We start from the raw sequence: 56,379 nt of genomic DNA on the forward strand, positions 1-56,379 counted from the left end.
CTGGGTCCTCATCACCGTCGCTGCGGCATTCCTTCAGAACGTCCGCTCGGCCATGCAGAAACACCTGAAAGGCGTCATGGGCACGACGGGCGCGACCTTCGTGCGCTTCGGCTTCGGCCTGCCTTTCGCCTTTCTCTATCTGTTTCTGCTCTGGCAGGTGGCCGGTCGTCCGCTTCCAGTGCCGAATGGCACGTTCTTCCTCTGGGCTATTATCGGCGGGCTGGCGCAGATTGCTGCGACCTTCCTGCTCGTCCACCTCTTCTCGTTCCGCAACTTTGCTGTCGGCACTGCCTATTCCCGCACCGAGCCGGCGCAGGCGGCGGTGTTTGGCCTTATCTTCCTCGGCGAAAAGGCGAGCCAGGGAACCCTGGTGGCAATCGCCATCTCGGTCGTCGGCGTGATGCTGATCTCGGTGGCGCGCACGACACTCAGCCCACGCACGCTCGTGACCTCGGTGTTCAGTCGCACGGCCGGCATCGGTCTGCTGTCAGGTACGTTCTTCGGTCTTTCGGCCGTTTCCTATCGTTCGGCCTCACTGGCGCTCGCGCCGAGCCTTCCGGCGCCCGACTACATCATGCAGGCGAGCTATACGCTCGGATTCGTCATCCTGCTGCAGACCGTGGTCATGCTGATCTGGATCGTGCTTCGCGAGCGTGACGAGCTGCCACGCATCGCCGCCGCCTGGAAGCCCGCCTTCGTCGTCGGCTTCGTCGGCGCATCCGCCTCCTTCGGCTGGTTCATGGCGATGACGCTGCAGCAGGCCGCTGTCGTCAAGGTCGTGGCGCAGGTGGAAATGCTCTTCACCTTCGCCTCGTCCTTCTTCATCTTCCGCGAATGGATCAACCGGCTCGAACTTTTCGGCTGCCTGCTGATCGTGCTCGGCGTGGTGATGCTCGTACTGATCTGAAAACGCGTGCTGATCTGAAAAAATAGGCGCCCGAAAACCGGCGCCTTCGCGCATGCGGGCGTGGTAGAACGCCTGCATGTTGTTCGATCTTCCCTCCGATGAAACGCTCTACGACGCGCTGATCGCGCGAAGCACCGAATACGAAGGTGCTGCCTTCGTTTGCGTCAAGACGACAGGCGTCTTCTGCCGCCTGTCTTGCCCCGCCCGCAAACCGAAGCGCGAGAACACGATCTTCGTGGGCTCTATCGGGACCTGCCTGGAGACGGGTTTCCGTCCATGCCAGCGCTGCCGGCCGCTCGCGACGTTCGGCGCCAAGGACCCGCTCGTCGAGGACCTGCTGCAGGCGCTGGAAGCGGCACCGGAACGGCGCTGGAGTGAGGACGATATCGTTCGCCGTGGCCTCGATCCCTCGACGGTGCGGCGCGCTTTCAAGCGCAGCCTCGGTATCACCTTCCTCGATCTCGCGCGGCACCGTCGCCTGGGGCTCGCCGCCCGCCAGCTTGCCGACGGCGGCCGGGTGATCGATGCCCAGCTCGAAGCCGGATATGAATCGCCAAGCGGCTTTCGCGCTGCGTTCCAGCGGCTGCTCGGCGACGCACCGGCGGCAGCGCAGGGGAGGGCCCTGCTTTTCTCCGACTGGATCGAAACGCCGCTCGGGCCCATGGTCGCCGTTGCCGATGCCACGCATCTGCATCTGCTCGAGTTCCACGACCGCAAGGCGCTGCCGACCGAACTGGAGAAACTGAAGAAAGGGACACGCTCGGCCATTGTATCAGGCAGAACGGGGCCGATCGACGAGATCGAAAGCGAGCTCAACGCCTATTTCGCGGGCAAAACGGGCGCTTTCGAAACGCCGCTCGCACCGGGCGGAACGGCCTTCGAACGCAACGTTTGGGCGCAGCTTGCCAAAATTCCCGTCGGCGAAACGCGATCCTATGGTGACATTGCCCGCGAGGTCGATACGATCCAGGCCGCGCGTGCCGTGGCCAAGGCCAACGGTTCCAACCGGATCGCGATTGTCATCCCCTGCCACCGTTGTATCGGCTCGGACGGTTCACTGACGGGGTATGGCGGCGGGCTCTGGCGGAAGCAATGGCTGCTCCGGCACGAAGGAAAACTGAAACCCAAGGGATTGTTCGTGGAGGAAATGCAATGAGCCAGAAGGAAAAGGCGCTCGCCTTTGCTGCCCTGCATCGGAAGGGCGACCCGGTGGTGCTCTATAATATCTGGGACGCCGGCAGCGCCAAGGCCGTGGCCGAAGCCGGTGCCAAGGCTCTTGCCACCGGAAGCTGGTCGGTGGCGGCCGCCCATGGTTTCGGCGATGGCGAGAAGGTGCCGATGGCGTGGCTCGCCGATGTCTCGCGGCTGATCGTGGCTTCGACGGAGCTGCCCGTCACCGTTGACTTCGAAGGCGCCTATTCCGACGATCCGGCGACGGGTGCCGCCAATGTCTCGCGCATTCTCGATGTCGGTGCCATCGGCATCAATTTCGAGGACCAGGTGGTCGGCAAGGGCGGCGTGCATGCGGTCGACAAGCAGGCGGCACGCATCCGCGCCATTCGCGAGATGGCCGATAGGCGCGGCATACCGTTGTTCATCAATGCCCGCACCGACCTGTTCCTGCAGGAGAGCGATGAGACGCGACACGGCGGCCTCGTCGACGAGGCGATCGCGCGCGGCAAGGCCTTTGCCGAAGCGGGCGCCAACGGTTTCTTCGTTCCGTGGCTGGTCGACGAAGGGCTGATTGCCAAGGTCTGTGCTGCCTCCAGCCTGCCGGTCAACATCATGATGCGGCCGGCAGCGCCCGACGTGAAGACGCTTGCCCGCGCCGGCGTCGCGCGCATCAGCTATGGCCCGTTCCCCTACCGGGTGATGATGGAGAAGCTGAAAGCCGCAGCGACCGAGATCTACAAGGGCTGATCGGGCACCGCCCTCAAAAGGAAAGCGGGAGAAGGCCGATGCCGTCTCCCGCTTCTTTGTTTGATACGGTGTAGGTCGTTAAAGCCGATCAGGGCACGATCAGCGTGCCGGCTCCGCGCTCGGTGAAGATTTCGAGCAGCACCGAGTGGGCCGTCTTGCCGTTGAGGATGACGACGCCCTGGACGCCCGCCTTGATCGCCTCGATGCAGGTCTCGACCTTGGGGATCATGCCGCCGGAGATCGTGCCGTCGGCGATCAGCGCGCGGGCCTGGGAAACCGAGAGCTCCTTGATCAGGTTGCCCTGCTTGTCGAGAACGCCCGGAACATCCGTCAGGAACAGGAGGCGCGTGGCGTTCAGCGCGCCGGCGATGGCGCCGGCGAAGGTGTCGGCGTTGATGTTGTAGGTGTGGCCGTCGCGGCCGGGCGCCACCGGTGCGATGACCGGGATCATCTCCGACCGCGCGAGCAGGTCGATCAGCGTGCGGTCGACTTCGACCACTTCGCCGACGAAGCCGAGATCGAGGACGCGTTCGATGTTGCTATCCGGATCCTTGATGGTCTTGCGCGCCTTTTCGGCGAAGACCATGTTGCCGTCCTTGCCGCAAAGGCCGATCGCCCATTCGCCCGTCTGGTTGATCAGCGCGACGATCTCCTTGTTGATCGAGCCGGCCAGCACCATCTCGACGATCTCGACCGTCTTCTCGTCGGTGACGCGCAGACCGCCCTCGAACTTCGATTCGATGCCCATCTTCGTCAGCATCGCGCCGATCTGCGGGCCGCCGCCGTGCACGACGATCGGGTTGACGCCTGACTGCTTCAGAAGCGCGATGTCGCTGGCAAAGGCGCGGCCGAGCTCGCTGTTGCCCATGGCATGGCCGCCATATTTGACGACGATCGTCTTATTTTCGTAGCGCTGCATATAGGGCAGGGCCTGGGTGAGCAGGCGTGCCTGGATTTCACTTTCATTGGCGGACATGGCGGACCCTCGAAAAATACCGGCTGCTGTTTAGCGCAAGTTCCGGACCGATGGAATGATCGGCGAGCAATATAAAGCCGGAATGACGGAGATGGCTGGTGCATTGTGATCCGCGCCCTATCTCTGTTTACGGACGAGATTTTGGGGCGCACGCTGAATGATCGAGGAGGATGTAGCCGAGTTGCTTGGTCGCGTCTCGCTTGGCGATCGCGACGCCTTCGCCGAACTCTACCGGCAGACGAGCCCGAAACTCTTCGGCATCTGCCTTCGTATCCTCGGAAATCGGGGTGAAGCGGAAGAAGCGCTGCAGGAAATCTACGTCAAGATCTGGCAGCGGGCTGACCGATTTTCCCAAGGACAGGCGGCGGCGACGTCCTGGCTGGCGGCCGTTGCACGCAATCAGGCGATCGACGTCGTCAGGGCGCGAAAACCGGCCGCCAACGCGATTGACGAAGCCTACGATTTGGCTGATCCTGCTGCCGATCCGGAAAAATCGGCGGTCGTCAGAGCAGAGGGCAGGCGGATCGATGCCTGCATGGAGGAGCTTGAAAAGGACCGCGCGGAGGCGGTTCGGCGTGCCTATGTCGAAGGTCTGAGTTACCAGGAACTGGCGGATACCTTCGCTGTGCCGCTGAACACGATGCGGACTTGGTTGAGGCGCAGCCTCATGAAGTTGCGAGAGTGTATGGAGCGATGACGACACCAACCCCAGAGGGCCGAGACTTCCGCCGCGACGAGGTGATCGCCGGCGAATATGTGCTTGGCGTGTTGTCTGCTGACGACCGACGCAAGGTCGAGGCCCGTCTTGCCTCCGATCGCAACTTCGCCGCCATGGTCGACCGCTGGCAGAGCAATCTCTCCTCCTTCGACGAGGCCTATGACGCGGTGGTGCCCCCACCCAGGAGCTTTTCGGCAATCGAGCGGCGGCTCTTCGAAACGGCGCGGCCCGAGCCGGTCACGCCGCGCCGCGGGCTGTGGAACTCACTGGCCCTTTGGCGGAGCCTGGCACTGGCTTCGCTCGCCGCTGTCATGGTCATGGGCGCTTCGCTCGCCAGCCTGTTCGAAGCGCCTTCGGCCGGCACCTCGCTCGTCGCGGAACTCGCCGGCAAAGGTACTGCCATCGATCTCGTCGCCCACTTCGATCGGGCATCGGGGCGGCTGAAGGTAACGCCGGTTGCAGCAAGGCAGGCGGAGCAGAAATCGCTTGAGCTCTGGCTCATCAATGGCAGCAATCCGGCGATCTCGCTCGGCGTGCTGCCGCAGTCCGGCGAAGGCGAGATCGCCGTTCCATCGGCCTTCCGGTCGAGAATTTCGACCGGCTCGGTTCTTGCGGTCAGCGTCGAGCCGCTGGGCGGGTCGCCGACCGGATCGGCGACCGGGCCGATCATCGCGCTCGGCAAGGCGCGAAACCTCTAATCCGCCATAGAGCAAGAATTCCCATTTTCTATCAGATAGATACGTTTCAGGAAAATTCCTGAAACTCTTTCTCTCGCGCTTCCGTTGCTTGTTATGTTCCCGCGGTGGGAACGGCAGCTTCGGCGGGGCGGCTCACGCGTCGCCTCCCTCAACAGGAAGGAAGAGAAAGATGTTCACGTCTGCTATCCGCACTCTGGCGACAGCGTCCCTTCTTGCGGCAAGCGCACTTGTCGCCCATGCCGAAAATCCGATGGTCGGCGGCGCGCCGATGTATGCGGAGAAGAATATCGTCGAGAACGCCGTCAATTCGAAGGATCACACCACGCTGGTCGCGGCCGTCAAGGCAGCCGGTCTGGTAGAAACCTTGGAGGGCAAGGGCCCGTTCACGGTGTTCGCTCCGACGAACGCCGCCTTCGACGCGCTGCCCGCGGGCACGGTCGAGACACTTCTTAAACCGGAAAACAAGGAGAAGCTCACCAAGATTCTGACTTGCCACGTTGTTGCCGCCGACGCGATGTCCTCGGCGATATCAGGCATGATCAAGGACGACGGTGGCGAACATGACGTGAAGACCGTCGGCGGTTGCGTTCTCAGGGCCAAGGAGGATGGCGGCAAGCTGATGCTGACCGACGAGACCGGCGGCACGGCGACGGTAACGATCGCCGATGTCAAGCAGTCGAACGGCGTCATCCATGTGATCGACAAGGTGCTGCTGCCGAAGGGTTGACGAGCTTGCGCCGAGGCGGCGGTTCGTCGTCCCGGCGCTTTGCCAGCGGCCAGATGGCCGCTGGCTTTTTCGAACCGCGCCTCACGGTGCTTTGATCCGCATTGTTTTGCCGTCGTTGTGGCCGGTCGCTATGCTCACGAAAGGATCGGTAGGGGAGGCTTCTATGATCAACCGGCGCGTCTTCCTGTTGGCGGGCTCCGCATTCGCCGCGCTGCCGACAATCCAAAGTCTCACGCCGCTCGCCCGGGCGGCCGGCGGCGAATCCTTCGAGATCGTTAGGAGTGATGAGGAGTGGCGGGCGGTTCTGACCGACGACCAATACCGAATCCTGCGGCATGAGGATACGGAGCGCCCCTTCACCAGCGCGCTCAACCACGAGAAGCGCAAGGGTATCTTCCAATGCGCCGGCTGTGCGCTTCCGCTCTATTCGTCCGAGGCGAAATATGACAGCGGTACCGGCTGGCCGAGCTTCTGGCAATCGCTGCCCGGCGCCGTGGCAACGCGCGAGGACACTTCCCTGTCCATGACCCGCACGGAGTGCCATTGCCGCCGCTGTGGCGGGCACCTCGGCCATATCTTCGATGACGGTCCACGGCCGACCGGCAAGCGCCATTGCATCAATGGCCTGGCGCTTGCCTTCGTACCGGCGGCCAAATCCAGCTAGGCGCTCCGGCGGGAGCGCTAGCGTCGCGCGGCGGGATTAGAACGACCCGGCTGGCGGCGAGGCTGCCGCGGCGCCGGAGAGTGCAGCCTGGAGCTTCTGCTCCTGTTCCGGTGAAAGCGACGTCTTCAGGACGCGGCCGCGCAGGTCCGGGAATTCGGCGAGCACCTTCTCAGGCTGGACCTTGCGCACGAGGATGAACAGTGCCGAGGAATTGTTCGGAATGGTGTTGCCGAGCGATTTGATGAACTCGTCGTCGATGCCGTAGTCCGTCAGCGACCCGGAGAGGGCACCGGCACCGGCGCCGAGCGCGCCGCCGATCGCAAAGCCCGCCAGCGGGTTGAGGAAAAGGAGGCCGACGAGCCCGCCCCAGATCGAACCGGAGAGCAGCCCGGACGTGGCACCGACGGCTGTCAGGTTCAGGCTCTGCTTGAGATGAACCTTGCCTTCCGTGTCGCGCACGACCACGACCGCGTCCTCGAGGTCGATCAGGTATTCCTTCTTCAGCCCGGCGAGCCGGACCAGAACCCTATCGGCTTCCTCAGGGGAATCGAACCCGACAACGATCAAATCGGACATGACTTTCTCCTATCTCTGGCCGCGCCACCGATGTGGACGCAACGCAGAGATAGAGCGGATTGCATATCGGGGTAGTGACAGAGATCAAAGACTTTGGGTCGATCGACCCCGTGCGCAGCGCGCAGTTCAAGACGCGCTTCGAACGCTTTCCAGGATCCCCTTAGCGGGCGATCGCCGTGCCGATCGCGGCACGCAGTTCGTCGATCCCCTGGCCCTTTTCCGAGGAGGTCGAGAGAACCTCCGGGAAGGCTGCGGGATGCTTCTTGATCTTCTCGAGCGTCTCGGCGATCAGCCGCGGCACGCCGGCGGCCTTGATCTTGTCGGTCTTGGTGAGGACGACCTGGTAGGAAACAGCCGCCTTGTCGAGCAGGGCGAGCACGTCCTCGTCATTCTTCTTGATGCCGTGGCGGGAGTCGATCAGCACATAGACGCGCTTCAGCGTCGAGCGGCCGCGCAGATAGTCGAACACCAGCTTCGTCCAGGCGTCGACCTGGTCCTTTGGCGCCTGGGCATAGCCGTAGCCCGGCATGTCGACGAGCGCCATCGGCGGCAGGTCGTCGGCCTCGCCGGAATAGCCATCGGGTACGAAGTAGTTGAGTTCCTGCGTGCGGCCCGGCGTGTTGGAGGTTCTCGCCAGCCCCTTATGGCCGACCAGCGCATTGATCAGCGACGACTTGCCGACATTCGAGCGGCCGGCAAAGGCGATTTCCACCGGTCCCTCCGGCGGCAGGAACTTCATGGCGGGCACGCCGCGAATGAAAATCCACGGCCGGCCGAACAACGGCTTGTCGTCTTTGGTTTTGCTTTCGGCCATCGGCGGTCGGTCCTTCATCGAGAAAGTCCATGGCTTCCCGGTTTTGGCCGTGGATGTCAAGGCGTCGGCGTGCGGACCGGCCGTGTGGGGATGGTTTGCGCCCGCCGGAACTCGTTGAAGAGATAGGCAAGCAGCGCCAGAAAGATGAAGGTGCCGCCGATGATCGTCCGGCTGCTCGGCACTTCGCCATGAATGATCGCGACCCAGAGCGGACCGAGCACGGTTTCGGCGGTGCCGAGCAGAGCGGCCAGCGCCGAAGGCACCAGCCGGGCACCGGTGACGAAGAGCGCCATGCCGAGCCCGAGGTTGAAGGCGCCGAAGACGAAGAGAAGTGCCAATTCGCCCGATGTCACCGCAAGCCCGGAAGACTGGCCCCCCGCAATGGCGCTGGCCGCGAAGCAGCCGAAGCAGGTGGCGGGCGTCATCCGCACATGCGGATAGCGGCGCGTGATGACGGTTGCCAGCGCGAAGACCACAGGGATCAGCAGCGCCAGCGCATCGCCGACCGGCGACACACTGCCCGTCAGGCTCTCCGATACCATGATCGCGACCCCGACGATGACGGCCGTGATCGCGCCCCAGGTGAAGCGCGATACCCGCTCGCGAAACAGGATCCAGCTCATCAGCGCCGCAAACAGCGGCACGCCGGCGCCGAGCAGCACGACATTGGCGATCGTCGTATAGGAAATGGCGATGATGAAGGAGGTCGAGGCGATGGTGAAGCAGAGCCCGACGGCGATGCCCGGCCAGCCCATGCCCTTGAAGAGTGCCAGAGTGCCGCGCGGTCCGTCGCGCACCAGCATGAAGGCAAGCAGGAAGAGGCCGGCAAACAGGCAGCGCCAGAAGACGATCGTCCAGCTGTCGGGGATCTCCAGGAAGCGGGCGATGGCTCCTCCGAAACTCCAGAAGAAGGCCGAGCCGAAGACGAGCAGGGCGCCAAGCTTCTCGTTGGCGGCGAACGGAGCGGAGGTGGCCGACGGGTCGGTCATGGCAAATTGTCCTGGAGCGAGGCGCAGAGATTTCGATATCGCCTGATGCCCGCGCCGCGCGCCCGCGTCAACGCCATTGCGTGTCGCGCGAGGGCGCAGAAACGAAAAAGCCCCGGACCGTGGTCCGGGGCTTTGGGATTGTCGTGCCGGCCGGCGTCATTCCGCCGGTTTGGGTTTCTTCGAAAACAGGCCCTTCAGGTTGTCGAAGAGCTCGATCTTCACGCCCTGGCGCTTCATGATGATCGACTGCTGGAGCACCGAAAGGGTGTTGTTCCAGGCCCAGTAGATCACGAGACCGGCCGGGAAGGATGCCAGCATGAAGGTGAAGACCACGGGCATCCAGGTGAACAGCATTGCCTGGGTCGGATCCGGCGGCGTCGGGTTCATGCGCATCTGCACGAACATGGTAACGCCCATGATGATCGGCCAGACGCCGAGATGCAGGAAGGTCGGACCGTCGAACGGCAGCAGGCCGAAGAGGTTGACGATCGTCGTCGGATCGGGCGCCGAGAGGTCGTGGATCCAGCCGAAGAACGGCGCATGGCGCATCTCGATGGTGATGTAGATCACCTTGTAGAGTGCGAAGAACACCGGGATCTGGATGAGGATCGGCCAGCAGCCCGCCAGCGGATTGATCTTCTCGTCCTTGTAGAGCTGCATCATCGCCTGCTGCAGGCCCATGCGGTCGTCGCCGAACTTCTTCTTCAGTTCCTCCATCTTCGGCTGAACCTTCTTCATGTTCGCCATCGATGCGTACTGCTTGTTGGCGAGCGGGAAGAAGAGGCCCTTGACCACGATCGTGGTGATCAGGATCGCGATGCCGAAGTTGCCGAACAGACGGAAGAAGAAATCCATCATTTTGAACATCGGCTTGGTGATGAAGTAGAACCAGCCCCAGTCGATCAGCTTGTCGAAGTTGGGGATCGAGTAGGCCACTTCGTAATTGTCGACGACAGGAACTTCCTTGGCGCCGGCGAAGACGAGGTTCTTGACCTCGGACGTCTGGCCGGGGGCCACGGTCACGGCGTCGCTCTTGTAGTCGCTCTGGTAGCGGGCGCGGCCATCGGTGAAGTGCGTGAAGCGGGTGTCGTAAGGGGTCGCCTGCGGCGGGACGATCGCTGCTGCCCAGTACTTGTCGGTGATGCCGAGCCAGCCGCCGGTCGCCTTGCCGGGTTCGACGGACTTTTCGTCTTCGATCTTGCCGTATTTCAGTTCCTGCAGGCCGTGTTCGCCGAGGACGCCGATGAAGCCTTCATGCAGCACGTAGACGCTCGGCGTCGTCGGCTTGTTGAAGCGGGTCACGCGGCCATAGGACGAAAGCGCCAGCGGCTCGGCCGTGCCGTTCTTGATGCTGTCGACCACCTGGAACATGTAGTGGTCGTCGACCGAGACCGTGCGGGTAAAGGTGACGCCCTTTTCGTTGGTGAAGCTCAGCGTTACCGGGGTCGCCGCAGTCAGCTTGTCGCCGCCTGCAAGCGTCCACACGGTCTGCGGGCCGGGCACGCTGCCGGTCGCATCGCTGCCGACATAGCCGAGTTCGGCGAAGTAGCCGTCGGTGGTCTCTGCCGGACTGAAGAGGGTGATGACGGGGCTCTTCGGATCGACCGTCTCGCGGTATTCCTTGAGCTTGAGGTCGTCGAAGCGCGCGCCGGTCAGGTTGATGGAGCCGGAAAGGGCTGGCGTGTCGATCGCAACGCGGGCCGTTTTGGCAATTGCCTGGTCGCGGTTCTCGCCGGCGCCCGGAATTGCACCGCTGCCCGGCAGAGCTTGGCCCGAAGGCTGCTGCGTCGGGGTCGCTGGCTGCGACTGCGACTGCGCCTGTTGCGCCTGCAGGGCTTCCGCAGCGATGCGTTCCTTTTCCATCTTCGGATTGACGTAAAGGAACTGCCAGGCAATGAGGATCAGCACGGACAGGCCAATCGCCACGAAATAGTTGCGGTTTTTTTCCATCATGGTTTCCTGGAACCGGCCGGCGGCCGCTTCTGTTTCGGCTTGTTTTCGATGCGCTCGCCAAGCCCCCGGGTCAAGGCGTCGAAGGGGGCGTTCAGGAGATCGCGTCGGGCGACAATCACATAGTCGTGTCCGGGTTTCATTGCAAACCCGGCGGAAAGCCGCACCGCCTCTTTCAGGCGTCGGCGCATCCGGTTTCGCTCGACGGCATTGCCGTGTTTCTTGGTAACGGTGAAGCCGACGCGGGCTTCGCCCTCCGGATCGTTGCGGTCGAGCACTTCGAGGAGAAACAAGGGGCCTCTACGGCTTTCTCCTGCCCGAACGGCCAAAAACTGCGGACGGCTTTTCAGCCGCCCGACAGTCGTTTTGTCTTTATCTGACGTCATGTGCCCGGACACTGGTTTCGGGCAGTTTCGGCTTAAGCCGAAAGACGCTTGCGGCCACGAGCCCGGCGGGCTGCGAGGACCTTCTGGCCACCCTTGGTAGCCATACGCGAACGGAAGCCGTGACGACGCTTGCGGACAAGCTTGGACGGTTGGTAGGTACGCTTCATTTATTTAATACCGCGGTGTGCGGCCCTTCTTGGGTTTGCGTGTAGCAAGGAGCGTTTACGTTACCGGACGCGGCTCCGCCTTGCGGGCAGGAGGGCTTGACCGGACGTGCGCGGCTTATAAGGGGAAATTTCCCGGAAAGTCAATTGCGGCCGGCGATTCAGTGGCCGCGGGATCGTAAAAGTAACCGGCACACTGGATTGAGGCGTGTCACAGGCGCGCGAAAGGCGGGCATCTAGCCGAGATTGGTAAACAGAACTCTAACCGGCGCTCCCCAGAATGCCTGCCGGCTGCGACGAGTTTTATTAACTACGGCTATTTTAGGGTCGCCTCGGTGCAATGGGGTGGCGGCGTGTCCGATAAGCGGACAGGTCTCGCGACCTTGTGGAGGTCGGGATGAAAATACGCGGTAAAATCTATCTGATCGTCGGGATCATGAGCCTGCTGGCGGTTGCGGTGACCGGGATGTCGCTGGTCGCTGTCAGCAGATACAACGAGAAATTCCACCAGTACGAGAATGTTGCGACGCGCGCCTTCAACGCGGAACGCCTGAACCGTCTGGTGACCGCGGTCGTCATGGAATCGCGCGGTATTTACGCCGCCCCGACCATCGAGAAGGCCAAGCCCTTCGCCGAAGGCATCCGCAAGAACCTCGACAAGATCGACGCGCTGCTCACCGAGTGGCGCCCGCTGATCCCGGCTGAAACGAAAGCGTCCTTCGATACGTTGGTCGCCCGCGCCGCGGAGTTCAAGACTTTCCGCGTCGAGACGGCGCGGCTTGGCGAGGAGGTCTCGCCGCAGGCCGCCAACGAGCAGGGCAACACCGATGCCAATCGCGCGAACCGCAAGGCTTTCCAGCAGCAGATCGACGGCGTTGTCGACATAAACCTGAAGACGCTTGAAGTCGTTACGGCTGACGTTGCCACCTTCGAGCGCGGTGTAATCATCACCATTCTCGCCATCGCCGGCCTCGGCATGCTCGCCGGCCTCGGCGCGGCCTTCTATATCGCAACGAACCATTTGAGCCGCCCGATCCTCGAGCTGACCGGCAAGATGAAGCAACTGGCTGGCGGCGATCTGACCGTCGACGTGCCCTTCGCTGGCCGCAAGGACGAAATCGGCGAAATGGCTGAAGCCGTTCAGGTCTTCAAGCAGAACGGCCTTGCCGTTCGCGACCTAAATGCACAGGAAGCGGTGCTGCGTGAAAAGAGCGCCGACCTCCAGTCGAGCATCGGCGTCGTCGTGGCGGCCGCTGCCGCCGGCGATTTCACCAAGCGCATCGGCAAGGACTACGAGAACGACGACCTCAACCGGTTCGCCGCAAGTGTCAACGAACTGGTCGGCAGCGTCGATGCGGGCATCGCCGAGACCCGCCGGGTGGTCGCGAGCCTTGCGGGCGGCGACCTGACCCAGAGCATGAACGGCCATTTCCAGGGCGCCTTCGCCGAACTGCAGAAGAACGTCAACGAGACGCTGTCGACGCTGCAGAAGACGCTGCGTGAAGTCCGCGTGACGACCGACACGATCAACGGCAACTCGTCCGAACTGCGTGCCGCAGCCGACGACCTCTCGAAGCGCACCGAGCAGCAGGCCGCGGCCCTCGAGGAAACCTCGGCTGCCCTGGACGAGATCACCGTTGCGGTGAAGAGCTCGACCGAGCGGGCGCAGGAAGCGACCGTCATGGTCAACGAGGCCAAGCACAGCGCCGCGCAGTCGGCCGCTGTCGTGCGCAACGCCGTCGACGCGATGGGCCGCATCGAGCAGGCGTCGAGCGAGATCGGCCAGATCACCAACGTGATCGACGAAATCGCCTTCCAGACCAACCTTCTGGCGCTGAACGCCGGCGTCGAGGCGGCGCGTGCCGGTGATGCGGGCAAGGGCTTTGCGGTCGTCGCACAGGAAGTCCGCGAGCTTGCCCAGCGTGCGGCAAGTGCCGCCAAGGACATCAAGTCGTTGATCTCGAAGTCCGGCAGCGAAGTGGCGACCGGTGTCCGGCTGGTTCAGGAAACCGGTTCGGCTCTTGGTGAGATCGAAGACCGCGTCCTGAAGATCAACGATCATATCCATTCGATCGCAACGGCGGCGCGCGAGCAGTCGACGGGCTTGAGCGAAGTCAGCACCGCGGTCAACCAGATGGACCAGGTGACCCAGCAGAACGCGGCGATGGTGGAGGAGGCGAATGCCGCCACCCACAAGCTCTCCGCCGAGGCCAACAACCTCGCCAACCTGATCGCCTACTTCAAGGTGGACAATACCGTGGCAAGGCCGGTGGTCGTCGCGCGTGAAATCGCCCGCCCGGTCGAATCGCCGGCGCGCCGCATGATGGGCAACGTCGCCCGTGCCTTTGGCGGTAGCTCCGCTGCGGCTGTGGCGAAGGACGATTGGCAAGAGTTCTGATCGGCGCCTTGCCTCGCGACTGCTTGTTTCCGCAAGAGGTAGGCGATTAAGGGCGAAAGCAGGCAGCATTTGAAAGCGCTACAGCGACCTTTGCGCGTCTGAGAGGACGCGCGGCGCTGCAGGTGATCGGAGCCCGCGGTACCGTCATGGTGCCGCGGGTTCGCTTTTTTGGCAGCCTCGAATGCCAGCCGCCGGTCTGGCGTCACAGCCGCCGACAACGCACCGGCCAGACGATTGCAGAACTGTTCCCTGGGTGACTTACACCGATCCGGATTCTGTGCAGGTAGGCCAGACCGAGGCGGCAGCGCGCCGAAGATTTCGCTTCGGCGATGCGAGGGGAGGGAGATAAGCGGGATGTGGTCCTTTGCAATTGCCAACGGCGCGACACTGAATGATGTCCGCGCCTATGTCGCACCCCGCCCGGCCGCTCCGAGATTGGAAAACAGACGGCCATCTCCTATTATGGACCCTTGGCGCGAAGCCGATTGGCTCGGGCACGTGTGCGGGCTCTCGGGCGTTTTGGTTGACGGGCAGGGAAGTTTGTAAGGCATGGCGGAAGAGACGCGTCCGGCAACGGCAAGTGAGCCACTGAAGACGAGTGCGGGGTTCTTCCGGGGCCTTTCCGGCAAGCTGCTCCTGCTGACGATCGTCTTCGTCATGCTGGCGGAGGTGCTGATCTTCGCGCCGTCTGTCGCCACCATGCGCATTCGTTGGCTTGAGGATCGGCTGAACACGGCTGCAGCCGCTGCCGTCGTTGTCGACGGCTTGCAGAATGTCGAGCTGCCGCGCAGCGTGCAGAAGGACACGCTGATGGCGACCGGCACCAAGGCGATCGTCATCCGCCGCAAGGATGCGTCGCGCATGATCGCGCTCACCGACATGCCCCTTGAGATCGAAGGCGAATACGACGTCGCCAATTCCACGGCCTTTGCAGCGATCCGCGATGCCTTCGATACCCTGCTCTTCGGCGGCGATCGTGTGATCCGTGTCTACGGGCCGCTCGGCGAAAGCGACGCGACGATCGAGCTCCTGATGAAGGATGCGAGCCTGCGCAAGGCGATGCTCGTCTATTCGCGCAACGTCTTTGTCCTGTCGCTTATCATTTCGCTGATCACGGCGGCGCTGATCTTCCTCGCCATCAACCGCATGCTGATCACGCCGATCCGGCGGATGACGGCGAGCATGCAGGAATTCTCGGACGATCCGGCCGATCCGGGTCGGGTGCTCGTGCCGCCGGAGGGGCGAGATGAGCTTGCCGTCGCCGGCCAGCATCTCGCCAGCATGCAGCGCGAGTTGCAGAAGACGCTGAAGCAGCAGAAGAGCCTTGCCGAGCTTGGCCTTGCCGTGTCGAAGATCAACCACGACCTGCGCAATATTCTGTCTTCGGCACAACTGATCTCCGACCGCTTGGCCGACGTGGATGATCCCGTGGTCAAGCGTTTCGCCCCGACCCTGCTGCGCACCATCGACCGGGCTGTCGGCTATACGCGCGAGGTCCTCTCCTATGGCCGCACCACCGAGGCCGAGCCGCATCGCCGCTTCGTGGCGTTGAAGCCGCTTGTTTCCGATGTCGCCGAACTGCTGGCGATCGATCCCCAGGCGGGCATCGATTTCCAGATCCAGATGCAGGACGACATCGAGGTCGATGCGGACAGCGAGCAGCTCTTCCGGGTGGTGCACAATATCTGCCGCAATGCCGTCCAGGCCCTGACCAACCATGAGCCGGAGGACGGCCGTCCGCGGCTTGTCACGGTGTCGGCCATGCGCATCGGCAGCGTCGTCACCATCTCCGTCGACGATACCGGCCCCGGCATGCCGCCGAAGGCGCGGGAAAACCTGTTCGCCGCTTTCCGCGGCTCGGCCCGCTCCGGTGGCACCGGACTTGGTCTCGCGATCGCGCGCGAGCTGGTGCTTGCCCATGGCGGCACGATCGCGCTTGTCGAAAAGCCGACGCCCGGCACGCTCTTCCGCATCGAACTGCCCGACCGGCCGGTGCCGCTCGACGCATTCCGCTCGAAGTTTCGCCACTAGCGCACGGCAATTCCCGCCCCATGAGGCGGGTAGCCGCTAAGGCTGGCGCCTCCAACAAATTTTTCCGGGGCCGCTTCCGCGGCGCAACACCCTGCTTTTCAGGGCATTGCTGCACCGCAGTCGTAGCGACTGTCCACAGCAAGTCGGGGCATCGTCGTAAAAATGAAATTTTTTTGCCGAACGGCGCTTGCAATCCCCGAAAGGACCCTTTAGAGAACCGCTCACGCAAGCGGTTCGACCGCTTCAGGCAAGCACCCGTAGCTCAGCTGGATAGAGCACCAGACTACGAATCTGGGGGTCAGGAGTTCGAATCTCTTCGGGTGCGCCATTCTTCTTCAATAGCTTAGGCTAGTCCAGATCCCCGTCGTTTGTACGGGGATTTTTGCGTTTTGGGGCCATCCTTTCAGTCAAGCGCGGCGCTGTGCGACGTTGGCGCAGCTGTCGGTCGCGCAGCCGTTCGGCCACGCTTGGTTGCGAGCCGATTGCTTTGGCGGCGGTGCGCGAACGGCCGAGCGATCCCGCTCGCTCGGATGGCGGCCCGAGTTTCTCGATATGACGCAGCGCCACCGCTACGAGGACCGCAAGGATGGTCACGGCGATCGCGCTGAGGATGGCCGCGCTGTTGAAGCCTGTCGTAAAGGCCGCCCGGGCATTCTCGATGAGGCCCGCCGGCAGTTCCGCCCGCACCGCCCGCGGGCCCCACAGACTGTCGCTGACTGCCTCGCGGGCCGCGTCCCCGAGGTCATCGGGTGTGCTGAGATCAATCGAATGGCGATAGATCGCAGTCGAGATGCTGCCGAGCACGGCGATGCCGAGCGAAATGCCGAGATTCCTGCACGGTTTCGGTCATGGGCGAGGCGGAGCCTGCCTTCTCGGGCGGTGCGGAGCCGACGACGAGGTCGGTACCGACTTCGCGCATGAGACGTTGCTCGTCGACGAGCATCGTCATTTGCGGATGACCGTCCACTTCGAGGGGTAGGGGCCTTGCCCACAGTCACGACGATTTTTGATACTGCGACATATTCGCCGCACAGAGCGTGGGGTAATTGTTCAATGCTCCGAAGTGGTTACGTGACAAGGAATATATATTAGTATAATGTAATTTCTAGAGGTCGTGGAGGCGCCGAACCCGTCTCGGAGCCTTTGGGGGATAGTGACTCCGGATCACAAAAAGGCGGAAGCGCCTTCACGAACTTTTGACGCCTGTGTCTGAGAATTGGCCCAATGACTTCCTATATTCAGGAAGATATTGCGGCCACTGAAGGAAAGGAGGTGCCGGATGTATCGCTATATGATGAAAGAACTGCTGGTGATCGTAGCTGGCCTTTCGATATGTGCCTTCACGATCCTGTTCTTCCTGGTTAACTCGACGCCCAATCTCTGACGGAACCAAACGACGTTCCGCGAGCGTTAGCGTCACCGAAGGTGCGCCAGTATGTCCAGAGTGCGCCGATCCTTCTCTCCCCCGAAATAGTGCTCAAGCGCCTGTTTGAACAGGTGCCCGCCCTCGTCGGCCTCGGCAAACAAGGTCATCGATGACCGGAACTTCACGTCGTCGGGGCTGGAGAATATGTCGTGTGCCGATTTCCCTGAAACCGCATTGACCAGTTCGGTGCATTGCCGAAGCCGCAACCCCAGCAGCGCATGGGCGAGATAGGCCCGCGCTTCGTCGAGCCCGGAGATCGCGTAGCGCTCTGCCATCGGCGAGTGCCCGAGGCCGGCGATCTGCGGGAAGACGAACCACATCCAATGTGTCCGTTTGCGGCCGTGGCCGAGTTCGTCCAGAACCGCGGCATAGACACGGTCCTGGGCTTCGACGAAACGTTTGAGCTCGAAGGGATCAGGCATTGCCGCGTCTCCTTCTCCACGCCTGCGGCGGTGGCGTCAGTTACCAGCGATGATGAACATGAACCTTCACCAGCCGCTCGTAAACTGCGGTGATGGCCGCCTTGGTCTGCTCGTCGATGGCTGCAAGCGCGCTGGCGGCCGCGTTGGATTTTGCCTGCGCCTCGTTGCGGGCGCCGGGGATGACCACCGAGACCCCCTGCTGCTCGAGGATCCAGCTGAGCGCGAACTGTGCCATCGGCACGCCTTCGGGCACCAGCGGACGAAGTTGCTCGACGGCTTCCAGCGCCGCTTCGAACGGCACACCGGCAAAGGTCTCGCCGACGTCGAAGGCTTCGCCGTGCCGGTTGAAGTTGCGGTGATCGTCAGCGGCAAAGGCGGTTTCCCGGGTGATCTTGCCGGAAAGCAGGCCGGAGGCGAGCGGCACGCGTACGATGACGCCGACATTCTTCTTCTGAGCTTCCGTGAAGAACAGGTCGTGCGGGCGCTGGCGGAAGATGTTGTAGATGATCTGCACGGTCGCAACGCCGGGATATTCGATCGCCTTCAGCGCTTCCTCGACCTTTTCGACCGACACGCCGTAGTGCCGGATCTTGCCCTTGGCGACGAGCCGGTCCAGCGCACCGAACAGCTCCGGACGATAGTAGACCTCGGTCGGCGGGCAGTGCAGCTGTACGAGATCGAGCGTCTCGACGCCGAGATTGGCGAGGCTGCGGTCGATGAAGGCCTCGATGTTCTCGCCCGTGTAGCCTTCGGTCACATGCGGGTTGAGCCGGCGGCCGGCCTTGGTTGCAACGAAGGGCCTGTCGCCGCCGCGCTCCTTCAACACTGCCGCGATGATCTTTTCGGACCGGCCATCGCCATAGACGTCGGCCGTATCAACGAAGGTGACGCCGGCATCAAGTGCGGCATTGAGTGCACGCTTGCCGTCTGCCTCGCTGACATCGCCCCAGGAGCCTCCGATCTGCCAGGCGCCGAAGCCGATCTCGGAAATGGTTGCGCCGGTCTTGCCAAGAACTCTCGTTTTCATGGTGCTGTCTCCTGTGTTGCGTCGTCGATCATAGGCTGTGTGGAGCGCTTCTATTATGACCGGTCTGATCGAGTAAATTAGAGCGAGATAGAGAGCGGGAAACCGCGCACACTTTTCTCGACAGGCTGCCTGAGAACGCGTTTTCGGGCGGAAGCTGATCGCTTGGGGCGTGGGCGCGCCGGGAGCTAGTCGTCGAGAGAGACCACCGCCTTGCCGCGGCTGAGATCGACGACCATGGAAAGGATCGTCTCCGCTTCATCCTTGCGCAGGTCCACGATCAGGACCGTGCCCTTCTCCGTGAAGCTCTCGCCGGCAATGGTCACGTCGCGGGCGAGGAGCCGCGCCTTGACCAGCGCCATATCGGAAAAGTCGACGGCGACTGTCGCGCGCACGGTTTCGATCATCTCGATCTTTTCCGCAGCCCTGAGGCAGAGCGCCGCCGTGCCGCCATAGGCGCGCACCAGGCCACCGCTGCCAAGCAGGATACCGCCGAACCAGCGGGTGACCACCACGGCAATCCGGTCGAGTTCCTGGCCGTCAATCGCGGCGAGAATAGGCTTGCCAGCCGTGCCACTCGGCTCGCCATCGTCGCTGAAGCGATAGGCCTGGCCGACGCGCCAGGCCCAGCAATTGTGGTTCGCCGTGGGATCGGAATGGGCGCTCAGGAAATCCTTCGCCGCCTGTTCGTCGGCAATGGGTGCGGCAATCGCCAGAAACCGGCTCTTCTTGACGTCCTGGGTTGCCGTTTCGATGCGCTTGAGGGTGAACATGGCCGCTTCCGTTTCTGAAACGCTGATAACGGATTGCGGGCAAGGGCGCCACCACGGTTTGGGGCGCGGCCCAGGGCTTGAGTATCGGAGCGGGTCCGAACGTTTCCGGCCTTCATTTCTGTGCTTGTCACAGAAATCCAGTCACGGCGCGTCTGCGGCGTGAGAAGACACCGTCTGCAGTGTCGCCTTGAAAGGTTCTTTCGCGCCGCCGACGCGGCGCAGCTGGATCTCTGTGACAAGCACAGAGATGAAGAGGAGAGGGCAGCGCCACGACGACCGGGTGAAGCCCCAGCCCCTTCATTGCCTCCCCCGCGTTCGGGAGAGGCATTCTTGTCGGTGAGGACGAGTGACGATCAGCCGATCGCCATCAGGCTGGCATTGCCGCCGGCGGCCGCCGTGTTGATCGAGGTCGAGACTTCCTCGAGCAGCCAGTTGAGGCAATAGGCGTCGGGGTTCCTGCTGATCTCCTCGGTCGATGCCGCCTGGACGAGGACCAGCGGACCCGGCAGGCCGGCGATCGCCTTGCTGACCTCGCGCACGCGTTCGCCGTCGCCTTCGACGAGTGCACCAGCGAACGGGCCGTCGGCCGCCCAGTCCTTCGACCAGGAAAGCCGGACGGAAACGCTCGCCGGCAGATCCTTCAACGAGGCCTGGAGGCCGGAAGCGGCGTCGACGACCACGGTGTTGCCGGTCGCAAGCGCAGCACCCAGCTGGTGGTAGAGACCGGTTTCCGTCGCCGGAACCAGCAGGACGCGGCCGCGCGGGTGCAGCGCGTAGAGGTTGCGTTCGCCGACCGGGCCCGGAAGCTCCGAAAGCAGGCCGAGGGCCGAGTTGCTGCCGGCGGTGCGGGCAGCTTCTGCCTCAGTCTTGGCACCCTTGCCGTCGAGCCACTTGGCAAAGTCGAGCAGCGCCGGATCGGTGTGAACCGAGCTGTGCTGTGGCGGAACCGGTGCGGTGGCGACGAGACGGCCGAGATAGAGCGGGCCGCCGGCCTTCGGGCCGGTGCCGGAGAGGCCGCGTCCGCCGAAGGGCTGAACGCCGACGACAGCGCCGATGACGTTGCGGTTGACATAGAGATTGCCCGCCTTCACCCGTGCGGTCACATGCGCGATCGTCTCGTCGAGGCGCGTGTGCAGGCCGAAGGTCAGGCCGTAGCCGGTGGCGTTGATGTCGTCGATCAGCTGGTCGAGATCGTCGCGGCGGTAACGGATGACGTGCAGCACCGGACCGAAGACTTCGCGCTTGAGGTCGGAGAGCTTGTCGAGCTCGATGATCGTCGGTGGCACGAAGGTGCCCTCTTCGGTTCCGGAGGCAAGGCCGATCTGCTCGACCTTGCGGCCGAGACCGTGCATCGCGTCGATATGCTTCTCGATGATGCCCTTGGCTTCGGCGGTGATGACCGGGCCGACATCGACCGAGAGCCGGTCCGTGCGGCCGATCTTCAGCTCGTGCAGCGCACCCTTCAGCATCGAAAGCGTGCGGTCGGCGACGTCTTCCTGCAGGCAGAGAACACGCAGCGCCGAGCAGCGCTGGCCGGCGCTGTCGAAAGCCGAGGCGATGACATCGCCGACGACCTGTTCGGCAAGTGCCGAGCTGTCGACGATCATGGCGTTCTGGCCGCCGGTCTCGGCGATCAGCGGGATCGGTCGGCCGGCGGGCGAAAGCCGGTCGGCAAGCTGCGCCTGGATCAGGCGCGCGACTTCGGTCGAGCCGGTGAACATGACGCCGGCGATTTCCGGTGCAGCCACCAGGGCCGCGCCGATACGGCCGTCGCCGGGGAGCAACTGCAGGGCGTCGGCGGGGATGCCGGCCTCGTGCAGGATGCGCACGCCTTCAGCGGCAATCAGCGGCGTTTCCTCGGCCGGCTTTGCCAGCACCGGGTTGCCGGCAACGAGGGCCGCGGCAATCTGGCCGGCGAAGATCGCCAGCGGGAAGTTCCACGGGCTGATGCAGACGATGGGTCCAAGCGCCTTGTGGGCCGGGCCGAGCGTGCGGCGCGTCTGTTCGGCGTAGTAACGCAGGAAGTCGATCGCTTCGCGTACTTCGGCAATGGCGTTCGGCAGAGACTTGCCGGCTTCGCGGGCAATCAGGCCGAGCAGCGTCGGCATGCGTGCCTGCATCAGATCGGCGGCGCGCACCAGGCAAGAAGCACGTTCGGCCGGCGAGACGGCGGCCCAGCTTGCGGCGGCCTTGGCGGCAAGGGTCGCGGCCTGACGGGCATCGGCTTCCGAAGCCTCGGTGACCGAGCCGACCACGTCGCGGTGATCGCCGGGGTTGACGACGGCCCGCGTTTCGCCCGAGGCAGTGCCGGTTGCCAGCTGCGGAACGGCCTTCCAGTCGACGGTTGCACTCGCCTGCAGCGCGGCGGTCAGCGAGGTGAGGCCCGCTTCGTTTGAGAGATCGAGACCGGCCGAGTTGCGGCGCGTTTCGCCGAAGAGATTGTCGGGCAGAGCGATCTGGTCATGCGGCGCGCCGACGATGGGCATGGCGCGGACGATCTCGACCGGGTCGGCGGTCAGTTCGTCGACCGAAACCTTCGGATCGGCGATGCGGTTGACGAAGGAGGAGTTCGCACCGTTTTCGAGCAGTCGGCGAACGAGATAGGCAAGCAGCGTCTCATGCGTGCCGACCGGGGCGTAGATGCGGCAGGGACGGTCGAGGTTGCCTTTGCCGACCACTTCGTCATAGAGCGGCTCGCCCATGCCGTGCAGGCACTGGAACTCGTATTTTCCGACCTTGAAGTCCTTGCCGGCCATTTCGTAGATGGTCGCAAGCGATTGGGCGTTGTGCGTCGCAAACTGCGGGAAGATCACGTCGGTCGCGGCCAGCAGCTTCTTGGCGCAGGCGATGTAGGAGACGTCGGTGTAGATCTTGCGGGTATAGACCGGGAAATCTTCGAGACCGTCGAGCTGGGCGCGCTTGATCTCGGCGTCCCAATAGGCGCCCTTGACGAGGCGAACCATGACGCGGCGTTCGGCGCGGCGGGCAAGATCGATGATGAAATCGAGCACGTAGGGGCAGCGCTTACCGTAGGCCTGGACGACGAAGCCCATGCCGGCCCAGCCGGCGAGGTCCTTGTCGAGGCAGAGTTCTTCTAGCAGGTCGAGCGAGAGTTCGAGGCGATCGGCTTCCTCGGCGTCGATGTTGAGGCCGATGTCGTATTTCTTGGCGATGAGAGCGAGCGCCTTCACCTTCGGCAGCAGCTCTTCCATGACGCGCAAGGCCTGCGAACGGGCGTAGCGCGGGTGCAGCGCCGAAAGCTTGATCGAGATGCCGGGGCCTTCATAGATGCCGCGGCCGGCGGACGCCTTGCCGATGGCATGGATCGCCGTCTCGTAGTCGCGGTAGTAGCGCTCCGCGTCGGCAGCCGTCGTCGCCGCTTCGCCGAGCATGTCGTAGGAATAGCGGAAGCCCTTCTGTTCGAGCGCGCGCGAACGGCGCAGCGCCTCGTCGATGGTCTCGCCGGTCACGAACTGTTCGCCCATCATGCGCATCGCCATGTCGACGCCGCGGCGGATGACCGGCTCGCCGCAACGGGCGATGAGACGGGTCAGAGCGGCCGAAAGGCTGCGGTCGTTCACGGTGGCGGTGAGCTTGCCGGTGACGACGAGACCCCAGGTGGCGGCGTTGACGAACAGCGAGCGGCCGCCGCCGATATGCGACTTCCAGTCGCCGTCGGAGATCTTGTCGCGGATCAGCGCGTCGCGCGTTGCGGTATCAGGAATGCGCAGCAGCGCTTCGGCAAGGCACATCAGCGCCACGCCTTCCTGGCTCGACAGCGAATACTCCTGCACCAGACCCTCGACGCCCGAACCCTTGTGCTTGGCGCGCAGTGCCTCGATCAGCTTGCGTGCGGTCTTGGCCGCTGCCGCGCGGGTCGCGGCGTCAAGCGTTGCGGCTTCGATCAGCGCCGGCAGCGCTTCCGTTTCCGGGCGGCGGTAGGCGGCAGTGATTGCCTGGCGCAGCGTGCTCTGCGGCCGCACCGGCGGGGCGAAATCGGCGAAGGGAGCCTGCGGCGCGCCGGTTTCGGTCGTGGTCTTTTGAAGCGGTGTCTGGCTCATCGAGCGCTATCCTCCGGGAAGCGGTTTGGAGGGCGCGGCGCGCCCCCGATCGTGGGCGGAAAATACGCTTCCTTTCGCCGTACATCCATCCGGCATTTTTTGTCTTTTGCGGAATGTTTCACCGCTACGGCCGAACATGACCGGAGACAATGCGGATTGTTCGCGATACCACCGGATGATCAGAGATCAGGCCGCCTTGCCGAAATGCTTCTCGCGGGCCATCAGGCACTCGTCGTCGCCGGGCATGCAGGTGCGGCAGACGATTGGCCTGATCGCATAGATCTTGCAACCGACGTGTTCGCCGAGCTTGCCGCCGAGTGCGGAGCAACGATCGTCCTCGCAGCGCATGCCGCCGAGATCGGCCGACACATATTCCGCCGGGATCAGGTCGAGCTCCTCGTCCGTCTCCAGCGAGAAGCGCGGCCAGTCGGCCGAATAGGCGCAGCACGCGCCGCAGCTCTGGCAATCGAAGATGTCGTCGGAAGCGGAATGGGTCATGCGCCAAACTAGCATGAAGGTCCGCGGTCCGAAATGGCCCTCACGCGATGGTCGCGTCCCGGCGGGCAATCTCGTAGTCTTCCGTATGCACCAGCACGCCATCGTCGGTCACGACGGCGATGCCGTAGGCCGCCGGCTCGTCGACAGACAGAGACGTATCGGGTGTGTCGAAGGGCATCGGCTGCTGGTGCACGGGGCTCTTGAAGATCGAGAACGGAATGCCGCGGCTGGAGCCGCTGATCGTGCGGTGCACGTGGCCGGCAAAGATATGCCGCACGTTGCCGTGTCGTTTGACGAGCGCGTAGAACTCCGTCTCGTTGGCGAGCCGGATCATGTCCATGCCGGTAAAGCCCGTTCTGTGTGGCGGATGATGCATGAACAGCAGCGCCGGTTTGTCGCCGGCCTCGGCAAGCTGCCGGTCGAGCCAGGCAAGACGTTTGGCACAGAGCATGCCGACATGGCTGGTGGGATAATCATAGGGCGGGGCAAAGAGCGTATCGAGCAGGATGGCACGGCAGTCCGGGAAATCGATCGCCTGCTGTACGAAACCGTTCTCGTCCGCCACCGCGTCCGGGAAGGTATCGAGAAAAACCTCGCGCCGGTCGTGGTTGCCGATGGTGATGGCGACCGGCGGCGTGAGCTGATCGATGAGCCGCTTCAGCCGTTCGTAGGAAACGCGATCGGCGTAGTGGGTGAGGTCGCCGGTGAAAATCACCCGGTCGGCGTCCGCATGGTAACGGTTGACGTGTTCGATGCCATTGGCCAGGCGCTGGTAGGGATCGAGCCCGATGATCGTCGTGCCTTCGGGCACCATGTGTAGGTCGGTAAAGATGATCAGCTTTGTCATGGAGATCCAGAAGGTTGCGTCGCGGGTGGCCCAAGCTGTCGCGCGGCGTATGACGCGTCAAGCGGCAACTTTGGGGCGACTCTCTCGGAGCTCGGCGGTTCTTCTTGCGGCGGGCCTAGGAAAGCGCTAATGCAAACGCATCTGATATATCAGCTATGATCGCCGCTAGGGCGACGGCAAGCGAATTGGAGAAACGGCATGCGGTGGAAGCGCACAATCCAGCTGCTGGACGTTCATTGCGAGGGTGAGATCGGCAAGGTCGCGATCGGCGGCGTGCCGAAGATCCCGGGAAACTCGATCGCCGAGCAGCTCAACCACATCAACACGGTCGATGACAGCCTGCGCCGGTTCCTGTGCCTGGAGCCGCGCTCCGGTTCGATCGGCTCGGTCAACCTGCTGGTGCCGCCGAAGCGGCCGGAGGCAGACGCCGGCTTCATCATCCTCCAGGCCGACCAGGCGCATGCCATGTCCGGCTCGAACTCGATCTGCGTCACGACGGCGCTGCTCGAATCCGGCATCATCGAAATGAAAGAGCCCGAAACGGTGGTCATGCTCGACACGGCCTCCGGCCTCGTCAAGGCCACTGCGACCTGCCGCGACGGCCGGTGCGAGAAGGTGAAGCTGACGATGGTCCCGTCCTTCGTGCATGAGCTCGACGTCGAGGTCGACACGCCGAAGTGGGGCAAGATCAAGCTCGACCTCTGCTACGGCGGCATCTTCTACGCGCTGGTCGATGTCGGCCAGATCGGCACCACGATCGACAAGGCGAACGCCCGCGAGATCGTCGAAGCGGGCATGATCCTGAAGGATATCGTCAACCGCACCATCCCCGTCGTCCATCCGGAGATCCCGGAAATCAAGGGCGTCGCCTACGTCATGTTCCGCGATGTCGAGGCGGACGGCACGATCCGCACCTGCACGACCATGTGGCCGGGCCGCGTCGACCGCTCGCCTTGCGGCACCGGCAGCTCGGCCAATCTCGCGACGCTGCACGCCCGCGGCAAGGTCAAGGTCGGCGACGTCCTGAAGTCGCGCTCGATCATCGGCTCCGAGTTCGAAGTGGGCCTCGAAGGCGTGACGACCGTCGCCGGCCGCGAGGCGATCATCCCGACGATTGCTGGCCGCGGCTGGACCTTCGGCCTGCACCAGGTGGCGCTCGATCCCTTCGATCCGCTGGCCGACGGCTTTGCGCTGACCGATACCTGGGGACCGCAGGCGGGCGAAATTCGCTAACCCGACCTGCTTTGAAACATGCAGTTCCGAATGAATCGTCGCTTCACACCGTTTCTGGAATTGCCCAAACGAAAACGCGGGCCGAAGATCCCTATGATCTCCGGCCCGCGCGGCCCTTGGGAGGCGTGTTGGATTATTTGATGCGGCTGGTCTTGCCGAGCATGGCCGTCTGCAGGGCGTCGTTGCCGGTAAGTTCCGCGAGCTTGCGTTCGGCGAAGGCGTCACCTTCGTTGGCGGCCTTGCGGAAGATCGCACGGGCGGCCGGGATATCCTTGGCGGTGCCTTCACCGTTCTCGAGCATCAGGCCGAGATTGACCATGGCATCGACATTGCCGCGGTCTGCGGCCAGGCGATAAAGCTTGGCAGCCTTGGCGTTGTCTTCCGGCACCAGCTTGCCTTCGTCCAGGATCACCGCGAGGTTGAAGGCGGCGACGTCGTCGCCGGCGAGCGATGCCCGTTCGAACCATTCGATCGCCAGCTTGCCGTTGACCGGCGTGCCCATGCCGTCGCGGTAGGAGACGCCGAGATTGTAGGCCGCGAGAACGTTGCCGGCAGCAGCGGCCTTCTGGTTCAGCGCGAATTCGGTTGCCGTGTCGCCCTGTTCACCGACGAGAACGGCATAGTTGGTCATCGCCAGCGCGTGGCCATGTTCGGCGGCTTCACCGAGAATGCGCAGCGACTGGGTCTTCTGCCCAGCCTTGTCGAGCACGCGGGCGAGCTGAAATTCGGTGCGGGCGCCGCTCTTCTGGTTGTAGGCCTCGCGGCAGGCCGAAAGCGCCACGCCGATCCTGATGTCTTCGGCGGAAACGGCCGGGAAAGTCTGGTTGCGCTGCAGGTCGAAGATGCTGCCCGCTTCGCGGTCGCAGACTTCGGCGGCGGAGAGATCGGCAGCGCGTGCCGACGGGAGGGCGATCGCGGCCACTGCCAGCAGACTGACGATCGCCAGGAAGAGGGCATTGATGATGCGGGTTCCGGATGTGCTGCGCTTTTCCATGATGCTCTCCCCGTGTCTTCAGGATCAATTTATCGGCGACCGTCACGGAGGGCTGTTACGGCGGGAACAGCCTGGTGGCGAAAGCTCTGGCGAAGTGACGGAGGGACATAGAGAGCCGGGCCCTTGAGCCGGCTTGCATCCGGGAACGCCGGGGCTATCCTCGAAGGTCGCAACGCTCAAACGGGAGAGGGCAATGGAAGATCTGGCAGCGCCAATGCGCAAGATGCTGGTGAGCCGACGCGTTGTCGTCGGCGGCCTGCTGCTGACGGCGGCCGGCGGCGGTGTCGCCACCTCCTGGGCAAGCCCTTCACTTGGCGAGGCAACGGAGGTCCGCGGCGACGTTAGACGGAAGCAGGCGAAAAAGGACGACCCGCTCACGGTCGGTAGCCAGCTCTTCGAGAACGACAGCGTGCGCACGAACGTCGAGAGCTATGCGACCTTGAACCTCGGCACCGATACGCGCGTGCTGCTCGGCGCCGAAACCGAGCTGCTCGTCGACAGCTTCATCGCCGGTCAGGGTGGTACGCTCGAACTCGGAACGGGCCGCATGGTGTTCGATCGGCCCGAGGGCCTGCCCAAGGTCGATGTGGCGGTCCGCACGGCCTTCGGCATGATCGGCGTGCGCGGCACCAAGTTCTTTTGCGGACCGAGCCGGGCCGCATTTGCCGTCTTCGTCGAACATGGGAGCGTTTCGGTCGCGCGTGGCGGCGTGACCCGGATCGTCGCTGCGGGGCAGGGGGTGGAGTTTCATCATCGCGGTGACGCCCCGAGCGAGCCCATCAACTGGGGTGAGCCGCGCATCAGGGAAGCCTATGCCAGCGTCGGGCTAACGCGTTGAGCCGTCGCTACTCCCGACGAAAAGCGCGCTCCGCGCATTGTGTCCCAGGCTTTGCGGCGCTTTACTCCGAAACCGTGAAAAGCTCCATCGTCGAGAAGCCGCGAATTTCGTGGCTGCCGAGCGGGCGAAGCGGCTGCTTGCTTTCCGCCGCTGCAGCAGGCCCGACGCAGATCGATGTGCCTAGGAACTTGTTCGCCTCCTGAAGCCGCGCCGCCAGATTGATCGCGTCGCCATGGGCGGTGTAGTCGAGCTTGCCGCCGGCGCCGACTTCGCCGACCACCGCCGGTCCGGTCTCGACGCCGATCCGGGTCCTGCCGAAGCTGTTGGCGGCAAACTGCGGGCGTCCCCGCATCTCTTCCGTCAATGCATGGATCGCTCTGGCACACGCGATCGCCCTGTCGACGTGTTCCGGCAGGTCCTCGGGCGCGTTGAAAAAGGCGTGCACGGCATCGCCCACCACCTTATCGACCATGCCGCCGTGCTCGGCCACCAGCGCGTTGACCTCCGAAAAGTAGATGTCGAGCAAGGCAATGAGGTCCCGCGGCTTCAGTCTCTGCGACAGGGAGGAAAAGCTCTCGATGTCGGTGAAGAGCGCCGTCACCTGGCGTTCCTCGCCGGCCACGCGTGTAAGCCCGGGATTGTCGATATAGCGGGCGACGACCGATTGCGGCAGGTATTGCGAAAATTTCTGCCGTGCCGCCGCTTCGGATCGCCGCACCCGAGCAAATTGCAGGATGCTCGTCACCGCCAGAACGAGGGCGAGCGCGACCGAAATGCTGATCGCATCGATAAGCCAGCCACTGGTGTCATAGATGATCGCTGCTGCCGCGACGACGGCGCCGACGGCGATAAGGCCAAGGGCCGCGGATATCATTGGCCGAAGGCGCGCGGCCGCGAAGGCGATACCACATCCGGCGACGAGGGCCATGGCGGCCTCGGCGAGCGGAAGCCGGCTGTCACGCTTCGGTATGAAGCCGGTCAGGACCGCGTTGGCGATATCCGCGTGGATCTGCACCGAGGGTTCGAGCGGCATCGAGGCGCTGGGCCGTAAGCCCCCGAGGCTCGGCAGGCTGCTGCCGATGAGCACGAGTTTGCCTGCAAAGCGATCCGCCGCCGCCTTGCCGGACAACACATCGGCGGCGGAAACGGTGCGGGCGGCGAGCCGGTCCGCAGCACTGGCGACGAAGCGCAGGCTGCCGGTTTCATCGAGCGCCATCACCCGTCCGTCGATGCGCAACCAGGCGGGTGCGCCGCCGAGGATCGGCGTGCCGGCGCCGCGCATCAGCCGTGTCGCCTCGATCGCCAGCGTCGGATAGGCGTCGTTGCCGAGGATGGCATAGGCCTGTACCCGCCGGATCCGCGCGTCCTCGTCGCCAACGAGAAACGAAGCGGCGGCCGCCTTCGCCCGGTCCATGAACGCGGCACAGGAGGTTTCGGCGCCGTCGAGGAACCAGAGTTCGGGCGGGGCGAAGGGGCGGCTCAGTGCCAGCGGCGGTACCGGACGCGGCCGCTCCTGGATCGTATCGGCAATCAGAAAGCCGAGCACGACGGGGACACGTCCAAGCGCGGAGGCGAGGGCCGCATTGCCGTCGCCGGTCGTGTTGCAATCGGCGCTGAAGACGAAGTCGACCGCCACGGCCTCGGCGCCGGCCGTCGCAAGCCGCGACAGAAGATCGGCGGTTGCCGTCCTGTCCCATTCGCCTGACGGGCGCGATTGATGGGCCTGGCGGTCGATGTCGACCACAATGATGTCAGGCGACTGCGGCGCGGGAATCCACTGTGTCAGGCTGTCGAAGAACAGCTCGCGCTGCGTTTCTAATACCGGCTCGGCGAAGAGATAGAGGGCGACGGCAACCAGCAAGCTCGTCAGGAACCCGCCGGCAAGCGGAGTGAAACGCAATTGCCGGCGCGGCTCAGCGGCCATGCGCGCTAGTCCTCCTCCGGATCGGCGATGCTTTGCAGGCGGCCGACCTTGCAGGCGATGATGCCCTCGTTTCTTCTGATCGCGCCGCTTTCCTCCAGCCACTGGATGGCGCGGTTGACCTTCGGCCGGCTGGCGCCGAGCACACCGGCGATGTCCGTCTGGCTCATGGTCAGCCTTAGATTGGCGCTTTCCGGCAGCTCGTTGCCGTGGATCTGGCGGAGCGTGGCGAGGAAGAAGCGCGCGACGCGGGCATTGAGATCATAGAGCGCGATGGTCTCGAGTCGCTCGGTCGTGTCGCGCAGCTGGGCGCAGAGGAAGCGGATGACGGCCTCGGCCGCTTCCGGCCGGTTGGTGACGATATCGAGGAACGACTTCTTGCCGATGACATACCCTTCCGACGCTGTCATCGCCGTTGCGTCGGCCGACCGCGTCTGGCCATCGAGCACCGCCATCTCGCCGAAGATCGCGCCGGCTTCGTGCTGGCGCAGCATTAGTTCCCGGCCTTGCGGCGTGATCAGCGACAGCTTGATGCGCCCGGAAATGACGACAATCATGTAATTGCCTTCGTCGCCACGCTGGAAGATTACGGTGCCGGCCGGCCACTTCCTGTAGGTCGCGATGTCGGCAAGCTCGGCAATGGCATTCTTGTCGAATTCTTCAAAGATCGGAAACGAGCGCCAGAAAGTCGGGCTCCTGTTGATTTCGTTCATGACATGCCCCCGCGCGGCGTCCCCTGCCGCGCCGAAATTCTTCGCCCAGCCGCCTCGTCCTTGCAATAGAAAAGAACGATGTGCCGACGATGTAGTTCCGTGTTTGTCTGCGGATAAGTCAGAAAGCGCCAAGCTCGGAGGTTGACGATGCCGGCTGGTCGTTTCATTTTCTTGAACGATCTGTCGCTCTCGGAGCGGCTAGATGAATTTCAAAATGCTGATACTTCTGTTGCCAACAACCGTTTCTCACAGGAGCCTCGCATGCCTCAGAATGTTGTCGTCCTCATCGGACGCGTCCTCCTCTCTATCATGTTCATCATGTCCGGTTTCAGCAAGCTGATGGATCCGTCGGGCACGGCCCAGATGATCACCGGCGCTGGCTGGCCGGCACCGACCGCACTCGCTTACCTTGCCGGCCTCTTCGAACTCGTCGCCGGTCTTGCCGTTCTCGTCGGCTTCCAGACGAAGATTGCCGCCTATCTGCTTGCGGCGTTCAGCCTTATCACCGCTTTCGCCTTCCACAGCGGAGCGATCAACATCCCGAACTTCCCGCCGGAAGCCAACGGCCTGCTGACCGTCTTCAACGGCCTGATGATGATGAAGAATATCGCGATCGCCGGTGGTTTCCTCGTGCTCGCCGTCTTCGGCCCCGGCGCTCTGTCGGTCGACAAGCGCGGCGCCTGAGACCGAACATGCCGCGCGTTGGGATCAACGCACAAGGCATACTCTGGTTTACCGCAGTAACATCAAGCCCGTCGCTCGTTCGGCGGGCTTCTTGCATTTCAGGGATAAATCACGCCCTTGCGCAGAATGACGTTGCCGTAGAGCCTGGGCTCGCTCGTCTGGACGACCGTGTGGGCGGCTCTTACGCGCGGGTAAAAATCCGCTCCGAGCAAGGGCACGACACGGCGGCCGGGCTCGTGCCGGGCGCAGCACGCGACGATCTCCTGATGCACCGGGTCCAGCGCCTCCCTGTCCTGTTTGACGGTGGCGCGGAAGATCGCTTCGGGCACGAAATCGTCGATTGGCAAAACGCTGAGGATGGCGTCGAGCACCGGGATCAGCGGGTGCCCGTCGAGCCGGACGAGACGGCGTGCATGTTCCTGGCCCGGATAGTTGCCGTCGACCAGCGCGATTTCATCGCCGTGCCCCATCGCCCGGAGCGTTGCGAGCAACTCGGGACTGAGGATCGGGTTTAGTCCTTTCAGCATCAGCCGAGCTCCTTGAAGAGGACATTGGTGTCGAGCAGATAGCGGGAGAAGAGCGGCAGGCTGGCGCCGCCGATGGCGCGCGCGTGGCTACCAACCAGGCCTTCCACCAGTTCAGGGATGGTAACGCCCTGGAGGTCGAGCTCGTAGAGCGCCCTGCGGGTGGCGGCGAGCAACCGGGCCCGGACCCAGGGTGGGAAGCCGCCGTCGATGACAACGGCCGAGAAGTCGACGATCGAGACGGCCGACACGACAGCCTGGGCAAGCGCCGCGCCACAGTCGTCGATCCAGATGTCGAGCGGTTCGCCGAAGTCGATCCAGTCGTCAGCCGAGTACCAGAGCGGCCGCGGGTCGATGCCGCGTTCGCGCAGCAGATTTTCGAGCACGAAGACCGAGGCGATCTTGAGGAGCTGGATGGTCCTGCCGTCCTTGCCCGAGACCGGCAGGGGGCCGATGGCGCCAGCCGTTCCGGTACGCCCGGAGAAGAGCGCCGAGTTCAGGACGACGCCGCCGCCGATGAACGAGCCGATATAGAAATAGACGAAGTCCGGGTAGATGGCGCCGACGCCGAAGGCGAGCTCGGCGCCGCAGGCGCTGGTGCCGTCGTTCTGCAGGAAGACCGGATAGGTGGTGCGGGCCGAGATCGCCGCCTGCAGATCGATGTCGCGCCACTTGTTCATTTCTTCCCGCGGCGCGCCCACTTCCTCCGCCCAGTTCCACAGTTCGAAGGGCGTGGCGATGCCGATGCCGGCGATCCGCTTGCGCTGATCGGGGTTGAGTTGCTGTTCGAGCTTCGCCATGCCGGAAATGATGAAATCGACGAGATCGCCGGGCAGCGGATAGGCATGCACATGATGCAGATGCAGCCGGATGGTGCCGACGAAATCCATCAGCACGAGATCGGCGCTGCGCCGGCCGATTTTCACGCCGAAGGAAAAGACCGCGTCCGGATTGAGCCGCATCGGTGTCGATGGTTGTCCAACCTTGCCGCGAACGGGATCGCCCTTGACCAGCAGGCCGTCGCTTTCCAGCGCCCGCATGATCACCGATACGGTCTGCGCCGAAAGGCCGGAACGCCGGGCGATATCGGCTTTGGAGAGGCCGCCGTGACGCCTGACCAGCGACATGACCAGGCGCTCGTTATAGGCGCGCACGCGCGTCTGGTTGGCCCCGCCGCTAGGGTCAATGACCTCAGGTTGCATCGGTCCCCGATCAGGACCGTCTGTCAGTGACATGCCACCGTCTCCTCCCGTTGGCATTAGATCACGATGGTTCAGGGTCGGATCGACCCAAAACCATAGACGTGATCGCTTCTCAAAAGCTGGAGCGGGATCAGGCGGAAAACCGCATGCACTTTTCCTCATTCCGCTCTGGTGCCCGCTTGGCGCAGGTCTGTTGTTTCCGCTTGCTGTGACTCTGTCAATTTGTCTGACGCTCCGCTTCTCGGACGGAGCGTCGTCATCCCAAGAATGCCACATCGAAATAATAATTCAATTTGATTTATTTATTGACACCCCGGAATTTTAATGTTTGTTTTTGTCTCGGAAGCGTCGATTGCAACGGAGGAAAATGTTGCTGTCGCGTGGCCTGGGGCGGTCCGCCGACCCGATTTTCAATCCTTGGGAGGATTTCATGAAGAAGACTGTTCTTTCCGCTGCTTTCGGCGCGCTGTCCCTTGGCGTCGTTTTCGCCGCGCCGGCACAGGCTGCTGATGTCGGCGCCTGCCTCATTACCAAGACCGACACCAACCCCTTCTTCGTCAAGATGAAGGAGGGTGCTACCGCCAAGGCGCAGGAACTCGGCGTGACGCTGAAGGCCTATGCCGGCAAGATCGACGGCGACCACGACAGCCAGGTGGCTGCAATCGAATCCTGCATCGCCGATGGCGCCAAGGGCATCCTGATCGCCGCCTCCGACACCAAGGCGATCGTCGATCAGGTGAAGAAGGCGCAGGACGCTGGTCTGCTCGTGATCGCGCTCGATACACCGCTCGATCCGCCGACCGCTGCCGACGCGACGTTTGCAACCGACAACCTGCTCGCCGGCAAGCTGATCGGCCAATGGGCCGTCGCCACCATGGGCGAGGGTGCCAAGACCGCCAAGATCGGCTTCCTCGATCTACTTCCGTCGCAGCCGACGGTCGACGTCCTGCGCGACCAGGGCTTCATGATGGGCTTCGGCATCGACACGAAGGATCCGAACAAGATCGGCGACGAAGATGATCCGCGCATCGTCGGCCACGACGTCACCAACGGCAACGAAGAAGGTGGCCGCAAGGCGATGGAAAACCTTCTGCAGAAGGATCCCGACATCAACGTGATCCACACCATCAACGAGCCGGCCGCCGTTGGCGCCTATCAGGCGCTGAAGGCCGTCGGCAAGGAGAAGGACGTGCTGATCGTCTCGGTCGACGGCGGTTGCCCGGGCGTCAAGTCGGTCGCTGAAGGTGTCATCGGCGCCACCTCGCAGCAATATCCGCTGATGATGGCGGCCCTCGGCATCGAGGCGATCAAGAAGTTCGCCGATACCGGTGAAAAGCCGAAGCCGACGGAAGGCAAGGACTTCTTCGACACCGGCGTTTCGCTCGTCACCGACAAGCCGGCTGCCGGCGTCGAGTCGATCGACACCAAGGTCGGCACGGAGAAGTGCTGGGGCTGATCGCCTTTGCTCTTCGAACGCATGAGCCATTAACGGAAGGGCGGCCCCGGCCGCCCTTCGCGTAAGCGCCGATGTCTTTGACACGGCGATGAAAACCGCGCAGCTTCTTAAGAGTGCTTATGCCCGCGTCTTTGTGGGCGGGCTGTGCACGACTGCATCGCAACCCCTTGGGAGCGGGGTTCACGGGAGGAAGGTCCATGGGCGAGCCCAACACAGCCGCACAACCATCCCAGGAATTCGAAAAAGTCCTGGTCAACAGTTCGACGCAGGTCGCGTCGTTCGATACGCATGACAAGACCGCGATCCAGAAGATCCAGCATTTCCTGCATTCGACGCCGGCGGCCGTGCCGTTCATCGTGCTTGTCGCAGCAATTCTGATCTTCGGCATTGCCATCGGCGGGAAGTTCTTCTCGTCCTACACGCTGACCCTCATCCTCCAGCAGATCGCCATCGTCGGTATCCTCGGCGCCGCGCAGACCCTGGTGATCCTGACCGCCGGTATCGATCTTTCGATCGGGGTGATCATGGTGCTTTCGGCGGTCATCATGGGCAACTGCGCCGTGACCTATGGGCTTCCGGCACCGATCGCGATCTTCCTCGGCTTCGTCGTCGGCGGCGCCTGCGGCTTTCTCAACGGCTTCCTCGTCTCCAGGGTCAAGCTTCCGCCGTTCATCGTCACGCTCGGCACCTGGTACGTGATCATGTCGACGAACTTCATCTATTCGGCCAATGCGACGATCCGCGAGGCCGATGTGACGGCCGTCACCCAGATGCTCCACGTCTTCGGTGTCAGCTTCAAGGTGGGCTCCGCTGTGTTCACGCTCGGTGTGGTGATGATGGTCTTGCTGGTCTTCGGCCTCTGGTATGCGCTCAATCACACGGCCTGGGGGCGTCATCTTTACGCTGTCGGCGACGATCCGGAAGCGGCCAAGCTCTCCGGTATCCGCACCAGCCGCGTCCTGCTCAGCGCCTATACACTGGCCGGGCTGATCGCCGCACTCGCCGCCTGGGTCTCGATCGGCCGCAATGGTTCGATCTCGCCGTCGGCAGCCGTCACCGACTACAATCTGCAGGCCATCACAGCAGCCGTGATCGGCGGCATCTCGCTCTTCGGCGGACGTGGGTCGATCCTTGGAACCCTGATCGGCGCGATGATCGTCGGCGTCGTCTCCATGGGCCTCAACATGCTGGGCGCTGACCCGCAATGGAAGGTCTTCCTCACCGGCGTGCTGATCATCACCGCCGTCGCCATCGACCAGTGGATCAGAAAGGTAGCTGCCTGATGACACAGGAACCCATTCTCACAGCCCGCGGCCTCGTCAAGCGCTACGGTCGCGTGACCGCCCTCGACTATGCCGACTTCGACCTCTATCCCGGCGAGATCCTCGCCGTGATCGGCGACAACGGTGCCGGCAAGTCCTCGATGATCAAGGCGATATCGGGCGCCGTCACGCCCGATGAGGGTGAGATCATGCTCGAGGGCCAGCCAGTCCACTTCCGCTCGCCGATGGATGCACGCTCGGCCGGCATCGAGACGGTCTACCAGAACCTGGCGCTGTCGCCGGCGCTGTCGATCGCCGACAACATGTTTCTCGGCCGCGAGATTCGCAAGCCGGGCATCATGGGCAAGCTCTTCCGCACGCTCGACCGTGGGGAGATGGAGAAGCGGGCACGGGCAAAGCTGTCCGAGCTCGGTCTGATGACCATCCAGAACATCAACCAGGCGGTGGAAACGCTTTCGGGCGGCCAGCGCCAGGGTGTGGCCGTGGCGCGCGCCGCAGCCTTCGGCTCCAAGGTGGTGATCATGGACGAGCCGACGGCAGCACTTGGTGTCAAGGAAAGCCGGCGGGTGCTGGAGCTGATCCTCGACGTGCGTTCCCGCGGTCTGCCGATCGTGCTGATCTCGCACAACATGCCGCATGTGTTCGAGGTGGCTGACAGAATCCATGTCCATCGTCTCGGCAAACGGCTATGCGTCATCAATCCGAAGGAGCACACGATGTCGGATGCTGTCGCCTTCATGACCGGGGCGAAGGAGCCGCCGCGCGAAGCGCTCGCGGCATGAACGTCGAGCCGATCGCCAACGAAATCCTGAAACGGGCGGCTGGTGCTGCCCGTTTCGTCGTCGCCATTGCCGGCCCTCCGGGTGCCGGCAAGTCGACGCTGTCGGACGCGCTCGCCGAGGCCCTGGTCGCCCGCGGCGAAAAGGCGGCGGTGCTGCCAATGGACGGCTTCCACATGGACAATGCCGTCCTGGAAGAAAAGGGCCTGCTCCCTCGCAAGGGCGCGCCGGAAACGTTTGACGTTAGGGCGTTCCTGTCGACGGTTCAGGCGGTCCGCGCCAATGACGGCGAGGTGCTTGTTCCGGTTTTCGACCGGTCGCGGGAATTGGCGATCGCCTCGGCCCGGATCGTTGCGCCCGAAACACGCATGGTTCTCGTGGAGGGCAACTATCTGCTTCTCGACGAGGCCCCCTGGAACAAGCTCGCGGGTGCCTTCGATTTCTCCATCTTTATCAACCCGGGGATCGAGGAGCTGGAGCGGCGTCTTTTGAAACGCTGGTACGATCACGGTTACGAGGAGGAGGCGGCGAAGCGGAAAGCCCACGGCAACGACATCCCCAACGCGCATCGCGTCGTCGAGCACCAGCGACGCGCAGATCTCGTGCTTGCGGATTTCTGATCGATGGTCGGATTGCGGATTGTGTTTCCTGGCGCATTGGTGTTATCGAGACGCGGTTCCACCACATGAGTAACCGCCCGCCACCCGCACCTGCCGGCTGCAAAGCCGCGCGCGCGGATCGGGCGCGAGCAGAGCGGGATGAGTGTAAGCGGTTTCCGCCTGCATTCCGTTCTGAGCTAGGAGAACGCTGACCATGCAAGACCTCGTTATCCGCCGGCCGGATGATTGGCACCTTCACCTGCGCGACGGCGACATGCTGAAAGGCGTTATCGCCGATACCAGCCGCCATTTCGCCCGCGCGATCATCATGCCCAACCTGGTGCCGCCGGTCGTGACGACCGCCGACGCCAGCGCCTATCGCGAGCGCATCCTCGCCGCGCTTCCCGCGGGCGACCGGTTCGAGCCGCTGATGACGCTCTATCTCACCGCAGGCACCAATCCTGACGACGTCGAGGCCGGCCACAGGAGCGGCCTCGTCAAGGCGGTCAAGCTTTACCCGGCGGGCGCGACGACCAATTCGCACAGCGGCGTGCGCAACATCGATGAAGCGATGCCGGTGCTGGAGCGCATGGCGAAGGTCGGCCTGCCGCTCTGCGTCCATGGCGAGGTCACGAGCTCGGATGTCGACATCTTCGACCGCGAAGCCGTGTTCATCGAGACCGTGCTCGATCCGTTGCGCAAGCGGCTGCCGGAACTGAAGGTGACGATGGAACACGTCACCACCAAGGACGGCATCGATTACATCAAGGCGTCGAAGGCAAACCTTGCCGGCTCGATCACCACCCATCACCTGATCATCAACCGCAATGCGATCCTGGTCGGCGGGATCAAGCCGCACTACTACTGCCTGCCGGTCGCCAAGCGTGAGAACCACCGTCTGGCGCTGCGCGCGGCCGCCGTCTCCGGCGACAAGCGCTTCTTCCTCGGCACCGACTCCGCCCCCCATGTCGATCCGCTGAAGGAATGCGCCTGCGGCTGCGCCGGCATCTACACCTCGATCAACACCATGAGCTGCCTGGCGCATGTGTTCGAGGAGGAGGGTGCACTCGACAAGCTCGAAGCCTTCGCCTCGCTGAACGGCCCCACCTGGTACGGTCTGCCGGTCAACGAGGAAACGATCACGCTGCGCAAGCAGGCTGAAGCGGTCACCTATCCCAAGAAGATCGAGACCGGCGCCGGTCTGGTCACCGTTTTCGATCCGATGTTCCCGCTGCACTGGGCCGTCGTCTGATCACTGCATAATTCCTTGGATCGGATGGATCCAAGGACAAAATTATGCAGCAGTTAAAAATGTTACAGCGACCTTTGCGCGTCTGAACAGACGCGCGGCGCTGTAGAGTTTTGAAGGAGAGTTTGATGTTTTCCAACGCGTTCACCGACAAGGCCGTTATGGCTGAGCTGGTCGCCAAGATGCTCTGGGAGATCAAGGCTGTACACTTCCGTGCCGATGAGCCCTACAAGCTGTCGTCCGGCATGGCGAGCCCCGTCTATATCGACTGCCGCAAGCTGATTTCCTACCCGCGCATCCGTTCGGCTGTGATGGATTTTGCCGCAGCCACGATCCTGCGTCAGGCCGGTTTCGAGAAATTCGACGTGGTTGCCGGCGGCGAAACGGCCGGCATTCCCTTCGCGGCCATGCTCGCCGAGCGCCTGGGCCTGCCGATGATCTATGTCCGCAAGGCGCCGAAGGGCCACGGCCGCAACGCCCAGATCGAAGGGCACATGCCGGAAGGCGCACGCGTGCTCGTTATCGAGGACCTGACGACGGCCGGCGGTTCGATGTTCAAGTTCATCGACGCCATTCGTGCGGCCGGCGGCATCGTCGACCACGGCATTGCGCTCTTCTACTACGACATCTTCCCGGAAGCGGTCGGCGAGATGAAGGGCAAGGGCGTCGATCTGCACTGGATCGCGACCTGGCGCAACGTCCTTGCGGTTGCCCGCGAGCAGGCGCTGTTCGACGAGAAGACGCTGAGCGAAGTCGAAGCCTTCCTCAACGCGCCGCTCGCCTGGTCCGGCCGCAACGGCGGCGTGAGCGCCCTGGCCTAACGATTGAAGAGGCCCCGGCTATGCCGGGGCCTCGCAACTCCTGAGTTTTCGTTTTTAAATCGATTGAAGTCCATCGAGGAGGAAGAGCCGATGATCGTATGTTGCGGAGAAGCGCTGATCGACATGCTGCCGCGGGACACGGCCGCGGGCGAGAGCGCGTTTGCGCCCTATGCCGGCGGAGCGATCTTCAACACGGCAATCGCGCTCGGGCGCCTTGGCATCCAGACCGGTTTCTTCACGGGCCTCTCCGACGACATGTTCGGCGATATCCTGCGCGAAACGCTGAAGGCGGCGAATGTCGATTTCGGTCCGTGCGCGACGCTTTCGCTGCATACGACGCTTGCCTTCGTTAAGCTCGTCAATGGCCATGCAAGCTACGCCTTCTTTGATGAAAACACGGCAGGCCGGATGATCACGTCAGAGCACCTGCCGGCGCTTGGCGATTTCTGCGAGGCGCTGCATTTCGGTGCGATCAGCCTGATCCCCGAGCCCTGCGGCTCGACCTATGAAGCCTTGATGACGCGCGAGCACGAGAAGCGGGTCATCTCCTTCGATCCGAACATCCGGCCCGGCTTCATCCGGGACCGCGAGGCACATCTCGCCCGCATGAACCGCATGGCGGCGATGTCGGATATCATCAAGTTCTCCGACGAAGATCTTGCCTGGTTCGGCATGGAAGGCAGCCACGACGACCTTGCCGCCGAATGGCTGAAGCGCGGACCGAAGCTGGTGCTGATCACCAAGGGCGCCGATGGCGCCGTCGGCTACACGGCGCGCCACAAGGTCGAAGTTGCGGGCGAGAAGGTCACGGTGGTCGACACTGTCGGCGCCGGCGACACGTTCGATGCCGGCGTGCTGGCATCCCTCAAGCTCGGCGGTCTCCTGACCAAGGCCGATGTCGCCGATCTCAGCGAAACTGCCGTTCGCAACGCGCTGGCGCTCGCCGCCAAGGCCGCCGCGGTCACCGTCTCGCGCGCCGGCGCGAACCCGCCGTGGAAGCACGAAATCGGCCTCTGAGTCATTTTCTCTGGCCTACTCTTCCTGTTCCGGGCGGTATTCCAGGATATCGCCCGGCTGGCATTCCAGCACGGCGCAGATCTTCTCCAGCGTATCGAAGCGCACGCCTTTCACTTTTCCCGATTTCAACAGCGAGATGTTCTGCTCGGTGATCCCCACCTGCTCGGCGAGATCGCGTGAGCGGACCTTGCGCTTCGCCAGCATCACATCGAGATTGACGACGATCGGCATCCGCTAGACGAAGCTCCTGTTCTCCGCCTCGACCCCCGACGCGATGACCAGGACGTGGCCGAGACCGACGACGAGCCCCGCCATCAGCAGCACGATGATAGCGCCGCCACTGATATCGAAGACCACCGCATGTCCCGTGGTGCCCGGGTTGTCGTAGGTGACAGCCAGGATGCCGATGCCATTGCTGATCGTCATGCATAGTGCTCCCGCAAGCGCCGTCAGCCCCACGCGCCGCAACAGCACGCCATTGCGGCTGGTGAGAATCTCGCCGCGCTGGAAGCCGTCGAACAGCTGCCACGCGAAGGCGAGGCCGGCGATGACGAGCGCATTGTTGATCGCGGTCAGGAAAATGACGGTGGCGATGGCGCGGTAGGAAAGGGTGATTACCTCCACGCGGGGAAAGACGACGTCGCGAATGCCCTGCTCGAAGCCCTGCCTGTCAAAGAAAATCTGCCAATGCGCATAGACGACTGCCGAGCAAAACAGTGCGCCGCTCAACACCACCATGAGCTTCATGAAGCGACTGAGCTTGCGCAGCCTCTCGGCGGTTTCCGTCATAAAAATTCCCTTATCGTTTGGCTTGTGTTTTTATCGTAAAACAATAAGTAATTCTCGTCAATTGTGATTTTGGTGTCGTGCCATGCCTCTTCGATTTCTCAAAAATCCCTGCCTTTTCCTGCTGTTGAATACTATCTTCCGGTCCTATCAGAATCTCGATCTGATGCAGGTGCTGAAACCGGCGGGCGCCACGGTGCTGCCGGCCTGCGCTATATGATAAGGCCCGAGGCGCGATCTGCGCTTCGGGCCTTATCGTTTGACGCGATGCGGTTCAGGATGGAACCGCTTGGGGATGCTCCTCAGCGAGCGGCCTTCAGCAACGCTGCGACCAGACCTGCGGTTGAAGAATCGTGGCCGGCAGCGCTTTCCTTACCTTCGACAACAGGAAGCAGGCCGGTTGCCAGCTCCTTGCCGAGTTCGACGCCCCACTGGTCGAAGGAGTTGATGTTGAAGAGCGCGCCTTCGACAAAGACGCGGTGCTCGTAGAGCGCGATCAGACGGCCGAGCGCGAACGGGTCGAGCTGGTCGTAAACGATCGTCAGCGACGGGCGGTTGCCGGTGAAGACGCGGTGCGGCGCGATCTTGTCAGCCTTGACGTCGGCCATGCCCTTGGCGGTGAGCTGCGCCTTGGCCTCAGCCAGGGTACGCCCCTTCATCAGCGCCTCGGATTGCGCCAGGCAATTGGCAATCAGCAGTTCGTGCTGGTGGCGCAGGTTCTTTTCATGGCCGTTTGCCGCGATCATGAACTCGGCCGGGATGATGTCCGTGCCCTGGTGGATGAGCTGGTAGAAGGCGTGCTGGCCATTGGTGCCGGGTTCGCCCCAGACGACCGGGCCGGTTGAATACTCCACAGGGGTGCTGTCGAGCGTTACCGCCTTGCCGTTCGATTCCATGTCGAGCTGTTGCAGATAGGCAGGGAAGCGCGACAGACGCTGGTCATAGGGCAGGATCGCGCGCGACGGGTAGCCGAGCACGTTGCGGTTATAGAAGCCGAGAAGGCCGAGCAGGACGGGAATGTTCTTGCGGATCGGGGCGGTGCGGAAATGCTCGTCGATGGCATGGCCGCCATCGAGGAAGCGCCCGAAATTCTCCTTGCCGATGGCGATCATCAGCGGCAGGCCGATCGCGGACCAGATCGAGTAGCGGCCGCCGACCCAATCCCAGAAACCGAAGACGCGGGCCTGGTCGATGCCGAAGGCGGCGACCTTGTCGAGCGCCGTCGAGACGGCAGCGAAGTGGTGGCCGACGGCGACCTCGCCGAGCTTGTCGGCGATGAAGGCGCGGGCGGTCGCGGCATTGGTCATCGTCTCGATCGTCGTGAAGGTCTTCGAGGCGATGATAAAGAGCGAGGTTTCCGGATCGACGAGCTTCAGCGTGTCGGCGATGTGGGCGCCGTCGATGTTGGAGACAAAGTGAAGGCGCGGGCCGTCATGGAAGGGCGCGAGAGCCAGCGTCGCCATGACCGGGCCAAGGTCGGAGCCGCCGATGCCGATGTTGATGACATCGGTGATCTTCTTGCCGGTGGCGCCTTTCAGCGCGCCCGAGCGGATGCCGTCGGCAAAGGCGCCCATGGCGTCGAGCACGCCGTTGACGTCGGGCATCACGTCCTTGCCGTCGACGAGGATCGCGCGGTTGCCGCGGTTGCGCAGCGCCGTGTGCAGCACGGCACGCTCCTCGGTGATGTTGATGATGTCGCCGCGGAACATGGCGTCCCGCTTCTCCTCGACCTTGGCCGCCTTGGCTAGCGCTTCGAGGCCGTCAAGCACCCTGTCATTGACGGCGCATTTCGAATAGTCGAGCAGCAGGTCGCCGAGCGTGGTGCTGAAGCGCTGGAAGCGTTCGGCGTCGCTGGCGAAGGCAGCGCGGATATCGGTTGCGTTGGTCTCAGAGGCGGTTGCTTTGAGTTGGTCGACAAGCGCTTTCATCGCAGGGCTCCTTGTGTCGGACAGGGGTGTCGGACAATCGCCTGCGTAGCTATTCGCTTTAAGCCGCTCAAATCAAGCCCGCAAAACCGCCGAAGTGGCGGTTTTCAGGATTTATTAAATCGTTTGAATTTTGGACTAATTCAGCCGCGCAGGTCTTTACGCAGGATCTTGCCGACATTGGTTTTCGGCAGCTCGGTGCGGAATTCGACGTAACGCGGGCGCTTGTAGTTGGTGAGGTTGGCGGCGCAGTGGCGCTTCACGTCGTCCTCCGTCAGCGCCGGATCCTTCTTGACCACGAAGAGCTTGACGGCCTCGCCGGAATGCTCGTCGGGAACGCCGATCGCGGCGCATTCGAGAATGCCCGGATGGGTCATCGCTACTTCCTCGATCTCGTTCGGGAAGACGTTGAAGCCGGAAACGAGGATCATGTCCTTCTTGCGGTCGACGATCTTGACTAGGCCGTCCGTGTTCATGAAGCCGATATCGCCCGAGCGGAAGAAACCGTCCGGCGAGATCGCCTTGGCTGTTTCATCCGGCCGCTGCCAGTAGCCGGCCATCACCTGCGGGCCGCGAATGCAGATCTCGCCGACTTCGCCAATCGGCAGCGTGTTGCCCAGGTCGTCGCGGATCTCGACTTCGGTCGAAGGGATCGGCATGCCGATCGTGCCGGTGAACTCGGTCGCGTCGAGGATGTTGGCCGTTGCTACCGGCGAAGTCTCCGACAGGCCGTAGCCTTCGGCAATCGAGCAACCGGTCATCTGCTTCCAGCGTTCGGCGACCGGACGCTGGATCGCCATGCCGCCACCGAAGGTCAGCATCAGCGACGAGAAATCGAGCTTCTGGAACTCCGCATTGTTCATCAGCGCGTTGAACAGCGTGTTGAGGCCCGGGAAGATATTGGTCTTGTGCTTGCCGAGTTCCTTGACGAAGCCCGGAATGTCGCGCGGGTTCGGGATCAGGATGTTGTTGCCGCCGGTGGCAAGGCCCATCAGCGAATTCACCGTCAGCGCGAAGATGTGGTAGAGCGGCAGCGCGCACATGAAGACGAGATTTTCCGGGCGGGCGCGTGAGCGGAACGCCGTGTGGAACCAGATCTCCATCTGCGCCATGTTGGAGAGCAGGTTCGAATGGGTGAGTGTTGCGCCCTTCGAAACACCCGTGGTGCCGCCAGTATACTGCAGGAAGGCGACGTCGCTGGGAACAACGTTCGGCTTCGTCAACTTGGCTCGGCCGCCCTTGGCGAGCACGTTTTTGAAGGAGAGGTGACCGGGGATCGACCAGGCGGGAACCAGCTTCTTGACGCGACGGACCACGAGATTGACGATCGCGCCCTTGAGGCCCAGCATGTCGCCCATCGTTGCGACGACGACGTGCTTGACCGAGGTCTTGTCGGCCACCTGCTGCACCGTATGCGCGAAGTTTTCCAGAACGAAGATCGCCTTGGCGCCGGAATCGACGAGCTGGTGCTGCAACTCGCGCGGCGTATAGAGCGGGTTGACGTTTACGACGGTAAAGCCGGCTCTAAGAATGCCGTAGACGATGACGGGGTTCTGCAGGATGTTCGGCATCATCACGGCGACACGGTCGCCCTTGACGAGGCCGAGAGATTGCAGCCAGGCACCGATCTTGGCGGATTCGGCATTGAGGTCCGCAAAACTCAGCGTCTTGCCCATGCAGGTGAAGGCTGGGCGGGTCGAATAGCGGGCGACGGCGTGGTCGAAAAATTCGCCGATCGATTTATAGGGCAGGGGGCCGATTTCGGCGGCTATGCCGGGTGGATAGGATTTCAGCCAGATCTTGCCTGGGCTGGTACCCGTTTGTTGTGCGCTGACTTCCACCATGACCTCTCTCCCTCTGGTCGCCACAGGCTGGCCTGCTCGCGGCCTGAGAAAATCCCTCCTGACCTTCTCATGCCGATGAAGATGATGCTTTTGAGACACCTCTTCAAGCTGAGATTCGGGATTATATAACTTTGACGTAAACGTCAACTGAGCTTACGGTTAACGGGCGCGGATTGCGCCCTTGAAAAAGTATGACGAGAGCTGCAAAGCCTTTGCCTGCTAGGGCAAAACACTGTATTGCATTGCAGCATATCCCTGTTGGTTCGATCCAACATCCGCCGACATATCCCCCAGATTCTTCTCCGGTCCGCTCGGGCCGGACGACGCAGGCCATTGCTCATGTGTGACGAAGCTTGTTCTTCCGCCGTCGAACCGCGCCGTGCCCGTGTTTCTGCTGCCGAAGTGGCGCTTGCAGTCGGCGGCTTCGGGATCGGCACCGGCGAGTTCGCGATCATGGGTCTCTTGCCGCAGGTCGCTGAGGATGTCGCCGTTTCGGTGCCGCGGGCAGGGGCAGTGATCAGCGCCTATGCTCTCGGCGTCGTCGTCGGCGCGCCGCTGATCGCGGTGCTTGCTGCCCGCTTCTCCCGCTTCCGCGTGCTGCTCGCGCTGATGCTGGTTTTCGCCGTCGGCAATTTTGCAAGCGCGATCGCACCGGATTTCTACACGCTGATCGCCGCGCGCTTCTTCGCCGGCCTGCCGCATGGTGCGTATTTCGGTGTGGCCGCCTTGGTGGCCGCCGGCCTCGCGGCGCCGAACCAGCGGGCGCGCGCAGTCGGCCGGGTGATGATGGGGCTGACGATCGCAACCCTCTTCGGCACGCCGCTTGTCGCGTGGTTCGGCCAGGCGCTCGGCTGGCGGTCCGCTTTCGCCATCGTCGGCGCCATCAGCCTTTTGACCGTGGCGCTGACCTTCGTCCACGTGCCGCGCGACAAGGGCAATCCGAAGGCAACGCCGCTTCGCGAGCTCGGCGCGCTTGGCAAGCTGCAGGTCTGGCTGATGCTTGGCATCTGCGCCATCGGCTGCGGCGGCATGTTCGCAGTCTTCAGCTACATCACGCCGGCGCTGACCGAGGTCGCAGGTGTTTCTCTTGCCAATGTGCCGGTCATGCTCTCGGTCTTCGGCGCCGGCATGATCCTCGGCAACATCGTCGGCGCGCGACTGGCCGATTGGGCGCTGCTGCCGGCAATCGGCATCGCCATCGTCTTCAACATCTTCGCCTATGTGCTTTTCTATTTCACCATGGGCAATCCGTGGATCGCGATCGTCAACGTGCTCTTCATCGGCGGCGGTTTCGCCGTCGTGCCGGGCGTGCAGACCCGGCTGATGGATGTCGCCGGCGAGGCACAGACGCTTGCCGCCGCCCTTAGCCATTCCGCCTTCAATCTCGCCAACGCGCTTGGCGCCTGGCTCGGCGGTGCCTCGATCGCTGCAGGCTATGGCTGGACCTCCACAGGCCTCGTCGGCGCCGTTCTCGGCGTTGCCGGCTTCGGCATCTTCCTCGCATCCGTCTTTGTCGATCGCGCTCAACCGGCCGGCATGCGTGCCAAGCCTGCGGCGGAATGACCGATCAGGCCGAAAGAAAGCCTGGGGATCTTGAACCCTCCTAAATTTTTCTGTCATGTCCCGCCGCTAGCGTCAGTTATCGCCCTCAAACTACCGTAAAGCAGGGGCAAAGGGCCGCGCTTGGCGCTGCAAAGGCTGGCAAGGCCTCTGGATTGTTGTAAGCTCGTCGAAAGACGGAGGATCATTGGTGCAATTGGGCAATCGCGAACGAGAAAACTTCGCCGTGGAGCCACGGCTTCTCGGGCACACCGCGATTTCGCGCCATGCCCTCGTTGGACCGATGACGGCTGCCCGCTGGATGCTGGTCTTCGTTCTTCTTGCCGGCGTTTACTTTTTCCACGGTTTCCTCGTCCCGGTTCTGGCCGCCGTCGTCATCGGCTTTGCCAGCTGGCCGATCTATCGCCGGCTGCTTGCCGCCGTGAACGGCAACCGCACGCTTGCGGCCACCATCGCCATCGTCTGCGTCATCTCCTTCATCGTCGTGCCGATTTCTCTTGCTGCCGTCTATGCGGTGGACGAAGTGCGCGACTGGGTCGTCTGGGCCGTCGAGACCAATGCCAACGGTGCCGTGGTTCCCGCCTGGCTGACCAGCATTCCGATTGCCGGCGTTTGGCTTGGCGAACAATGGGTCAAGCATGTCGGTCATCCGGGTGCGCTCGGGGAACTGGTCCAGTTGGTCAGCGGCTCCAACATCGGCAACATCTACCGCGGCGTCCTCGTCGTCGGCGCGTCGACCTTTCACGCCTTCCTGACGCTGCTCTTCATGCTGATCACGCTGTTCTTCGTCTATCGTGATGGCCAGTCCTTCTCCGGCCAGCTCGACCGTCTCGGCGAACGCATCTTCCCGATGCGCTGGGAGCGCTTGTCGCGCGTCGTGCCAATGACGATCAGCTCCACAGTCACCGGCATGGGCATCATCGCCATCGGAGAAGGCATAGTTCTCGGCGTCGCCTACTGGCTCGCCGGCGTTCCGTCGCCGGTCACGCTCGGCATCATCACCGGCCTGATGGCGCTTGTTCCTGGTGGTGCGCCGCTGTGCTTCTCGCTGGTCTCGGTCTATCTCGTCGCCAGCGGTTCGCCGGTTCACGGCATCGCGCTGTTTGCCTGGGGCACGACCGAACTCTTCATCGTCGACAAGACGCTGCGTCCGCGCCTCGTCGGCGGGCCGATCAAGCTTCCCTTCCTGCCGACCTTCTTCGGCCTCGTCGGCGGCGTGAAGACCATGGGTTTCCTCGGCCTCTTCGTCGGCCCGGTGCTGATGGCGCTGCTGGTTGCCATCTGGCGCGAGTGGATGCGTGAAGTCACCACCCCCACCCCCACCGACACGACCGTCAACCACATCATCAAGGGCTGAGTCACCAATGGCTGAGCCGCCGGTTGCCTGGGCGCGGCCGGTGAGACCGTCTCCCTGTTTCATTGGAAACGCGAGATGATCCGATGCCTCGTATCTGCGCTTTCCGCCTCTCTCGGAATGTCGTCGGCGGGCGTCTTTATCTTTTCCTTACACCCCCTCCCAACCATCGCAATCGATAATTGACCCTGAGCGGACGCAAGATCCGGACTTCAATAGTCCGGAGTATTTTTGCATGTCCGATGTTCTTTTCCTTGCCGCCGGCATCGGCGGCTTTGTCGTGTTTGCGCTTTATGCGCGCGCGCTGAGCCGTCTTTGAGGAGGGCGTCATGTTCGAAGCCCTGATTGGTCTCGCAGTCGCCGTCGCCCTTGCGGCCTATCTCGTCGTCACCCTCGTTCGCCCCGAACGATTCTGACGCCCTTCGCGGAGAAATCTCATGTCTATCATCGGGTGGCTGCAGATCAGCCTCCTCTTCATCGCCGTCCTGATCGTCATCAAGCCGCTGGGGCTTTACATGGCGCGGGTCTTCTCCGGTGAACGCAACGTCTTTTCACCTGTCCTCGGTCCTGTCGAGCGCGGTCTTTATCTCGCCGCCGGCGTCGATCCGAACAAGGAGCAGGGCTGGCTCGCCTACGCGATGTCGATGCTCGCCTTCAGCCTTGCAGGCTTCGTTTCTCTCTATGCGATTCTGCGGCTGCAGGCTTACCTGCCGATGAACCCGCAGGGTTTTGCCGGCATGCCATCCGATCTCGCCTTCAACACGGCTGTCAGCTTCGTCACCAACACCAACTGGCAGAACTACGGCGGCGAAACCACGCTCAGCCATTTCAGCCAGATGGCGGGGCTGACGGTGCATAACTTCGTGTCGGCGGCGACCGGCATCGCCATGGCGCTCGCCGTGACCCGCGCCTTTGCCCGCTCGAACGCCTCAACCGTCGGCAATTTCTGGGTCGATCTCACCCGTTCGACCCTCTACGTGCTGTTGCCGATCGCCGTCGTCATGGCGCTTGCCATGGTCTGGACCGGCCTGCCGCAGACCTTCCACGCGGACCTCACCGCAACGACGCTCGAAGGCGCCAAGCAGACGATCTCGCTCGGCCCGGTCGCGAGCCAGGAGGCGATCAAGCAGCTCGGCACCAATGGTGGCGGCTTCTTCAACGTCAACGCCGCCCACCCGTTCGAAAACCCGACGGCCCTCTCCAATTACCTCAACATCTTCGCGATGCTGTCGATCTCGGCCGCCCTCGTCTACACCTTCGGCCAGATGGTCGGTAACCGTCGCCAGGGCTGGGCCTTCATCGCCGTTACCGGCATCCTTTTGATATCGGGCGTCGCGGTGGTCTACTGGGCGGAAGCGCAGGGCAACCCGATCCTGACGACACTCGGTCTCGATGCTGCCCAGGGCAACATGGAAGGCAAGGAAGTCCGTTTCGGCCAGGCGATGACGGCGCTCTATGCCGCGGTCACCACCGGCCTGTCGGATGGCGGCGTCAACGGGATGCACGGCTCGCTCACCGGTATCGGCGGTCTTGTACCGATGTTCCTGATGCAGCTCGGCGAAGTTCTGCCTGGTGGCGTTGGGTCCGGTCTCTACGGCATGGTCGTCTTTGCCATCCTCGCCGTCTTCGTCGCCGGCCTGATGGTTGGCCGCACGCCGGAACTGCTCGGCAAGAAGATCGAATCTCGCGAGATGAAATACGCGATGTTCGCGGTCCTCATCCTGCCGGTGACGATCCTCGGCTTTGCCGCCGTCTCCGCCATGCTGCCTTTTGCCGTCGCAAGCATCGGTACCGCAGGCCCGCACGGCCTGTCGGAAATCCTCTATGCCTTCACTTCGGCTGCCGGCAACAACGGCTCGGCCTTTGGTGGCCTTACCGGCAATACGCCCTGGTACAACACCACGCTTGGTCTCGCCATGCTGCTCGGTCGCTTTGCCTATGCGGTGCCCGTCATGGCGATCGCCGGCTCGATCGCGGTCAAGACCCGTGTACCGGCCTCCAAGGGCACCTTCCCGACCGACACGCCGCTCTTCGTCGGCCTGCTCGTTGGCATCATCCTCATTCTCGGCGGGCTGCAGTTCTTCCCGGCGCTCGCTCTCGGTCCCATCGTCGAGCATTTTTCCATGCTTGCCGGCCAGACCTTCTAAAGGAATTCGACACATGTCTTCCAAACCAGTTGCTCCAAGTCTGCTGGATCCGGCAATCCTCCTGCCGGCTGTCAAGGCGGCCTTCGTCAAGCTCGATCCACGCCAACTCGTGCGCAACCCGGTGATTTTCGTCACCGAAGTGGTTGCGGCCGTGGTCACTGGCCTCTTTGTCCGCGATCTTATGACCGGCACCGGAAGCCCGCTCTTCTCCGGGCAGATCGCCGCCTGGCTGTGGTTCACCGTGCTCTTCGCCACCTTTGCCGAGGCTGTCGCAGAAGGCCGCGGCAAGGCTCAGGCCGACAGTCTGCGGCGCACCAAATCCGAACTGACGGCACGCAAGCTCGTATCGGCCGAGGGTCGCGAAACCCAGACGATCCCGGCGACCTCGCTGAAGGTCGGCGACGTCGTGCTGGTCGAAGCCGGGGAACTGATCCCCGGTGACGGCGACGTCGTCGAGGGTGTCGCTTCCGTCAACGAAAGCGCGATTACCGGTGAATCGGCTCCTGTCATTCGTGAATCCGGCGGCGACCGTTCGGCCGTCACCGGCGGCACGCAGGTGCTTTCCGACTGGATCAAGGTCCGTATCGGCGTTGCGCCCGGCAATACCTTCGTCGACCGCATGATTGCGCTGATCGAGGGTGCACAGCGCCAGAAGACCCCGAACGAGATCGCGCTGTCGATCCTGCTCTCGGGCCTGACGCTGATCTTCCTCGTGGCCGTCGTCACACTCTGGGGGCTCGCCGGCTATTCCGGCACTCTGCTGTCGGTTACCGTGCTGTCTGCGCTGCTCGTCACGCTGATCCCGACCACCATCGGTGGGCTGCTCTCGGCGATCGGCATCGCCGGCATGGACCGTCTGGTCCGCTTCAACGTCATCGCCACCTCTGGCCGTGCAGTTGAAGCCGCCGGCGACGTCGATACGCTGCTGCTCGACAAGACGGGTACGATCACCTTTGGCAACCGCATGGCCGCCGACTTCATGCCGGTGCCGGGTGTCACCGAGGCAGAGCTTGCCGACGCAGCGCTGCTTGCGAGCCTTGCGGACGAAACGCCCGAGGGGCGTTCGATTGCAGCGCTTGCGACGGGTGAATTCGGCCGCCAGGCGCCTGCCGTTTCGCTTCCCGCGTCCGGAAAGGGTGAAGTCGTCGCGCTTGCCGTTGGCGGTGGCACAAGCCCGGCTGGTGCGACCCGGATCGACGCTGTCATTCCCTTTGCCGCGGAAACGAGGCTCTCGGGCGTCGACTTTGGCGGCCGCCGGCTGCGCAAGGGCGCCGTCGACTCGATCCTGAAGTTCACCGGCATCCGCGACGAAAACGTGTCGAACGAATTCCGCCGCGCCGTCGACCAGGTGGCGCGCACCGGCGGCACGCCGCTTGCCGTTGCCGACGGTCCGCGCCTGCTCGGCGTCATCCATCTGAAGGACGTCGTCAAGCCGGGCATCAAGGAGCGTTTCGCCGCCCTTCGTGCCATGGGCATCCGCACCGTCATGGTGACCGGCGACAACCCGGTGACCGCCGCGGCGATCGCCTCCGAAGCCGGTGTTGACGACTTCCTCGCCGAAGCAACGCCAGAGGACAAGCTTGCTTATATCCGCAAGGAACAGCACGGCGGCCGCCTCATCGCGATGTGCGGTGACGGCACCAACGACGCGCCGGCGCTTGCCCAGGCCGACGTCGGCGTTGCCATGCAGACCGGCACGCAGGCCGCTCGCGAGGCCGCCAACATGGTGGACCTCGATTCCAGCCCGACGAAGCTCATCGAGATCGTCGAAATCGGCAAGCAGCTCCTGATGACCCGCGGTTCGCTGACGACCTTTTCGATCGCCAACGACGTGGCGAAGTACTTCGCCATCATCCCGGCGCTGTTCATCACCACCTATCCGGCGCTCGCCGCACTCAACGTCATGAACCTCGGCTCGCCGCAATCGGCGATACTCTCGGCGGTCATCTTCAACGCGCTGATCATCGTCGCGCTGATCCCGCTAGCGCTGAAGGGTGTCAAGTATCGGCCAGTCGGTGCCGCAGCGCTCTTGCGCCGCAACCTCCTCGCCTACGGTCTCGGCGGCATCCTGTTGCCCTTCGCAGGTATCAAGCTCGTCGATCTCGCCGTCAACGCACTCAATCTGGTGTAACCATGCTGAACCAACTTCGCCCTGCCATCGTGATGACATTGCTCCTGACGCTCATCACCGGGCTTGCCTATCCCTTCGCCATCACCGGCATGTCGCAGGTGCTGATGCCGGCACAGGCAAACGGCAGCCTCATCGAGAAGGACGGTGCCCTGATCGGTTCCGAGCTGATCGGTCAGAACTTCACTTCCGACAAGTATTTCTGGCCGCGCCCATCGGCGACCGGACCGGAAGCCTACAATGCCGGCGCCTCGAGTGGCTCCAACCTTGGCACGACCTCGGTCAAGCTGAAGGATCGCGTCGCCGCCGACGTCGAGCGACTGAAGACCGCCGGCCTTGCCGGCGAAATTCCCGCCGACGCGGTGACGACGTCAGGCTCCGGCCTCGATCCGCATATCACGCCGGCTTTTGCCCAGGCGCAGGTGGCCCGCATTGCCAAGGCGCGCGGTCTCACCGAAGCCGATGTTACCGCGCTGGTTGACAAGGCAACGGAAGGCCGTCTGCTCGGGGTCGTAGGCGAGCCGCGCGTCAATGTGCTAGAACTCAATCTGGCCCTTGATGCGCCCGAACCTGATATCTCACGCCTGAGACGATGAATGCCCGACAGTGAACGCGACGCCAAAAGTCGCCCGGACCCAGACGCACTGCTTGCCCTTGCCGCGCAGGATCGCCGAGGAAAGCTGACAGTTTTCCTCGGCGCAGCCCCCGGCGTCGGCAAAACCTATGCGATGCTGACGCGGGCCCGCCGGCTCAAGCAGGACGGCGTCGATATCGTCATCGGGCTTGTCGAAACCCATGGGCGCAGCGAGACCGCCGCGCTCATTGAGGATCTGGAAATCTTGCCGCGCCGCGATGTGAACCATCGCGGCCGCGTGCTGTCCGAGTTCGACCTGGATGCGGCCCTTGCCCGACGTCCCAAGATCATCGTCGTTGACGAACTCGCTCACAGCAACCCGGCTGAATGCCGGCATCCGAAGCGCTATCAGGACATCGAGGAACTGATCGCTGCGGGCATCGATGTCTGGACGGCGCTCAATATCCAGCACCTCGAAAGCCTTTCGGACATCGTCGCGCAGATCGCCGGGGTACCGGTGCGCGAGCGGGTGCCGGATACGGTGCTGAAGCGCGCCGACGAGGTGCTGCTCGTCGATCTGCCGCCGGCCGAACTGATCGAGCGGCTAAAGGAAGGCAAGGTCTATCTGCCCGACAGCGCCAAGCGTGCTGTCAATCGCTTCTTTCGCCTCGGCAACTTGACGGCACTGCGCGAACTGGCGCTCAGGCGCACGGCCGACCGGGTCGACGACCAGATGGTCGACTACCTCAAGCAGAATGCGATCGAAGGCGTTTGGGCGAGCGGCGAGCGCCTGCTCGTCTGCATCGGGTCCGATGCGCTTTCCGAGAAGGTGGTCCGCACCGCAAGCCGGCTGGCAGAGGGATTGAACGCTCCCTGGATTGTCGTCTTCATTGAGCGCGCCGACCGTGAGAGCGGCGATGGTGAGGATGTGCGCCGGCTCGACGAGACCTTTCGTCTTGCCGAACAGCTTGGCGCCGAGACGCGCCGCATCATCGGCAACGACTTCGTCGAGGAGATCTTGAAGCTTGCGCGTCGCGAACATGCGACGCAGATCGTCATCGGCGCGCGCCGCCAGTCCTTTCCGATGCGGCTGTTCCGCCAGTCGCTTCCCGACGCCTTGGCCGAGCGCGTGTCCGGCGTCGGCATTCATCTCGTCACCGATCGTGAGACGGTGCCAACCAAGCGACGGTCCGCTGCGAAGAGGACGCTGCCGCCCGGAACCGCGCGCGCCGTTGGCATCGCCGCCGGGTCAGTGGCTGTGTCGACGGCAGTCGGCCTTTTGCTCGGCCACTTCGTCGTCCTGCCCAACATTTCGCTGCTTTATCTGCTAGCAGTGCTCGCTTCGGCGACCTATGCCGGCCACATCTCGGCGATCGCCGCCTCGCTGTTTTCGGTGCTCGCCTACAACTTCTTCTTCATCAAGCCCACCGGTACCTTCACCATTGCCGAGCCGCACGAGGTTTTTGCACTGGTCATCTTCCTGGTCGCCGCTGCCCTTGCCGGCAGCCTCGCATCGCGGGTGCGCGAACAGGCGAAGACCGCCCGCCGGCGCGCCGCAGCGACCCAGGCGCTCTACGATTTCTCCCGCAAGCTTTCCGGCACCGCCAAGGCCGACGACGTGCTTTGGGCGGCGGTGACGCAGATGCAGACCACACTCAGGCGCAGCTCGGCGCTGTTGCTGCCGGAGGAGGGCGACCTGCAATTGAAGGCTGCCTGGCCGCCGGATACCGAGCTCGATGTCACCGATATCATGGCGGCGCGCTGGGCGATGGACAAAAGGGAGCCGGCCGGCAATGGTACGGGCACCCTGCCCAACAGCCCGTTTCATTTCCGCCCTCTGACCAGCCCGCACGGTGTCGTCGGCGTCTGCGGCTTCGTTCAGGCGGATAAGCCGCTTGAAATCAACGAGGAGCGCGCGCTGGCGGCGATCCTCGACCAGACCGCGATCGCTGTCGACCGGGCGCGTCTGTCGCGCGAAAGCCTGGACCAGGCGGCGAAGCTCGAAGGCGAGCGCTTTCGTGCGGCCCTCCTGTCGTCGATCTCCCATGACCTCCGGACGCCGCTTGCGACCATCACCGGCGCGGTCACCAGCCTGCGCCAACTCGGCGACCGCATGCCGCCGGAAAGCCGCGATGACCTGCTGCAGTCGATCGAGGAGGAGGGAGCGCGCCTGACGCGCTTCGTTGCCAACCTGCTCGACATGACCCGCATCGAAGCGGGCACCGTCAACGCCAAGCGCGACTGGGTCGACGTCGCCGACGCAGTGCGGGCGTCCGTCGATCGTGCCCGCAAGTACTTTCCCGAGCGCGAGATCGAAACCAGCATCGCGCCGGACCTGCCTTTGATGCGCGGCGACAGCGTGCTTCTCGGGCAGGTGCTTTTCAACCTGCTCGACAACGCCAACAAATACGGCGGCGACGAGCCGATCAGCATCTATGCCCGCTCGGACGGCAACGAGATCGTGCTGTCGGTGACCGACCTCGGCAGGGGCATTGCGCCGAAGGATCTCGAGCAGGTCTTCGAGAAATTCTTCCGCCGCGGCAAGGCGGATGGCCGTACGCCAGGGACAGGCCTTGGGCTGTCGATCGCCAAGGGCTTCGTCGAGGCCATGGGCGGGCAGATCAAAGCGGAAAGCCCGGCGCTTCGCCGCCGCGGCACGCGCATTTCCATGCGCTTTCCTGCCGCCAAGGCCGAAATCTCCGAAAAGGACAGTGCATGAGCGTGGAGCGTATCCTCGTTGTCGACGACGAACCGCAGATCCAGCGTTTCCTGAAGCCCGCATTGAGCGCTGCCGGCTATGACGTGCTGGAGGCCATGACCGGTGCCGAGGCATTGAAGGCGGCCGCAACGACGGCGCCGGACCTCGTCATCCTCGATCTCGGCCTGCCCGATATGGACGGCAAGGAGGTCATCGCAAACCTGCGTGGCTGGTCCCAGGTGCCGATCATCATCCTGTCAGCCCGCGACCGTGAAAGCGAAAAGATCGCCGCGCTCGACCTTGGCGCCGACGATTACATTGAAAAACCCTTCGGCATCGGCGAGCTGACCGCCCGCATCCGCACGGCACTGCGTCACCGCATCCAGATGGAGGGCGGCCAGACGCAGCTTTCTGCCGATGGCGTATCGATCGACACCATCAAGCGCGTGGTGACGAAGGATGGCGAGCCGGTGCGGCTGACGCCGAAGGAATATGATCTCTTGGTGATGCTGGCGCACCATGCCGGCCGTGTCGTCACCCACAAGACGCTGCTGACCTCGGTCTGGGGCGTCGCGCATGGCGAGGACCTGCACTATCTCAGAGTCTTCATCGGTCAGTTGCGCGGCAAGATCGAGCGTGACCCGGCCGACCCGAAGATCATCCGCACGGAGCCGGGCGTCGGCTACCGCTTCGTCGGCGACGACGGTTGATGGCGGGCTGCCGTCAAAGAGCGGCAGCCGCTGATCCGTCACTTGATCTTCACGGGCTGCGGCGTGTCGCTTGACAGCGTATCTCCGACGACCACCCTCTTCTTCTTCGTCGGCTGCGGATTTTCGAGGATCGATACCGGCGCCGAGACGGTGACCGCAGCGACATTGCCGACATTTCTCGCCGTGCCGGCAACAACCGCGGCAATGCCGGTTCCGACCGAGATGTCGGAGTCGGTGAGCGTCTGCCCCGTGGCAAGCCGCGTGCCGATGAGCTGAACGATCTGCGGGCTTTCTGCGAACTTGCCGTGATGCAGGCCGTCCTCCGTCTTGACCTTGGTCAGGTCGATGGCGGTGATGCCGGCCCTTTCCAG

Annotated in this window: 52 protein-coding genes, 1 tRNA gene and 1 pseudogene (2 of these 54 running past the window's edge); 28 read left to right on the forward strand and 26 right to left on the reverse strand. The window is 63.3% G+C overall.

The window, feature by feature from the left end:
* The 3 genes from AC070A_RS11100 to AC070A_RS11110 all read left to right on the forward strand — a co-directional run.
* Positions 1-907 carry the 3' portion of an EamA family transporter gene (locus AC070A_RS11100; protein WP_057248046.1) on the forward strand. Its footprint begins 8 nt before the window's first position, so 907 of the gene's 915 nt are visible here — the last part of the coding sequence; the start codon falls outside the window, past its left edge; it ends in the stop codon at positions 905-907.
* A 76-nt stretch (positions 908-983) separates the two neighbouring features.
* Positions 984-2,063 (forward strand): bifunctional transcriptional activator/DNA repair enzyme AdaA, encoded by a 1,080-nt coding sequence (locus AC070A_RS11105; RefSeq protein ID WP_057248047.1) that lies wholly within the window; start codon positions 984-986, stop codon positions 2,061-2,063.
* Entirely contained in the window at positions 2,060-2,827 is a 768-nt protein-coding gene (locus AC070A_RS11110) for an isocitrate lyase/PEP mutase family protein (RefSeq protein ID WP_057248048.1), read from the forward strand. The genes AC070A_RS11105 and AC070A_RS11110 overlap by 4 nt, the downstream gene beginning before the upstream one ends.
* Before the next feature lie 88 nt (positions 2,828-2,915).
* Here the strand turns inward: AC070A_RS11110 and argB are convergent, their stop codons facing one another.
* Positions 2,916-3,803 (reverse strand): acetylglutamate kinase, encoded by an 888-nt coding sequence (argB, locus tag AC070A_RS11115; RefSeq protein ID WP_058323632.1) that lies wholly within the window; start codon positions 3,801-3,803, stop codon positions 2,916-2,918.
* A 157-nt stretch (positions 3,804-3,960) separates the two neighbouring features.
* On the opposite strand from argB, the gene AC070A_RS11120 reads away from it, so the two are divergent.
* From AC070A_RS11120 to msrB, 4 genes are all read left to right on the forward strand, one after another.
* Positions 3,961-4,500 (forward strand): sigma-70 family RNA polymerase sigma factor, encoded by a 540-nt coding sequence (locus tag AC070A_RS11120; RefSeq protein ID WP_057248050.1) that lies wholly within the window; start codon positions 3,961-3,963, stop codon positions 4,498-4,500.
* Positions 4,497-5,219, forward strand: coding sequence for an anti-sigma factor (locus AC070A_RS11125; RefSeq protein WP_057248051.1), 723 nt, complete (start codon positions 4,497-4,499; stop codon positions 5,217-5,219). The genes AC070A_RS11120 and AC070A_RS11125 overlap by 4 nt, the downstream gene beginning before the upstream one ends.
* A gap of 169 nt (positions 5,220-5,388) precedes the next feature.
* On the forward strand, positions 5,389-5,946 hold the full coding sequence (locus AC070A_RS11130) for a fasciclin domain-containing protein (RefSeq protein WP_057248052.1): 558 nt from the start codon (positions 5,389-5,391) through the stop codon (positions 5,944-5,946).
* A 163-nt stretch (positions 5,947-6,109) separates the two neighbouring features.
* On the forward strand, positions 6,110-6,610 hold the full coding sequence (gene msrB / locus AC070A_RS11135) for a peptide-methionine (R)-S-oxide reductase MsrB (protein WP_057248053.1): 501 nt from the start codon (positions 6,110-6,112) through the stop codon (positions 6,608-6,610).
* 36 nt (positions 6,611-6,646) lie between these two features.
* Here msrB and AC070A_RS11140 read toward each other — a convergent pair whose 3' ends face one another.
* The 6 genes from AC070A_RS11140 to rpmH all read right to left on the reverse strand — a co-directional run bounded on the left by AC070A_RS11140 (position 6,647) and on the right by rpmH (position 11,492).
* Complete coding sequence (locus AC070A_RS11140) at positions 6,647-7,186, reverse strand: DUF1269 domain-containing protein (RefSeq protein WP_057248054.1); 540 nt, start codon at positions 7,184-7,186, stop codon at positions 6,647-6,649.
* Between the two features lie 160 nt (positions 7,187-7,346).
* Positions 7,347-8,000: a ribosome biogenesis GTP-binding protein YihA/YsxC gene (gene yihA / locus AC070A_RS11145; protein WP_057248252.1), complete on the reverse strand. Its 654-nt coding sequence runs from the start codon at positions 7,998-8,000 to the stop codon at positions 7,347-7,349.
* 56 nt (positions 8,001-8,056) lie between these two features.
* Positions 8,057-8,989 (reverse strand): DMT family transporter, encoded by a 933-nt coding sequence (locus AC070A_RS11150; protein WP_057248055.1) that lies wholly within the window; start codon positions 8,987-8,989, stop codon positions 8,057-8,059.
* A 156-nt stretch (positions 8,990-9,145) separates the two neighbouring features.
* Positions 9,146-10,939 (reverse strand): membrane protein insertase YidC, encoded by a 1,794-nt coding sequence (yidC, locus tag AC070A_RS11155; RefSeq protein WP_162770858.1) that lies wholly within the window; start codon positions 10,937-10,939, stop codon positions 9,146-9,148.
* A complete protein-coding gene (rnpA, locus tag AC070A_RS11160; protein WP_057248057.1) occupies positions 10,939-11,337 on the reverse strand; it encodes a ribonuclease P protein component in 399 nt (132 codons plus the stop codon). Before rnpA ends, yidC begins: the two co-directional genes overlap by 1 nt.
* Positions 11,338-11,357: 20 nt before the next feature.
* Entirely contained in the window at positions 11,358-11,492 is a 135-nt protein-coding gene (gene rpmH, locus AC070A_RS11165; protein WP_077962533.1) for a 50S ribosomal protein L34, read from the reverse strand.
* Positions 11,493-11,886: 394 nt separating this feature from the next.
* On the opposite strand from rpmH, the gene AC070A_RS11170 reads away from it, so the two are divergent.
* From AC070A_RS11170 to AC070A_RS11180, 3 genes are all read left to right on the forward strand, one after another.
* Positions 11,887-13,887: a methyl-accepting chemotaxis protein gene (locus AC070A_RS11170; RefSeq protein WP_112994430.1), complete on the forward strand. Its 2,001-nt coding sequence runs from the start codon at positions 11,887-11,889 to the stop codon at positions 13,885-13,887.
* 549 nt (positions 13,888-14,436) lie between these two features.
* Complete coding sequence (locus tag AC070A_RS11175; protein ID WP_113479361.1) at positions 14,437-15,918, forward strand: sensor histidine kinase; 1,482 nt, start codon at positions 14,437-14,439, stop codon at positions 15,916-15,918.
* A gap of 251 nt (positions 15,919-16,169) precedes the next feature.
* Positions 16,170-16,246, forward strand: a tRNA-Arg gene (locus tag AC070A_RS11180).
* Between the two features lie 20 nt (positions 16,247-16,266).
* Here the strand turns inward: AC070A_RS11180 and AC070A_RS11185 are convergent.
* The 8 genes from AC070A_RS11185 to spdA form a co-directional block, all read right to left on the reverse strand.
* Positions 16,267-16,722 (reverse strand): hypothetical protein, encoded by a 456-nt coding sequence (locus AC070A_RS11185; RefSeq protein WP_057248060.1) that lies wholly within the window; start codon positions 16,720-16,722, stop codon positions 16,267-16,269.
* Entirely contained in the window at positions 16,679-16,867 is a 189-nt protein-coding gene (locus AC070A_RS11190; protein ID WP_492384469.1) for a hypothetical protein, read from the reverse strand. The genes AC070A_RS11185 and AC070A_RS11190 overlap by 44 nt, the downstream gene beginning before the upstream one ends.
* A gap of 467 nt (positions 16,868-17,334) precedes the next feature.
* On the reverse strand, positions 17,335-17,766 hold the full coding sequence (locus AC070A_RS11195; protein WP_113479362.1) for a DUF1810 domain-containing protein: 432 nt from the start codon (positions 17,764-17,766) through the stop codon (positions 17,335-17,337).
* Positions 17,767-17,806: 40 nt separating this feature from the next.
* The gene (locus AC070A_RS11200; RefSeq protein WP_113479363.1) at positions 17,807-18,793 is read right to left on the reverse strand and encodes an aldo/keto reductase; all 987 of its coding nucleotides are present in this window, start codon (positions 18,791-18,793) and stop codon (positions 17,807-17,809) included.
* A 185-nt stretch (positions 18,794-18,978) separates the two neighbouring features.
* On the reverse strand, positions 18,979-19,563 hold the full coding sequence (locus AC070A_RS11205; protein ID WP_058323621.1) for an IMPACT family protein: 585 nt from the start codon (positions 19,561-19,563) through the stop codon (positions 18,979-18,981).
* Between the two features lie 353 nt (positions 19,564-19,916).
* Positions 19,917-23,624, reverse strand: a complete 3,708-nt coding sequence (gene putA / locus AC070A_RS11210; RefSeq protein ID WP_113479366.1) for a trifunctional transcriptional regulator/proline dehydrogenase/L-glutamate gamma-semialdehyde dehydrogenase — start codon at positions 23,622-23,624, stop codon at positions 19,917-19,919.
* Between the two features lie 186 nt (positions 23,625-23,810).
* A complete protein-coding gene (locus AC070A_RS11215) occupies positions 23,811-24,122 on the reverse strand; it encodes a YkgJ family cysteine cluster protein (protein ID WP_057248253.1) in 312 nt (103 codons plus the stop codon).
* Positions 24,123-24,162: 40 nt separating this feature from the next.
* On the reverse strand, positions 24,163-24,969 hold the full coding sequence (gene spdA / locus AC070A_RS11220; protein WP_110877912.1) for a 2', 3'cyclic nucleotide phosphodiesterase SpdA: 807 nt from the start codon (positions 24,967-24,969) through the stop codon (positions 24,163-24,165).
* A 198-nt stretch (positions 24,970-25,167) separates the two neighbouring features.
* Between spdA and AC070A_RS11225 the strand changes: the two genes are divergently transcribed.
* A complete protein-coding gene (locus AC070A_RS11225) occupies positions 25,168-26,202 on the forward strand; it encodes a proline racemase family protein (RefSeq protein WP_034797259.1) in 1,035 nt (344 codons plus the stop codon).
* A gap of 133 nt (positions 26,203-26,335) precedes the next feature.
* On the opposite strand, the gene AC070A_RS11230 is transcribed toward AC070A_RS11225, so the two are convergent.
* Together AC070A_RS11230 and AC070A_RS11235 are read right to left on the reverse strand one after the other, a co-directional pair.
* Complete coding sequence (locus AC070A_RS11230; protein WP_306341304.1) at positions 26,336-26,674, reverse strand: tetratricopeptide repeat protein; 339 nt, start codon at positions 26,672-26,674, stop codon at positions 26,336-26,338.
* Positions 26,651-27,196, reverse strand: a pseudogene (locus AC070A_RS11235) (SEL1-like repeat protein); the annotation flags it as partial. The gene AC070A_RS11230 and the pseudogene AC070A_RS11235, both read right to left, overlap by 24 nt.
* Before the next feature lie 214 nt (positions 27,197-27,410).
* On the opposite strand from AC070A_RS11235, the gene AC070A_RS11240 reads away from it, so the two are divergent.
* On the forward strand, positions 27,411-28,034 hold the full coding sequence (locus AC070A_RS11240; RefSeq protein ID WP_113479384.1) for a FecR family protein: 624 nt from the start codon (positions 27,411-27,413) through the stop codon (positions 28,032-28,034).
* 61 nt (positions 28,035-28,095) lie between these two features.
* Here the strand turns inward: AC070A_RS11240 and AC070A_RS11245 are convergent, their stop codons facing one another.
* The gene (locus AC070A_RS11245; RefSeq protein WP_057248066.1) at positions 28,096-29,958 is read right to left on the reverse strand and encodes a CHASE2 domain-containing protein; all 1,863 of its coding nucleotides are present in this window, start codon (positions 29,956-29,958) and stop codon (positions 28,096-28,098) included.
* 5 nt (positions 29,959-29,963) lie between these two features.
* Positions 29,964-30,668, reverse strand: coding sequence for a Crp/Fnr family transcriptional regulator (locus tag AC070A_RS11250; protein ID WP_058323618.1), 705 nt, complete (start codon positions 30,666-30,668; stop codon positions 29,964-29,966).
* Between the two features lie 261 nt (positions 30,669-30,929).
* Between AC070A_RS11250 and AC070A_RS11255 the strand changes: the two genes are divergently transcribed.
* On the forward strand, positions 30,930-31,352 hold the full coding sequence (locus AC070A_RS11255; RefSeq protein WP_057248255.1) for a DoxX family protein: 423 nt from the start codon (positions 30,930-30,932) through the stop codon (positions 31,350-31,352).
* A 98-nt stretch (positions 31,353-31,450) separates the two neighbouring features.
* Here AC070A_RS11255 and AC070A_RS11260 read toward each other — a convergent pair whose 3' ends face one another.
* Positions 31,451-31,879, reverse strand: a complete 429-nt coding sequence (locus AC070A_RS11260; protein ID WP_057248068.1) for an RbsD/FucU family protein — start codon at positions 31,877-31,879, stop codon at positions 31,451-31,453.
* The gene (locus tag AC070A_RS11265) at positions 31,879-33,111 is read right to left on the reverse strand and encodes an ROK family transcriptional regulator (RefSeq protein WP_057248069.1); all 1,233 of its coding nucleotides are present in this window, start codon (positions 33,109-33,111) and stop codon (positions 31,879-31,881) included. The genes AC070A_RS11260 and AC070A_RS11265 overlap by 1 nt, the downstream gene beginning before the upstream one ends.
* 397 nt (positions 33,112-33,508) lie before the next feature.
* On the opposite strand from AC070A_RS11265, the gene AC070A_RS11270 reads away from it, so the two are divergent.
* The 7 genes from AC070A_RS11270 (at position 33,509) to AC070A_RS11300 (ending at position 40,282) form a co-directional block, all read left to right on the forward strand.
* Positions 33,509-34,534: a sugar ABC transporter substrate-binding protein gene (locus AC070A_RS11270; RefSeq protein WP_057248256.1), complete on the forward strand. Its 1,026-nt coding sequence runs from the start codon at positions 33,509-33,511 to the stop codon at positions 34,532-34,534.
* A gap of 197 nt (positions 34,535-34,731) precedes the next feature.
* Positions 34,732-35,817, forward strand: coding sequence for an ABC transporter permease (locus AC070A_RS11275; RefSeq protein ID WP_057248070.1), 1,086 nt, complete (start codon positions 34,732-34,734; stop codon positions 35,815-35,817).
* On the forward strand, positions 35,817-36,599 hold the full coding sequence (locus tag AC070A_RS11280) for an ATP-binding cassette domain-containing protein (protein ID WP_057248071.1): 783 nt from the start codon (positions 35,817-35,819) through the stop codon (positions 36,597-36,599). Before AC070A_RS11275 ends, AC070A_RS11280 begins: the two co-directional genes overlap by 1 nt.
* On the forward strand, positions 36,596-37,216 hold the full coding sequence (locus AC070A_RS11285) for a nucleoside triphosphate hydrolase (RefSeq protein ID WP_057248072.1): 621 nt from the start codon (positions 36,596-36,598) through the stop codon (positions 37,214-37,216). Before AC070A_RS11280 ends, AC070A_RS11285 begins: the two co-directional genes overlap by 4 nt.
* A gap of 193 nt (positions 37,217-37,409) precedes the next feature.
* Positions 37,410-38,447, forward strand: coding sequence for a dihydroorotase (gene pyrC, locus AC070A_RS11290; RefSeq protein WP_057248073.1), 1,038 nt, complete (start codon positions 37,410-37,412; stop codon positions 38,445-38,447).
* Between the two features lie 125 nt (positions 38,448-38,572).
* The gene (locus AC070A_RS11295; RefSeq protein ID WP_057248074.1) at positions 38,573-39,265 is read left to right on the forward strand and encodes an orotate phosphoribosyltransferase; all 693 of its coding nucleotides are present in this window, start codon (positions 38,573-38,575) and stop codon (positions 39,263-39,265) included.
* A 90-nt stretch (positions 39,266-39,355) separates the two neighbouring features.
* On the forward strand, positions 39,356-40,282 hold the full coding sequence (locus tag AC070A_RS11300; protein WP_057248075.1) for a carbohydrate kinase family protein: 927 nt from the start codon (positions 39,356-39,358) through the stop codon (positions 40,280-40,282).
* Positions 40,283-40,297: 15 nt separating this feature from the next.
* Here the strand turns inward: AC070A_RS11300 and AC070A_RS11305 are convergent, their stop codons facing one another.
* From AC070A_RS11305 to AC070A_RS11320, 4 genes are all read right to left on the reverse strand, one after another.
* Positions 40,298-40,513 carry a helix-turn-helix domain-containing protein gene (locus AC070A_RS11305; protein ID WP_057248076.1) on the reverse strand — a complete coding sequence of 72 codons (216 nt, stop codon included), beginning with the start codon at positions 40,511-40,513 and terminating at the stop codon, positions 40,298-40,300.
* A 3-nt stretch (positions 40,514-40,516) separates the two neighbouring features.
* On the reverse strand, positions 40,517-41,071 hold the full coding sequence (locus AC070A_RS11310) for a DUF2975 domain-containing protein (protein WP_057248077.1): 555 nt from the start codon (positions 41,069-41,071) through the stop codon (positions 40,517-40,519).
* Positions 41,072-41,370: 299 nt separating this feature from the next.
* Complete coding sequence (gene pgi, locus AC070A_RS11315; RefSeq protein ID WP_057248078.1) at positions 41,371-42,996, reverse strand: glucose-6-phosphate isomerase; 1,626 nt, start codon at positions 42,994-42,996, stop codon at positions 41,371-41,373.
* Positions 42,997-43,136: 140 nt separating this feature from the next.
* The gene (locus tag AC070A_RS11320) at positions 43,137-44,837 is read right to left on the reverse strand and encodes a long-chain fatty acid--CoA ligase (protein ID WP_057248079.1); all 1,701 of its coding nucleotides are present in this window, start codon (positions 44,835-44,837) and stop codon (positions 43,137-43,139) included.
* 339 nt (positions 44,838-45,176) lie between these two features.
* On the opposite strand from AC070A_RS11320, the gene AC070A_RS11325 reads away from it, so the two are divergent.
* The 8 genes from AC070A_RS11325 to AC070A_RS11360 all read left to right on the forward strand — a co-directional run bounded on the left by AC070A_RS11325 (position 45,177) and on the right by AC070A_RS11360 (position 56,008).
* Positions 45,177-46,400 (forward strand): MFS transporter, encoded by a 1,224-nt coding sequence (locus AC070A_RS11325; RefSeq protein ID WP_057248080.1) that lies wholly within the window; start codon positions 45,177-45,179, stop codon positions 46,398-46,400.
* A gap of 187 nt (positions 46,401-46,587) precedes the next feature.
* Complete coding sequence (locus AC070A_RS11330; RefSeq protein ID WP_057248257.1) at positions 46,588-47,754, forward strand: AI-2E family transporter; 1,167 nt, start codon at positions 46,588-46,590, stop codon at positions 47,752-47,754.
* Between the two features lie 326 nt (positions 47,755-48,080).
* A complete protein-coding gene (kdpF, locus tag AC070A_RS11335; protein ID WP_057248082.1) occupies positions 48,081-48,167 on the forward strand; it encodes a K(+)-transporting ATPase subunit F in 87 nt (28 codons plus the stop codon).
* A 21-nt stretch (positions 48,168-48,188) separates the two neighbouring features.
* Complete coding sequence (gene kdpA / locus AC070A_RS11340) at positions 48,189-49,898, forward strand: potassium-transporting ATPase subunit KdpA (protein WP_057248083.1); 1,710 nt, start codon at positions 48,189-48,191, stop codon at positions 49,896-49,898.
* 13 nt (positions 49,899-49,911) lie between these two features.
* The gene (kdpB, locus tag AC070A_RS11345) at positions 49,912-52,029 is read left to right on the forward strand and encodes a potassium-transporting ATPase subunit KdpB (protein WP_113479367.1); all 2,118 of its coding nucleotides are present in this window, start codon (positions 49,912-49,914) and stop codon (positions 52,027-52,029) included.
* Positions 52,030-52,031: 2 nt separating this feature from the next.
* Positions 52,032-52,622 (forward strand): potassium-transporting ATPase subunit KdpC, encoded by a 591-nt coding sequence (kdpC, locus tag AC070A_RS11350; RefSeq protein WP_057248085.1) that lies wholly within the window; start codon positions 52,032-52,034, stop codon positions 52,620-52,622.
* Positions 52,623-55,319 carry a DUF4118 domain-containing protein gene (locus AC070A_RS11355; RefSeq protein ID WP_057248086.1) on the forward strand — a complete coding sequence of 899 codons (2,697 nt, stop codon included), beginning with the start codon at positions 52,623-52,625 and terminating at the stop codon, positions 55,317-55,319.
* Positions 55,316-56,008, forward strand: a complete 693-nt coding sequence (locus tag AC070A_RS11360; RefSeq protein ID WP_057248087.1) for a response regulator — start codon at positions 55,316-55,318, stop codon at positions 56,006-56,008. Before AC070A_RS11355 ends, AC070A_RS11360 begins: the two co-directional genes overlap by 4 nt.
* A gap of 38 nt (positions 56,009-56,046) precedes the next feature.
* Here the strand turns inward: AC070A_RS11360 and AC070A_RS11365 are convergent, their stop codons facing one another.
* On the reverse strand, positions 56,047-56,379 hold the 3' portion of the coding sequence (locus AC070A_RS11365; RefSeq protein WP_082615711.1) for an alpha/beta hydrolase. Its footprint extends 945 nt past the window's final position; 333 of the gene's 1,278 nt are visible here — the last part of the coding sequence; the start codon falls outside the window, past its right edge; the stop codon is at positions 56,047-56,049.

Source organism: Ensifer sp. GW101-20A05 (genome assembly GCF_059424735.1).

Coding starts and splice junctions, on each gene's coding strand:
- AC070A_RS11110 (WP_057248048.1), top strand. CDS start 2,060: ATGAGCCAGAAGGAAAAGGCGCTCGCCTTTGCTGCCCTGCATCGGAAG.
- AC070A_RS11355 (WP_057248086.1), top strand. CDS start 52,623: ATGCCCGACAGTGAACGCGACGCCAAAAGTCGCCCGGACCCAGACGCA.
- AC070A_RS11255 (WP_057248255.1), top strand. CDS start 30,930: ATGCCTCAGAATGTTGTCGTCCTCATCGGACGCGTCCTCCTCTCTATC.
- AC070A_RS11325 (WP_057248080.1), top strand. CDS start 45,177: ATGTGTGACGAAGCTTGTTCTTCCGCCGTCGAACCGCGCCGTGCCCGT.
- msrB (WP_057248053.1), top strand. CDS start 6,110: ATGATCAACCGGCGCGTCTTCCTGTTGGCGGGCTCCGCATTCGCCGCG.
- AC070A_RS11170 (WP_112994430.1), top strand. CDS start 11,887: ATGAAAATACGCGGTAAAATCTATCTGATCGTCGGGATCATGAGCCTG.
- AC070A_RS11130 (WP_057248052.1), top strand. CDS start 5,389: ATGTTCACGTCTGCTATCCGCACTCTGGCGACAGCGTCCCTTCTTGCG.
- AC070A_RS11105 (WP_057248047.1), top strand. CDS start 984: ATGTTGTTCGATCTTCCCTCCGATGAAACGCTCTACGACGCGCTGATC.
- AC070A_RS11280 (WP_057248071.1), top strand. CDS start 35,817: ATGACACAGGAACCCATTCTCACAGCCCGCGGCCTCGTCAAGCGCTAC.
- pgi (WP_057248078.1), bottom strand. CDS start 42,996: ATGAAAGCGCTTGTCGACCAACTCAAAGCAACCGCCTCTGAGACCAAC.
- AC070A_RS11245 (WP_057248066.1), bottom strand. CDS start 29,958: ATGGCCGCTGAGCCGCGCCGGCAATTGCGTTTCACTCCGCTTGCCGGC.
- AC070A_RS11175 (WP_113479361.1), top strand. CDS start 14,437: ATGGCGGAAGAGACGCGTCCGGCAACGGCAAGTGAGCCACTGAAGACG.
- rpmH (WP_077962533.1), bottom strand. CDS start 11,492: ATGAAGCGTACCTACCAACCGTCCAAGCTTGTCCGCAAGCGTCGTCAC.
- pyrC (WP_057248073.1), top strand. CDS start 37,410: ATGCAAGACCTCGTTATCCGCCGGCCGGATGATTGGCACCTTCACCTG.
- AC070A_RS11215 (WP_057248253.1), bottom strand. CDS start 24,122: ATGACCCATTCCGCTTCCGACGACATCTTCGATTGCCAGAGCTGCGGC.
- AC070A_RS11360 (WP_057248087.1), top strand. CDS start 55,316: ATGAGCGTGGAGCGTATCCTCGTTGTCGACGACGAACCGCAGATCCAG.
- AC070A_RS11250 (WP_058323618.1), bottom strand. CDS start 30,668: ATGAACGAAATCAACAGGAGCCCGACTTTCTGGCGCTCGTTTCCGATC.
- AC070A_RS11125 (WP_057248051.1), top strand. CDS start 4,497: ATGACGACACCAACCCCAGAGGGCCGAGACTTCCGCCGCGACGAGGTG.
- AC070A_RS11140 (WP_057248054.1), bottom strand. CDS start 7,186: ATGTCCGATTTGATCGTTGTCGGGTTCGATTCCCCTGAGGAAGCCGAT.
- AC070A_RS11205 (WP_058323621.1), bottom strand. CDS start 19,563: ATGTTCACCCTCAAGCGCATCGAAACGGCAACCCAGGACGTCAAGAAG.
- AC070A_RS11120 (WP_057248050.1), top strand. CDS start 3,961: ATGATCGAGGAGGATGTAGCCGAGTTGCTTGGTCGCGTCTCGCTTGGC.
- argB (WP_058323632.1), bottom strand. CDS start 3,803: ATGTCCGCCAATGAAAGTGAAATCCAGGCACGCCTGCTCACCCAGGCC.
- AC070A_RS11225 (WP_034797259.1), top strand. CDS start 25,168: ATGCGGTGGAAGCGCACAATCCAGCTGCTGGACGTTCATTGCGAGGGT.
- AC070A_RS11270 (WP_057248256.1), top strand. CDS start 33,509: ATGAAGAAGACTGTTCTTTCCGCTGCTTTCGGCGCGCTGTCCCTTGGC.
- yihA (WP_057248252.1), bottom strand. CDS start 8,000: ATGGCCGAAAGCAAAACCAAAGACGACAAGCCGTTGTTCGGCCGGCCG.
- kdpB (WP_113479367.1), top strand. CDS start 49,912: ATGTCTTCCAAACCAGTTGCTCCAAGTCTGCTGGATCCGGCAATCCTC.
- AC070A_RS11275 (WP_057248070.1), top strand. CDS start 34,732: ATGGGCGAGCCCAACACAGCCGCACAACCATCCCAGGAATTCGAAAAA.
- putA (WP_113479366.1), bottom strand. CDS start 23,624: ATGAGCCAGACACCGCTTCAAAAGACCACGACCGAAACCGGCGCGCCG.
- kdpC (WP_057248085.1), top strand. CDS start 52,032: ATGCTGAACCAACTTCGCCCTGCCATCGTGATGACATTGCTCCTGACG.
- AC070A_RS11260 (WP_057248068.1), bottom strand. CDS start 31,879: ATGCTGAAAGGACTAAACCCGATCCTCAGTCCCGAGTTGCTCGCAACG.
- AC070A_RS11195 (WP_113479362.1), bottom strand. CDS start 17,766: ATGCCTGATCCCTTCGAGCTCAAACGTTTCGTCGAAGCCCAGGACCGT.
- AC070A_RS11150 (WP_057248055.1), bottom strand. CDS start 8,989: ATGACCGACCCGTCGGCCACCTCCGCTCCGTTCGCCGCCAACGAGAAG.
- kdpF (WP_057248082.1), top strand. CDS start 48,081: ATGTTCGAAGCCCTGATTGGTCTCGCAGTCGCCGTCGCCCTTGCGGCC.
- kdpA (WP_057248083.1), top strand. CDS start 48,189: ATGTCTATCATCGGGTGGCTGCAGATCAGCCTCCTCTTCATCGCCGTC.
- AC070A_RS11320 (WP_057248079.1), bottom strand. CDS start 44,837: ATGGTGGAAGTCAGCGCACAACAAACGGGTACCAGCCCAGGCAAGATC.
- AC070A_RS11200 (WP_113479363.1), bottom strand. CDS start 18,793: ATGAAAACGAGAGTTCTTGGCAAGACCGGCGCAACCATTTCCGAGATC.
- AC070A_RS11285 (WP_057248072.1), top strand. CDS start 36,596: ATGAACGTCGAGCCGATCGCCAACGAAATCCTGAAACGGGCGGCTGGT.
- AC070A_RS11310 (WP_057248077.1), bottom strand. CDS start 41,071: ATGACGGAAACCGCCGAGAGGCTGCGCAAGCTCAGTCGCTTCATGAAG.
- AC070A_RS11240 (WP_113479384.1), top strand. CDS start 27,411: ATGCGCAAGATGCTGGTGAGCCGACGCGTTGTCGTCGGCGGCCTGCTG.
- spdA (WP_110877912.1), bottom strand. CDS start 24,969: ATGACAAAGCTGATCATCTTTACCGACCTACACATGGTGCCCGAAGGC.
- yidC (WP_162770858.1), bottom strand. CDS start 10,939: ATGGAAAAAAACCGCAACTATTTCGTGGCGATTGGCCTGTCCGTGCTG.
- AC070A_RS11265 (WP_057248069.1), bottom strand. CDS start 33,111: ATGTCACTGACAGACGGTCCTGATCGGGGACCGATGCAACCTGAGGTC.
- AC070A_RS11295 (WP_057248074.1), top strand. CDS start 38,573: ATGTTTTCCAACGCGTTCACCGACAAGGCCGTTATGGCTGAGCTGGTC.
- AC070A_RS11190 (WP_492384469.1), bottom strand. CDS start 16,867: ATGACGATGCTCGTCGACGAGCAACGTCTCATGCGCGAAGTCGGTACC.
- AC070A_RS11300 (WP_057248075.1), top strand. CDS start 39,356: ATGATCGTATGTTGCGGAGAAGCGCTGATCGACATGCTGCCGCGGGAC.
- AC070A_RS11305 (WP_057248076.1), bottom strand. CDS start 40,513: ATGCCGATCGTCGTCAATCTCGATGTGATGCTGGCGAAGCGCAAGGTC.